This is a genomic window from Pseudoxanthomonas sp. P4_B2 (assembly GCF_056402315.1).
The window spans coordinates 1-57,671 of the sequence record NZ_JBFUHQ010000006.1 but is presented as its reverse complement, the minus strand read 5'-3'; the positions used below and the strand labels follow the sequence as shown (position 1 = coordinate 57,671).

48 protein-coding genes, 1 pseudogene and 1 riboswitch (1 of these 50 running past the window's edge) are annotated in these 57,671 nt (G+C 63.8%); of the genes and pseudogenes, 23 read left to right on the top strand and 26 right to left on the bottom strand.

Annotation, left to right across the window (positions count from 1 at the left end):
• On the top strand, positions 1-1,204 hold the final stretch of the coding sequence (locus tag AC1DTQ_RS15390; RefSeq protein ID WP_477850692.1) for an efflux RND transporter permease subunit. 1,961 nt of this gene lie to the left of the window's left edge; the window shows 1,204 of its 3,165 coding nt (coding positions 1,962-3,165); its start codon lies beyond the left edge, outside the window; its stop codon occupies positions 1,202-1,204.
• A 294-nt stretch (positions 1,205-1,498) separates the two neighbouring features.
• Complete coding sequence (locus AC1DTQ_RS15385) at positions 1,499-3,436, top strand: hypothetical protein (RefSeq protein WP_477850691.1); 1,938 nt, start codon at positions 1,499-1,501, stop codon at positions 3,434-3,436.
• Positions 3,437-3,654: 218 nt separating this feature from the next.
• Here the strand turns inward: AC1DTQ_RS15385 and AC1DTQ_RS15380 are convergent, their stop codons facing one another.
• Complete coding sequence (locus tag AC1DTQ_RS15380) at positions 3,655-4,140, bottom strand: hypothetical protein (protein ID WP_477850690.1); 486 nt, start codon at positions 4,138-4,140, stop codon at positions 3,655-3,657.
• A 131-nt stretch (positions 4,141-4,271) separates the two neighbouring features.
• On the opposite strand from AC1DTQ_RS15380, the gene AC1DTQ_RS15375 reads away from it, so the two are divergent.
• The gene (locus AC1DTQ_RS15375) at positions 4,272-4,676 is read left to right on the top strand and encodes a hypothetical protein (protein ID WP_477850689.1); all 405 of its coding nucleotides are present in this window, start codon (positions 4,272-4,274) and stop codon (positions 4,674-4,676) included.
• Between the two features lie 71 nt (positions 4,677-4,747).
• Here the strand turns inward: AC1DTQ_RS15375 and AC1DTQ_RS15370 are convergent, their stop codons facing one another.
• Together AC1DTQ_RS15370 and AC1DTQ_RS15365 are read right to left on the bottom strand one after the other, a co-directional pair.
• The gene (locus AC1DTQ_RS15370) at positions 4,748-5,227 is read right to left on the bottom strand and encodes an SRPBCC family protein (protein WP_477850687.1); all 480 of its coding nucleotides are present in this window, start codon (positions 5,225-5,227) and stop codon (positions 4,748-4,750) included.
• A gap of 141 nt (positions 5,228-5,368) precedes the next feature.
• Positions 5,369-6,538, bottom strand: a complete 1,170-nt coding sequence (locus tag AC1DTQ_RS15365; protein ID WP_477850686.1) for a YncE family protein — start codon at positions 6,536-6,538, stop codon at positions 5,369-5,371.
• A 223-nt stretch (positions 6,539-6,761) separates the two neighbouring features.
• On the opposite strand from AC1DTQ_RS15365, the gene AC1DTQ_RS15360 reads away from it, so the two are divergent.
• Positions 6,762-7,697, top strand: a complete 936-nt coding sequence (locus AC1DTQ_RS15360; protein ID WP_477850685.1) for an MBL fold metallo-hydrolase — start codon at positions 6,762-6,764, stop codon at positions 7,695-7,697.
• Positions 7,698-7,755: 58 nt separating this feature from the next.
• On the opposite strand, the gene AC1DTQ_RS15355 is transcribed toward AC1DTQ_RS15360, so the two are convergent.
• The 3 genes from AC1DTQ_RS15355 to AC1DTQ_RS15345 all read right to left on the bottom strand — a co-directional run bounded on the left by AC1DTQ_RS15355 (position 7,756) and on the right by AC1DTQ_RS15345 (position 9,886).
• Positions 7,756-8,460 (bottom strand): aspartate/glutamate racemase family protein, encoded by a 705-nt coding sequence (locus AC1DTQ_RS15355; protein ID WP_477850684.1) that lies wholly within the window; start codon positions 8,458-8,460, stop codon positions 7,756-7,758.
• 142 nt (positions 8,461-8,602) lie between these two features.
• A complete protein-coding gene (locus AC1DTQ_RS15350; protein ID WP_477850682.1) occupies positions 8,603-9,295 on the bottom strand; it encodes a DNA alkylation repair protein in 693 nt (230 codons plus the stop codon).
• Positions 9,296-9,307: 12 nt separating this feature from the next.
• On the bottom strand, positions 9,308-9,886 hold the full coding sequence (locus AC1DTQ_RS15345; RefSeq protein ID WP_477850680.1) for a hypothetical protein: 579 nt from the start codon (positions 9,884-9,886) through the stop codon (positions 9,308-9,310).
• Positions 9,887-10,141: 255 nt separating this feature from the next.
• Between AC1DTQ_RS15345 and AC1DTQ_RS15340 the strand changes: the two genes are divergently transcribed.
• Positions 10,142-11,452 carry a S41 family peptidase gene (locus AC1DTQ_RS15340; RefSeq protein ID WP_477850679.1) on the top strand — a complete coding sequence of 437 codons (1,311 nt, stop codon included), beginning with the start codon at positions 10,142-10,144 and terminating at the stop codon, positions 11,450-11,452.
• 102 nt (positions 11,453-11,554) lie between these two features.
• Here AC1DTQ_RS15340 and glpK read toward each other — a convergent pair whose 3' ends face one another.
• The 12 genes from glpK to AC1DTQ_RS15280 form a co-directional block, all read right to left on the bottom strand.
• Positions 11,555-13,054, bottom strand: a complete 1,500-nt coding sequence (gene glpK / locus AC1DTQ_RS15335) for a glycerol kinase GlpK (protein WP_477850677.1) — start codon at positions 13,052-13,054, stop codon at positions 11,555-11,557.
• Positions 13,055-13,378: 324 nt separating this feature from the next.
• Positions 13,379-14,551 carry a M23 family metallopeptidase gene (locus AC1DTQ_RS15330; protein ID WP_477850675.1) on the bottom strand — a complete coding sequence of 391 codons (1,173 nt, stop codon included), beginning with the start codon at positions 14,549-14,551 and terminating at the stop codon, positions 13,379-13,381.
• A gap of 113 nt (positions 14,552-14,664) precedes the next feature.
• The gene (gene leuB, locus AC1DTQ_RS15325) at positions 14,665-15,753 is read right to left on the bottom strand and encodes a 3-isopropylmalate dehydrogenase (protein ID WP_477850674.1); all 1,089 of its coding nucleotides are present in this window, start codon (positions 15,751-15,753) and stop codon (positions 14,665-14,667) included.
• The gene (gene leuD, locus AC1DTQ_RS15320) at positions 15,743-16,324 is read right to left on the bottom strand and encodes a 3-isopropylmalate dehydratase small subunit (RefSeq protein ID WP_477850673.1); all 582 of its coding nucleotides are present in this window, start codon (positions 16,322-16,324) and stop codon (positions 15,743-15,745) included. The genes leuB and leuD overlap by 11 nt, the downstream gene beginning before the upstream one ends.
• Before the next feature lie 208 nt (positions 16,325-16,532).
• Positions 16,533-17,969, bottom strand: coding sequence for a 3-isopropylmalate dehydratase large subunit (leuC, locus tag AC1DTQ_RS15315; protein WP_477850672.1), 1,437 nt, complete (start codon positions 17,967-17,969; stop codon positions 16,533-16,535).
• A gap of 186 nt (positions 17,970-18,155) precedes the next feature.
• On the bottom strand, positions 18,156-19,724 hold the full coding sequence (locus tag AC1DTQ_RS15310; RefSeq protein WP_477850857.1) for a 2-isopropylmalate synthase: 1,569 nt from the start codon (positions 19,722-19,724) through the stop codon (positions 18,156-18,158).
• A 5-nt stretch (positions 19,725-19,729) separates the two neighbouring features.
• Positions 19,730-20,878, bottom strand: coding sequence for a threonine dehydratase (locus tag AC1DTQ_RS15305; protein ID WP_477850671.1), 1,149 nt, complete (start codon positions 20,876-20,878; stop codon positions 19,730-19,732).
• 75 nt (positions 20,879-20,953) lie between these two features.
• Positions 20,954-21,217 carry an ACT domain-containing protein gene (locus AC1DTQ_RS15300; protein WP_477850670.1) on the bottom strand — a complete coding sequence of 88 codons (264 nt, stop codon included), beginning with the start codon at positions 21,215-21,217 and terminating at the stop codon, positions 20,954-20,956.
• Positions 21,201-22,967 (bottom strand): acetolactate synthase 2 catalytic subunit, encoded by a 1,767-nt coding sequence (gene ilvG, locus AC1DTQ_RS15295; protein WP_477850668.1) that lies wholly within the window; start codon positions 22,965-22,967, stop codon positions 21,201-21,203. The genes AC1DTQ_RS15300 and ilvG overlap by 17 nt, the downstream gene beginning before the upstream one ends.
• Positions 22,964-23,986: a ketol-acid reductoisomerase gene (gene ilvC, locus AC1DTQ_RS15290; RefSeq protein WP_310095447.1), complete on the bottom strand. Its 1,023-nt coding sequence runs from the start codon at positions 23,984-23,986 to the stop codon at positions 22,964-22,966. The genes ilvG and ilvC overlap by 4 nt, the downstream gene beginning before the upstream one ends.
• 58 nt (positions 23,987-24,044) lie before the next feature.
• Entirely contained in the window at positions 24,045-25,784 is a 1,740-nt protein-coding gene (ilvD, locus tag AC1DTQ_RS15285; protein ID WP_477850667.1) for a dihydroxy-acid dehydratase, read from the bottom strand.
• A 448-nt stretch (positions 25,785-26,232) separates the two neighbouring features.
• On the bottom strand, positions 26,233-28,146 hold the full coding sequence (locus AC1DTQ_RS15280; RefSeq protein ID WP_477850665.1) for a CASTOR/POLLUX-related putative ion channel: 1,914 nt from the start codon (positions 28,144-28,146) through the stop codon (positions 26,233-26,235).
• Between the two features lie 225 nt (positions 28,147-28,371).
• Positions 28,372-28,476, top strand: a riboswitch (TPP riboswitch).
• 66 nt (positions 28,477-28,542) lie between these two features.
• Here AC1DTQ_RS15280 and thiC point away from each other — a divergent pair.
• The 9 genes from thiC to AC1DTQ_RS15235 all read left to right on the top strand — a co-directional run bounded on the left by thiC (position 28,543) and on the right by AC1DTQ_RS15235 (position 40,775).
• Positions 28,543-30,420 carry a phosphomethylpyrimidine synthase ThiC gene (gene thiC / locus AC1DTQ_RS15275; RefSeq protein ID WP_477850663.1) on the top strand — a complete coding sequence of 626 codons (1,878 nt, stop codon included), beginning with the start codon at positions 28,543-28,545 and terminating at the stop codon, positions 30,418-30,420.
• Positions 30,421-30,539: 119 nt separating this feature from the next.
• Positions 30,540-31,136, top strand: a complete 597-nt coding sequence (locus tag AC1DTQ_RS15270) for a DUF4136 domain-containing protein (protein ID WP_477850662.1) — start codon at positions 30,540-30,542, stop codon at positions 31,134-31,136.
• Positions 31,133-31,297, top strand: a complete 165-nt coding sequence (locus tag AC1DTQ_RS15265) for a hypothetical protein (RefSeq protein ID WP_477850660.1) — start codon at positions 31,133-31,135, stop codon at positions 31,295-31,297. The genes AC1DTQ_RS15270 and AC1DTQ_RS15265 overlap by 4 nt, the downstream gene beginning before the upstream one ends.
• A 48-nt stretch (positions 31,298-31,345) precedes the next feature.
• A complete protein-coding gene (locus tag AC1DTQ_RS15260; RefSeq protein ID WP_477850659.1) occupies positions 31,346-32,044 on the top strand; it encodes an ion channel in 699 nt (232 codons plus the stop codon).
• 465 nt (positions 32,045-32,509) lie between these two features.
• Positions 32,510-34,777: a winged helix-turn-helix domain-containing protein gene (locus tag AC1DTQ_RS15255; RefSeq protein ID WP_477850658.1), complete on the top strand. Its 2,268-nt coding sequence runs from the start codon at positions 32,510-32,512 to the stop codon at positions 34,775-34,777.
• 145 nt (positions 34,778-34,922) lie between these two features.
• Positions 34,923-35,852 carry a helix-turn-helix domain-containing protein gene (locus AC1DTQ_RS15250; RefSeq protein ID WP_477850656.1) on the top strand — a complete coding sequence of 310 codons (930 nt, stop codon included), beginning with the start codon at positions 34,923-34,925 and terminating at the stop codon, positions 35,850-35,852.
• Positions 35,853-35,897: 45 nt separating this feature from the next.
• A complete protein-coding gene (locus AC1DTQ_RS15245) occupies positions 35,898-38,672 on the top strand; it encodes a TonB-dependent receptor (RefSeq protein WP_477850655.1) in 2,775 nt (924 codons plus the stop codon).
• A 178-nt stretch (positions 38,673-38,850) separates the two neighbouring features.
• A complete protein-coding gene (locus AC1DTQ_RS15240) occupies positions 38,851-39,849 on the top strand; it encodes an aspartyl/asparaginyl beta-hydroxylase domain-containing protein (protein ID WP_477850654.1) in 999 nt (332 codons plus the stop codon).
• Positions 39,846-40,775 (top strand): sulfotransferase family protein, encoded by a 930-nt coding sequence (locus AC1DTQ_RS15235; protein ID WP_477850652.1) that lies wholly within the window; start codon positions 39,846-39,848, stop codon positions 40,773-40,775. The genes AC1DTQ_RS15240 and AC1DTQ_RS15235 overlap by 4 nt, the downstream gene beginning before the upstream one ends.
• Here the strand turns inward: AC1DTQ_RS15235 and ppa are convergent.
• The 3 genes and pseudogenes from ppa to AC1DTQ_RS15220 form a co-directional block, all read right to left on the bottom strand.
• A complete protein-coding gene (ppa, locus tag AC1DTQ_RS15230; RefSeq protein ID WP_310095488.1) occupies positions 40,742-41,290 on the bottom strand; it encodes an inorganic diphosphatase in 549 nt (182 codons plus the stop codon). The two genes, AC1DTQ_RS15235 and ppa, sit on opposite strands and share 34 nt — an antisense overlap.
• Positions 41,291-41,509: 219 nt before the next feature.
• Entirely contained in the window at positions 41,510-41,791 is a 282-nt protein-coding gene (locus AC1DTQ_RS15225; protein ID WP_477850856.1) for an OmpA family protein, read from the bottom strand.
• Positions 41,792-41,896: 105 nt separating this feature from the next.
• A pseudogene (locus tag AC1DTQ_RS15220) lies at positions 41,897-43,960 on the bottom strand (sodium-translocating pyrophosphatase); the annotation flags it as partial.
• 265 nt (positions 43,961-44,225) lie between these two features.
• Between AC1DTQ_RS15220 and AC1DTQ_RS15215 the strand changes: the two are divergent.
• The gene (locus AC1DTQ_RS15215) at positions 44,226-44,738 is read left to right on the top strand and encodes a hypothetical protein (protein WP_477850651.1); all 513 of its coding nucleotides are present in this window, start codon (positions 44,226-44,228) and stop codon (positions 44,736-44,738) included.
• A gap of 59 nt (positions 44,739-44,797) precedes the next feature.
• Here AC1DTQ_RS15215 and AC1DTQ_RS15210 read toward each other — a convergent pair whose 3' ends face one another.
• The 4 genes from AC1DTQ_RS15210 to AC1DTQ_RS15195 form a co-directional block, all read right to left on the bottom strand.
• Entirely contained in the window at positions 44,798-45,301 is a 504-nt protein-coding gene (locus tag AC1DTQ_RS15210) for a DUF2846 domain-containing protein (RefSeq protein WP_477850649.1), read from the bottom strand.
• A 4-nt stretch (positions 45,302-45,305) separates the two neighbouring features.
• Complete coding sequence (locus tag AC1DTQ_RS15205) at positions 45,306-45,962, bottom strand: hypothetical protein (protein WP_477850648.1); 657 nt, start codon at positions 45,960-45,962, stop codon at positions 45,306-45,308.
• 223 nt (positions 45,963-46,185) lie between these two features.
• Positions 46,186-46,629 carry a VOC family protein gene (locus AC1DTQ_RS15200; RefSeq protein WP_477850647.1) on the bottom strand — a complete coding sequence of 148 codons (444 nt, stop codon included), beginning with the start codon at positions 46,627-46,629 and terminating at the stop codon, positions 46,186-46,188.
• A gap of 177 nt (positions 46,630-46,806) precedes the next feature.
• Positions 46,807-48,063, bottom strand: coding sequence for a 6-phosphofructokinase (locus tag AC1DTQ_RS15195; RefSeq protein ID WP_477850645.1), 1,257 nt, complete (start codon positions 48,061-48,063; stop codon positions 46,807-46,809).
• A gap of 123 nt (positions 48,064-48,186) precedes the next feature.
• Here AC1DTQ_RS15195 and AC1DTQ_RS15190 point away from each other — a divergent pair, with 123 nt between their 5' ends.
• The 3 genes from AC1DTQ_RS15190 to AC1DTQ_RS15180 all read left to right on the top strand — a co-directional run bounded on the left by AC1DTQ_RS15190 (position 48,187) and on the right by AC1DTQ_RS15180 (position 50,837).
• Positions 48,187-48,765 carry an adenylate kinase gene (locus AC1DTQ_RS15190; protein WP_477850644.1) on the top strand — a complete coding sequence of 193 codons (579 nt, stop codon included), beginning with the start codon at positions 48,187-48,189 and terminating at the stop codon, positions 48,763-48,765.
• A 115-nt stretch (positions 48,766-48,880) separates the two neighbouring features.
• A complete protein-coding gene (gene mpl, locus AC1DTQ_RS15185; RefSeq protein ID WP_477850642.1) occupies positions 48,881-50,245 on the top strand; it encodes a UDP-N-acetylmuramate:L-alanyl-gamma-D-glutamyl-meso-diaminopimelate ligase in 1,365 nt (454 codons plus the stop codon).
• A gap of 13 nt (positions 50,246-50,258) precedes the next feature.
• Entirely contained in the window at positions 50,259-50,837 is a 579-nt protein-coding gene (locus AC1DTQ_RS15180) for an LON peptidase substrate-binding domain-containing protein (RefSeq protein ID WP_477850640.1), read from the top strand.
• A gap of 487 nt (positions 50,838-51,324) precedes the next feature.
• Here the strand turns inward: AC1DTQ_RS15180 and AC1DTQ_RS15175 are convergent, their stop codons facing one another.
• Positions 51,325-53,325: a bifunctional DedA family/phosphatase PAP2 family protein gene (locus tag AC1DTQ_RS15175; RefSeq protein WP_477850639.1), complete on the bottom strand. Its 2,001-nt coding sequence runs from the start codon at positions 53,323-53,325 to the stop codon at positions 51,325-51,327.
• 64 nt (positions 53,326-53,389) lie between these two features.
• Between AC1DTQ_RS15175 and AC1DTQ_RS15170 the strand changes: the two genes are divergently transcribed.
• From AC1DTQ_RS15170 to AC1DTQ_RS15150, 5 genes are all read left to right on the top strand, one after another.
• Positions 53,390-54,097, top strand: coding sequence for a protein kinase family protein (locus AC1DTQ_RS15170; RefSeq protein WP_477850638.1), 708 nt, complete (start codon positions 53,390-53,392; stop codon positions 54,095-54,097).
• A 90-nt stretch (positions 54,098-54,187) separates the two neighbouring features.
• A complete protein-coding gene (locus tag AC1DTQ_RS15165; RefSeq protein WP_477850637.1) occupies positions 54,188-55,006 on the top strand; it encodes an SDR family oxidoreductase in 819 nt (272 codons plus the stop codon).
• A 39-nt stretch (positions 55,007-55,045) separates the two neighbouring features.
• A complete protein-coding gene (locus AC1DTQ_RS15160; RefSeq protein ID WP_477850636.1) occupies positions 55,046-55,483 on the top strand; it encodes a VOC family protein in 438 nt (145 codons plus the stop codon).
• Between the two features lie 29 nt (positions 55,484-55,512).
• Entirely contained in the window at positions 55,513-56,052 is a 540-nt protein-coding gene (locus tag AC1DTQ_RS15155; protein ID WP_477850635.1) for a cysteine hydrolase family protein, read from the top strand.
• Between the two features lie 26 nt (positions 56,053-56,078).
• Positions 56,079-57,314, top strand: coding sequence for an acetylornithine transaminase (locus AC1DTQ_RS15150; RefSeq protein ID WP_477850634.1), 1,236 nt, complete (start codon positions 56,079-56,081; stop codon positions 57,312-57,314).
• Positions 57,315-57,671: the final 357 nt, after the last annotated feature.

Here is a 57,671-nt window from a genome sequence, read left to right as displayed (position 1 = left end):
CCAGTTCGTGGTCCTGACCAAGGACATCGAGGCGCGCGAATCGATGCGCGAGTGGCTGATCAAGGAGGTGGGACCGCAGTTCCCTGAATTGCAGTTCCGCGTGACGCGGTTGGAAAACGGTCCGCCGGTCGGCTATCCCATCCAATTCCGCATCGCCGGCGAGCACATCGACCGCGTGCAGGCGCTTGCCCATCAGGTCGCCGACCAAGTGCGTGCCAATCCCAACGTCACCAACGTCAACCTGGACTGGGATGAGCCCAGTAAGGTCGTGCGCTTGAAGATCGATCAGGACCGCGCGCGCACGTTGGGCGTCAGCACCGCCGACGTATCGCACTTCCTCACCGGTTCGCTCTCGGGCCTGCGTGTCAGCACCTATCGCGAAGGAAACGAGCTGGTCGAGATCCTGCTGCGCGGTCCGGAGGACGAACGCGTGCGCCTGGACATGCTCGGCAGCCTAGCCGTGCCCACCGCCAACGGCAGCGTGCCGCTGTCGCAGATCGCCGATATCGAATACGCGTTCGAGGACGGCATCATCTGGCACCGCAACCGCTTGCCCACGGTCACCGTGCGCGCCGACATCCGCGACGGCATCACCCCGCCGACGGTGGTGGAGCAGATCCTGCCCAGCCTGGAAAAAATCCGCAGCGAGCTGCCGCAGGGCTATCTGCTGGAAACCGGCGGCACGGTCGAGGATTCGGCGCGCGGACAGAACTCGATCAAGGCCGGCCTGCCGCTGTTCCTGCTGGCGGTCGCCACGCTGCTGATGCTGCAGCTGCGCAGCTTCTCGCGCATGGCGCTGGTGATGCTGACCGCACCGTTGGGCCTGATCGGGGTGACCTTCGCGCTGCTGGTGTTCCGCGTGCCGTTCGGCTTCGTGGCCATGCTCGGCACCATCGCGTTGTCGGGCATGATCATGCGCAACTCGGTGATCCTGGTCGATCAGATCCAGCAGGACATCGACGCTGGCCACGACCGCTGGCACGCGGTCATCGACGCCACCGTGCGCCGCTTCCGTCCCATCGTGCTGACCGCGCTCGCCGCGGTGCTGGCGATGATTCCGCTGTCGCGCAGCGCCTTCTTCGGACCGATGGCCGTAGCCATCATGGGCGGCCTGACCGTGGCCACAGCGTTGACGCTGCTGTTCCTGCCGGCGCTGTACGCGGCGTGGTTCAAGGTGAAGCCGGAAGAGGGAAAAGTGACGTAGCCGTAGGTCACGCCCACAACTGACGCATTCAATCGACGATGAATAGCGTCGCGCAGGCTAGTGGCGTGCCTGACTACGCAGCTCGGTCTGTGGCCGGCGATGTTCGTCGTGTTCATGGCGATCCCGCGGATAGCGGCTGCGCCAACGGATTCGGCTTTGCGTGGCCTATGGCGATGTAGCATGCAATCATTGCTCTAAGAATAGAGATACGCAGATCGTTAATGCGGCGCAGCAGCCTGCATTGCGATGGAACAATCTCTTCTCCTCGACCCGCAACATCTACGGCGAAGGTGTATGAACCAATCTATTTCCCGACTGCTGCCATGGATCGCTGTTTTCCTCCTGTGCTCGCTGCAGGCAGCCTTGTTTGTTGGGAGCTACCGCATGTCGGCCGACGATGCAGGATTCCTGCAGCCGCTGATGAAAGGATATCCGCAGGTGTGGCAGGCGGGTGCGGTCGATGCGCATGCCCAAGGCAGGCTTGGTATGTATTTGATTCGACCGTTGAACACCCTGGCGTCGTACTGGTCAGCGTATCCACCGGCGCGGATAGGTTTCGTGTTGTTGTACTTCGCCAACTTCCTGCTCTTCGCCCGCTACATAGCCAAGCTGTTGAGAGCGGACATCCAGCTGCTGCTTTTCTCGATTCTGGTCATCGCCCATCCGCTTGCGTTGGAGCACATGCCGCCTACGGCTTATCCGCTTCAAAATACGTTACCCATGCTGCTCTTGCTGGTATCGCGAATGGCCCTTGTGGCGAAGCGGGAGGCGCCGGGCGGCCGGCGCGCCGCATTGCCCGAGGTGGCAGCGCTTTGCGTATTTGCGTTGGCCATGGGTGTTTCGGAATACGCCTTCGTGTTCGGCATCTCATTGCTTGCTGTTGAATACGGCGCCAAGCTGATATTCGCCATCCAGGAGGGGGCCTCCATGAGGGGCGCGCTTGAGCGCTTGGGTAAGAACATATTTTTCCGTATCGACTTGTTCGTCGTGGTCTTAACGTTTCTGGCTTACGCGATATTCCGGGGGTTCAATCCTTCGCAGTACGATGGCAACAGCGCAGATGGTCTCGGCCAGCCGGCCCGCGTGTTGTTCACAATGCTGGGCCACATGGCGGCCGGCACCATTTTCCCAAGGCTCGACCACGGCGTTGTCACATTGCCGGCGCCTGCCATGCTAGCGGCCTTGGCTAGCGGTGCCCTCACCTTTTTTTGCGTCTTCGTGGCAGTGCGTCAGACGGGCGGTACGCTCCGTTATCCAGCCTTGGTCGGTTTGGGATCGCTGCTGCTAGCCATGTTTATGAGCCTGCCATTGGCGGTAACGCGGAAGCAGCAGGCGTGGTGTTTGGAGGGCCATACTTGCGGGTTTCTGGATAGCCGTATTTCCTATCTTTGGTTGTGCGTGGTAGGTGTGTGCGTGATCGTCTTAGCATGGAAGCTACTCGCGCGCAGATTGTCCGCATCGATAATAGCCCTTGCACTCGGCCTGGGGGCCGCAAGCGTGGCGGTGATGGGCTACACACACAACTGGCGACAAGCCAGGCAGATGGCTGCCGCATCTCAGGCATGGAAACGTGCAGATGCCGTTGCGTGTTATCCAGCAGGAGCCCCGGCGAACGACGATGCCCTGCGAGCAATGATCGACTACCGCAATGCGGTGCTGTTCCATCCGGATGTTTCGAAGGGTGAGTATTGGCGGGAATATACATCCTCGAAGGCGATGCGTTTTTTATGTCCCGATACGGCCCAGGATCGCCAGGCACTGTTCCGCAAGGTAATGGAATCGAGTGGTCTGAAAAGGACATTGCGGCTGGGTGAGGAGGTCTCGTTTTCGCAACGTGACGGAGAGGATTTTCTCGACAATCACTGGTCATCTGAGCGTTGGGGCGTATGGTCTACGGGGGAGCGTTCGACGTTGAAGATACGCTTGGTCGATGCTGCTCAGGGCGTAGTGTTTTCCTTTGAGGCGCTGCGTCATGAGTCCGGTGCTGGCAACAAGCCGGTGGTCGTCAGCATCAACGGACAACCCATGGCAGTTGTGTCGCTTACTTCCCGTGCTCAGCAATACCAGATTCGCATTCCTAGTTCAGTGATGGACCTGTCGTCAGACGGAATCACCATCATTGAATTTCTGGTTGCGGACCCGTCCAGTCCTGCACGAGATGGTTCGGGTCTAGACAAGCGTCTTCTGGGAGTAGGATTAGTGAAGATACAATTGGATCCAGATAATGGCTGATGTCGGATTGATCATTGGCGCCAACATGCGCCAGTAATCATGGCGCCCATCGAAGCTGCATGGCGGCTTAAAGTGTCTAGCAAAAACCTACGCTCACCGTCTCTTGAAATTGTTTGGGTGATGCAAGTCGCAAAGCTCTCGATCGTTCATTCGTGACTAGGCTCGAAACGATTTGGCTGGAAATCTGGCGAATTTTATATTGAGAGACAGCCTGGCGCTCAACCCCCGCGCCGCGCCCGCCGCGCGAACAGCGTACACACCACGCCGAACACCATATGCGCCACCACGCTCATCGCTATCCAATCCGGATGCTTGAACGAGGGCGATGCGCCTACGCGGGACAGCGGCAGCACCACGAAGTTCATCACCAGATACAGGCCCACGCCGTACAGCAGGCCGCTCATCACCGGTTTTTCCACCAGCAGGCGGAAGCGGAAGCTGAGCGCGATGCAGATCACCACGAAGGCGGTGGCCATGGCGACGTGCAGTCCGGCACCCAGCAGCGCCGTTGCCGTGCCGCCTTCGTAGCTGGCCTTGCCCAGCACGCCTACGGCAATGCTCTGGAACACTTGGGTCAGGCCTTTGGTATTCCATTTGAACCAGAGCGCGATGGCGAAGAGGGCGTCGGCTACGGCGATCAGCAGGCCTCCATACACGGCTTGTTTCCAGTCGATGGAGCGTTTTGAGTAGGCGGCGGTGATCATGGCGGAACCTGATGATGGCGGTACGCCTTGATAGGGCCGGGAGGTCGCGCCGTCAATCGTCCGCGGCGCGATACCGGCGAACCGCCGTTTTCGGCAAACCGGTCGGTACCGTCTGCACGCCCATTTGTCCGGTGGACAAGTCTCACTCCGTCCGCCGAACGGTGCTTGATGTGCGACGCACCAATCCGCAAATTGGCGGCGGGGAAGAATGCGCTTGGCGCGACGCTATCTTGGGGACGGGGATGCAAGCGGGAAAATTGAACTGGAGTAGCGCCTCTTTGTGGGTGCTGATTGCGAGTTGTTACCTGACGATCAGCGGAATGCTGACCTTCCTGGCTACCCTCGTCTGGCCGGTCTGGCTCACTGGGGCTGTGCTGTTTACCTTGGTCATCGGCGCGCCGTCCTTGATCCTGCGTATGGCGATCGGCCATCGCACGAAGTTCCGCTTCGGATCGAGCCCTGCGCAAGCGGTCGTCGCAGGCGTCGCAGTTTTCTTTTATCTGGGCCTGGTGGCTTTCTTCGTCGCAGAGCTGTAGGTCGAAAGGGCGGCTGTCGCACGCTCCTTACGGGAGGAGAGTTGGATTAATTACCCGACCTACGACCTCGTTCAGTCCTTGTGCGACTCGCACACCTGCTTGAGGTTGGCTAGCACCTGACCCCAGGCGAAGTTGTTGAAGCCGGCGAAAGGGCTGGCCTCGTCGTAATGCGTCTGCCGGAAATCCAGGGTGGTGATCGGCTTGTCCTTGGCATCGTTTTCGGCGCGGTCGCGTTCGATGTCGGCCGCTGCGCTGGGTCCTTCGGACAGTTCGAAGAGGAAGTGGGTGCCGGTCCATGCCGACGCAGGACTGGTCGGGGGATGTTCGCTGATGCATTCCCATTCCACACGTTGGTTGGGCAGGCGTTGCAGCACTTTCAGGCGGACGGTGCCGTGTTGCTCGCCAGGGTTGTGCTCCAGCACCAGCCCGGCGTCGGTCTGCACCGCCGTCTGTTGGTCCCACCAGGTGCCGATTCTTTCGGGTTCGGATAGCGCGGCATAGACCTGCGCGATGGGCGCCCGAATCGCTAGTTGATGATGGATGCTCGCCATGGTCGTCTCCTTTTTGGTCGCAATCCAGAGGAGGAGCGAGGTTAGCGCCGCGTTTGCATACGCGGAGTTAAACGAGATTCTGAAGGCGGGCTAGTGCGCAGCAGGCGATAAGCCGCAGGCGCATCTCATCGTCGCCTCCGCTCAGCGCCCGGAAACACCGTAAGACACCGGCGCGCCGTCCTCGAAGACGAGAGGCGGCGCCGCGATCTCGAGCGTTTCGCCTTCGATGCGAAACAGATGCAGCGAACGGTCGCCCATGCTCTGCGCAAATACGGTGCGGGAATCGTCGAGAAAACCGACGCCCTGCGCCCAGGCGCCGAACGGCGCTTCGGCGATGCGGTGCAGGCGCTTGCCGTCGATCTTCAGCAACACCACGCGGCTCGAGGGCGAATAGAACGGGTTTGTCTTGGGCAATGTGCTCATGTTCTGCAGCGAGGCAGCGGCATAACGTCCATCCGGAGAACACGCGACGCCCTCGGGCGCGGGTCCCACACTGACCGTATCGATCACACGTGGCGTAGCGGCGCCCACGTCGAGCAGGCTGACCGTGTCGATATCGCCGGTGACTTTGCCGTAGTTGCCCACCACGGCCAGTCCGCTGCGGCCGCAATACGACAATGCGGTCGGGTAGATGCCGGCGCTCAGTTCCCGGATCGCCGGTATCTTCAAGCGTCCGTTCTCCACTGCGAACACGCCGATGCGTCCTCGATCGGGAAACGAGATGAGCAGTCGTTTGCCGTCAGGCGCGAACGCCGCCGCTAAGGGGCCCGCGTCTTTGCCCAGCGACACTTTCTCCACGATCCTGGCGCGGCTGCCCGCCAGCGCCAGCACCGTGGCGCTGTCATCGGCGTTGTGGATCGCAAGCGCCAGGGTACCGGTGGGATCGATCGCGACCGAGGAAGGCGACGCGCCCAACTCGATCGTCTGCACGACGCGTATGGGCGATGCGGCAAGGTCGATCACCGTCAGTCTGTTGTCGGGTACAAGTTCTTTCGGATTGTTGGGGTCGATGCGCAGGGATGCAGTCACCAGCGCCAACTTGCCGTCGGCGGTGATGGCGACCGAGGACGGTGGGCCTTGGAAACTGGTCGGCGCGCGCACCTGGCCGAGCCGTTTCGTCCGGGCGCCCGAGAATTCGAAGAACACGACGGAATCGGCGGGTGGGGAGTCGACGATCTGCAATTCGCCTTCCACCATCACGGCTTTGGGGTCGAGGGCGACGCCGACGACTTGCGCCGCGGCCCTCGGCGCGAGAGCCGCGAGTAGTGCGGCGGCCAGGATTTTCTTGCAGCGCATACGAAAGAGACTCACGGGCGGGATTCGAAGAGTAGCCGATTCGACGAGCCTCACCGGGTGGGCCTTGGCCCACCGTCGCCATGTTTCAGATTGCGTTGGCGTCAGAGGGGAAGCGGTGGGCTGAAGTCCACCCTACGGACCTTACATGACCGGGTCGACGTCTACAGAACGACAACGCGGGGATTGCGATGATCGGAGCCGGAGGGGAGGACTTTGATTCCTGCTCAGGAGCTCGACCATGAAACTACAACTGATCCTCGCGGCTGCGACGCTTTCGCTGGTGGCATGCTCGCCGCCCTCCACGACCACTCCGGCCGAGCCGGCGGCAGAACCGACGGCCGCGCCAGCAGCCCCTGCGCAGATCAGCTCCGATATCCATCGGTTCAAGATCGGAGCCCTGGACGCCATCGCTCTGAAGGACGGCGATATCACCGTGCCCAACGACGGCAAGACCGTAGGTGTCGGACAGCCACCTGCGGCGGTCTCGGCGCTGTTGGCCGCCGCGGGGCAACCTACCGACAAGGTCGAACTCAGCATACAGCCGCTGCTGGTCCGCACGGAAAACCGCATCGTGCTGTTCGATACCGGTGCGGGCAAGGCGGACTTTGCTGTCGCCGGTCGATTGAACGCTTCCCTGCGCGCGGCGGGCGTCGAGCCCGCGGAAGTGACCGACATCTTTATTTCGCACAGCCATCCGGATCATGTGGGTGGACTGGTCGACGCCCAGGGCGCGCTGGTCTTTCCGAATGCGACGATCCATCTCTCGGCTGTCGAATGGACGTCGATGAAGGGCAGCGCCGAACAAGCCTCTCTCGTGCATGCGATCACACCCAAGGTGGCGGCTTTCCAGCCCGGAGAAAGCATCGCGCCAGGGGTCACGGCGGTGGCCATCTACGGGCATACGTCCGGTCATTCCGGAGCCGAGATCGCATCGCAAGGGGAGCGATTGCTCTACATCGGCGACACGGCCCACCATTCGATCATTTCCGTGCAGCGGCCAGATTGGAAGATCGCTTTCGACGAAGATGCGCCGAAAGCCCAAGCCGCCCGTCGGGCGATGCTGCAAAAAGCCGCCGATGAGAACCTGCGGGTCTACGCCGTTCACTTCCCCTTCCCGGGTCTCGGACGCGTGCGCAAGCAAGGAGCCGATTTCGTCTGGATTCCGGAGCAGTGACGCTGCGTATCGGGCTACGTTATTCGTAGCGCCGTAAGGCGGAATCCGTGCGGACGGGTTATGCGGGCGAATCGATCAGTGCGGTCTCTACGGCCGCTGCCGCATGCAGCGCGGTGGTGTCGAATAGCGGCACCGAGGCATCGGAGGCGTCCACCAGCAGCGAGATTTCGGTGCAGCCCAGGATGATGGATTGCGCGCCCTGCGCCACCAGCGCGGCCATGATCCTGCGATATTCGGCGCGGGAGGCCGGTAGTACGGTGCCTAGGCACAGTTCTTCGTAGATGACGCGGTGGACTAGGTCGCGGTCGGCGGCTTCGGGGACGATGACGCGCAAGCCATGACGGTCGCGTAGGCGGTCGCGGTAGAAGGCTTCTTCCATGGTGAAGCGGGTGGCGATCAGGCCGACCACGGTGTGTCCGGCGTGTTTGATGGCGGCGGCCGTGGGGTCGGCGATATGCAGCAGCGGGATCGATACGGCCGCTTCGATCTGGGCGGCGACCTTGTGCATGGTGTTGGTGCAGACGACCAAGAAATCCGCGCCGGCCGCCTGCAAGGCGCGCGCGGCGTCGGCCAGCAACGCGCCGGCGGCATCCCAGTCGCCGCTGTGCTGCAGTTGTTCGATGTCGTGGAAGTCGACGCTGTACAGGACGATACGCGCCGAATGCAATCCCCCCAGGCGTTGCTTGGTCAGTTCGTTGATCTGGCGGTAGTAGGGAAGGGTCGATTCCCAGCTCATGCCGCCGATGAGGCCGATGGTTTTCACGCCGAGCTCCGTTGGTCCACAAAAGTCTTCGTATAGTGTCGCAGCTCGCGAAGAGTGGAGAACAGCATAAGGTGGGGCCCTGGCCCACTGCCATGTGCAAACTAGACGTTCTCCAAACACATGCGGTGGGCTTGAGCCCACCCTATGAAGCCTGCGTCGCGCGCAAGGCTTCCCGGCGCGACAACGGCGACAGCTTGTCACCCATGCGGTCGACGAATTCCCTGACCGCCTGCGGTTGGTGCCAGCTATAGTCGCGCAGCGCCCAACCTATGGCTTTGCGGATGAAGAAATCGCTTTCCGGCGCCAGCGTTGTGGCAAAGCGGAACAGGCGCGCCGCGTCGGTATCCGACTTCCATCGCAGCTGGTGCAGCATGGCGATGCGGCGTACCCACAGGTCGGGATGAATCAGCGCGGCTTCGATCAGTTTTTCCATCTCTTGCGAATGGCGCCAGCGATACAGGACGTCGCCGACCCCGCCGGCTAGGCCGTCGACCGTATCCCACCAGGATTTTTGTTGTGCCAGTTCCAGCATCGCCGGCACGTGGCCCAGTTCCAGCTTGCGGGAAAATTTCGCGAGAATATCGATGGCCGCGTACTGGAATTCGCGTTCCGGCATCGCCCACAACCGCTCAGCGGCCGCCAGCAAGGCATCGGCGTCGGCTGTCTTCAGCGTCGCCAGCAGCGGCTTCAAAGCCTGTCGCCGCGCCGGGGTGGGGATGCCCAGGAAGTCGTAGCGCTGCTTCATATATGCCTTCATCGCCGACGCGCGCGCTGGATCGGCCAGTGGCAGCAAGAGCAGGTTCGCCTGTCTGCAAATGTCGGGGAGGTTTTCCATCTCAGCAGCCATCTAAAGCGTAGACAAAAGCTGTTCCCGCTTTCGGCCAGCTTTGTGATGCATGGCAAGCGCGCGAAGAGATTTGGGTTGAACGGTTCTGATCAGCTCGAACGTGTCGCGGATCACGCGGTCGATACGAGGACCGCCGCCACCGAGCAACGTCTCAGTCAGTGCGGGGACTATCAACGAGAGCAACGTCGGGTGGTCCGACACAAAAAAAGCCAGTTGCCGGAGAGCATGCGAGCGCCTGAGGTTGTGCGGTTCGGTATTTGCAAGGATCACTAGTCCTCTGATCCTCTCGGCGGCCAGTTCAGGGTGGCTGATTGCCAGCTCGCGGATCGGCCAGGCGGACACGGTGACGATGGGATTGATTTCGCCTTGTTCCCGCGCAGACATGAGCGCTTCTTCGAGCACCTGCTCGCGGACTTTCCTTGCGAGGTGCGGTGCAATGCTCGCGAGTGCCTGGCACCGGTACCAAGGATGCTTGATGTCGCGTGCAAGCTTGAGGGCGGCATTCGGGTCCTTGGGCGCGGTATCAGCGACCCTCGCACGACCACTCACGTCTTCTCTTGTAATTTCGCGCACGTACATGGGATCTAAATATCAGCTGTGAACAGGCGGGAGCAAGGGAAATGAGCATGTAGCCTGGGTAGAGCGTAGCGAAACCCAGGGCCTTTCAGCGCGATGCAGAGAGAGCCCCGGTCCACCGCTGGCTTCCTCGGAAACCTAATTCCGCCATTGCGGGCGCTGACTTTTGGCACATGGGTGGCATAGGCATCGCTGCCTATGCTCGCGACAACCCGGGTCGTCCCGGGCTCCCCTTCGCTCGACAAATGCGAGACGCCAATGACAGCACGATTCCCCTACGCATTGGCCTGCGCCTTGGGCCTGCTGGTCTCACTCGCACCCGCGGGTCACGCATCGGCCTCGCCGCGTACCGACGCCGACTCCGTCGCCAAGGCCATTGAAGACAACTTCTACGACGTCGCCCGCGGCAAAAGAATCGCCAGCGACCTGCGCGCTTCCGCCGCCAAAGGCGATTTCGACGCCTACAACGACAACCGCGAACTGGCCGCCGCGCTGACCGAGCGCCTGAAACCCCTGGACGCCCACTTCAACGTCCAGTGGTCGCCGCCGAGCGCCAAGGACGACAACGACGAAGGCGACCGCCGACAGCGACGTCCGCCTCCCCCGACGCACGGCACCCAGCACGGCATTCGCCGCGTCGAAATCCTGCCCGGCAATATCGGCTATATCGACCTGCGCCAGTTCGCCGATTTCGAATTCGGTAAACCCGATCAGCCCGCGCGCCAAGCGATCGAAGCCGCACTGCAACTGATCGCCGGCACCGACGCCGTGATCGTGGACCTGCGCGCCAATGGCGGTGGCTCGCCGGCGATGGTGGGCTATCTGACCAGCGCATTCATCCCCAAAGGCGCGGACATCTACAACACCTTCCACCGGCGCGAAGGCACCGATAGCGAAGCGCCCCGCGACTGGTTCCCTTCGCCCAGGGCGCAAGTGCCGCTATACGTATTGGAGAGCGCACGCACAGGCTCGGCGGCCGAGGCCTTCGCCTATACCGTGAAGAACGCCAAGCGCGCCACCATCGTCGGCGAAGCCAGCGCCGGTGCGGCCAATCCGGGCGGTGAAGTGGATGCGGGCAACGGCTTCCGCGTATTCGTTTCCAGCGGCACGCCGATCAGTCCGATTACCGGCAAGAATTGGGAAGGCACGGGTGTGATCCCCGACGTGCAGATCGCCTCATCGCAGGCGCTGGAGACCGCACGCCGACTAGCGTTGGAAAAGATCGTGGCCGAACGACCGGCGAACGAAACCACCGAAGCGCGCTGGGCGCTGGACGGATTGCTTGCCGAAACGCAGCCGCGACAGAGCGGAAACCCGGCCGAATACGTCGGCGATTTCGGTCCGATGACCATCGCCGAAGACAACGGCCGTCTGGTGGTCAAGCGCGGCCGCAGACCGGTCGTGGTGTTGTTGCCGCTGGGCGGCGATGTCTTCACCGTTGCCGCCGATCCCAACCTGCGCCTGACCTTCGCGCGAGACGGCAAGCACGTGGTCGAAGCACTCGAGGTCGAAGGGTTGGACGGGCGTTCCAGTCGGTTTCGTCGTGATGCGGTGGCAACGGGCCATTGAAGCCCTCGTAGCCCGGGTAAAGCCGAAGGCGAAACCCGGGGCCTTTCAGCACAGCGCGTAGAGCCCCCGGGTTTCGCCTATGGCTCTACCCGGGCTACATCGCTAGCCTGCGCCGAATACCATCGTCGCTTCCACCGCCCGCTTCCATCCCGCATACAACTTCTCCCTGCGCTCGGCTCCCATCTCGGGCAGGAACGTGCGCTCCACCTGCCGCTGCTGCGCGATCTGCTCCCGGCTGTCCCAGAAACCCACCGCCAGACCCGCCAGATACGCCGCCCCCAACGCCGTCGATTCCTTCACCACCGGTCGCTCCACCGCGATGTCCAACAGATCCGCCTGGAACTGCGCCGTGAAATCGTTGGCGATCGCGCCGCCATCCACCCGCAGCGCCTTCAACACCAGATCCGCATCGACCTGCATCGCCGTCAGTACATCGCGCGTCTGATACGCCAGCGACTCCAACACCGCGCGGATGAAATGTTCCTTATTGGTTCCCCGCGTCAGCCCGAACATCGCCCCGCGCACATCGCTACGCCAGTACGGCGCGCCCAGCCCCACGAACGCCGGCACGAAATACACCCCGTCGGTCGACTGCGCCCGTTCCGCATAAGCCTGCGAATCGCCGGCCTTGCCCAGCATGCGCAAGCCGTCGCGCAGCCACTGGATCGCCGAACCCGCCGCGAACACGCTGCCTTCCAGCGCGTATTCCACTTTGCCGTCGATACCCCAGGCGATCGTGGTCAGCAAACCGTTGTTCGATTGCACCGCCTTGTCGCCGGTGTTCATCAGCAGGAAGCAGCCGGTGCCATAAGTGTTCTTGGCCATGCCCGGCTCGAAGCACGCATGCCCGAACAGCGCCGCCTGCTGATCGCCGGCCATGCCGCTGATCGGCACCCGATGGCCGAACACCGTCTGCGCCCCGGTGTGCGCATACACCTCGCTGCTGGAACGCACTTCCGGCAGCATCGCCGCCGGCACCTCCAGCATGCGCAGCAGGTCCGGGCACCACTGGCGCTTGTGGATGTCGTACATCAGCGTGCGCGAGGCGTTGCTGTAGTCGGTGGCGTGGGTGCGGTCTTCGGAAAGATTCCACAACAGCCAGCTGTCGATGGTGCCGAACAGCAGCTCGCCGCGTTCGGCGCGTGCACGCGCGCCGGGCACGTGGTCGAGGATCCACTTGACCTTGGTGCCGGAGAAATACGCATCGATCAGCAGGCCGGTGCGTTCGCGCACCAGCTCTGCGTAACCGTCGGCCTTCAACTTTTCGCAGATCTCCGCCGTCTGCCGCGACTGCCAGACGATGGCGTTGTGGATGGCCTGGCCGGTCTTGCGGTCCCACACTACCGTGGTCTCGCGCTGGTTGGTGATGCCGATGCCCGCGATTTCCGATGCGCTGACCTGGGCCCGCGTCATCGCTTCCACCACCGTGCTCTGCACATTGCCGAGGATCTCGCGCGGATCGTGCTCCACCCAGCCCGGTTGCGGAAACAGTTGCTCGAATTCCCGCTGCGCCATCCCCACCACCGCGCCGCTGCGGTCGAACAGCATCGCGCGGGAGCTGGTGGTGCCCTGGTCTATGGCGAGGAGATAGGGTTTGACCATGCTGGGATGCGCCGCAGGCGTACTAGAGGACGATCTTAGCGGGTCAGTGTTATTTCGATGCAGCGTACGTGCACACCTCTCCCGCGAGCGGGAGAGGTCGGCGCGCTTGCGCGGCGGGTGAGGGGGAACGGAGAAGGGGTGTGGGGAGCGCCGCTCAGGCACCACATTCGGTAAACGCGCCTGTTGCCGGATGAGGATAATTTGAAGGGCAGCGTCTCCGTTCGCCTTCATCCGCCCCCGTATCAAGTACGGGGCAGGCTCTTCGGGCACCTTCTCCCGCGAGCGGGAGAAGGGTTCTTCCGCTGGCTACATCAGCGGGAGGGTTTATTCGAATTGCACGACTACGTTGGAGGCTGGCATTTCGCCATGGCGTTGAGAGGCTTGGCCGGGCGCAGGCGGGATCCAGGGCTTGGAGCCCAATTCGCCGATATCCGGATAGCTGCCCAGCACCTCGAATCGTTCGAACACGAACGGCACGCCTTCCGCACCCAGCGGGGAATTGACGTCGGCGACATGGAAATGCAGGTGCGGGCCGGTGGAATCGCCGGTGAAGCCGAGCGCGGCGATGACTTCACCGCGCTTCACCCGCTGGCCGGATTTCACTTTCAAGCTGCCCGGCTTGAGGTGTTCGTAGAAGGCGAAGCGGTCATCGCCCAGATCCAGGGCGACGTAGTTGCCGGTGGCGTCGCCGATGGCGTGCTTGGGATGCGCGGCGACCGAAGTGCTTTCCGGTACATCGTCGCGCGTGGCCGCGACCACCGCATCGGCGACCGCCAGCACTTCGGCGCCGTAGCCGTAGGCATTGCCGACCACGTCGGCATCGCCCTTGGCCGTGCGACCGCTCTCGTCCAGCTTCACCCAGTCAATGGCGAAACGGCCGGGGATGCGTGCGTGCCCGTTGACGGTGTAGAGCACGCGGCGGTGTCCGCGTGGCCAGTCCGGTGAGTGAATCGCGGCCCACGGCCCGCCGCGCAACGGCGCGCTCAGCACTAGGGGTGCGGCCTGGTCGATCGAGACGCTTACTCCTTCGACGACGAACGGGCCGCTGTCCGCAGTGCGGTACTCGATGCGATGCGACAGCGCCTGTGGTGGCGCGCCTGCAGGGAAGGCAAGTTCCAGGTAGATCACGCCGCGCATACCCGGCGCGATCGCGACGCCTGCGCTTCCGTCCGCCTGCGCAAGACGCGAAGTCAGTGCCGCGCCGCTGAAGCTGGCGAGCACGCGATTCTTTTCATCGAGCACTTCGACGCTGACAGGCGACAGCGGCTCGCGTACGAAGTTGGTCAGATGCAGTTCGTAGACCAATCGCTGCGCGCCGTCGACAAGGACTGGTGCCGGCTGGGTCGGGACTCGCAGATCGAAGGACTCGCGCAATGGAGTGGTCGCGCACGCTTGAGCACAAGACATCATCACGAAAGCGATGGCAACCAGCCTGGGGAGGAACGCGGTGAGTCGATTCATGTCGTCGGCCAGGCCAATCCAGAAGTCGCCGAGCATAAAGCCTTGCACCGCGTTTTAGCTCTTCCCAGGTGTGCCGGAGGCGTCCAACTCCGTTCGCCCCTCATCCGCCCTTCGGGCACCTTCTCCCGTAGGGAGAAGGGACGTGTCTCCTAGTCCCGCAGCTCAGCCACGTAGCAATTGGCCTGCATCTGCTCGATCACCGCCTGCGCGGCGGCGGCGGTGGAGATGCTGCGGCCGTTGTTGGCCAGGTCGGCGGTAAAGGCGTGCGAGTTCAGCGCGCCGTCGACCGAGCGTTCGATGCAGTCGGCTTCGTCATGCAGGCCCAGCGAATGGCGCAGCAGCATCGCCGCGCTGAGGATGGTCGCGTAGGGATTGGCGATGCCCTTGCCGGCGATGTCCGGGGCCGAGCCGTGGATGGGCTCGTACACGCCGGCCTTGCCGTCGCCCAGCGAAGCGGACGGCAGCAGGCCCAGCGAACCGGCCAGCATCGAGGCCTCGTCGGTGAGAATGTCGCCGAACATATTCTCGGTGACGATCACGTCGTACTCGCGCGGATGCGCCAGCAGGTGCATGGCCATCGCGTCCACCAGCACGTGCTCCAGCTTCACCTCGGGGAATTCGTCGCGGCCGATGCGCGCGGTGACGTCGCGCCACAGACGCGAGGTCTCCAGCACGTTGGCCTTGTCCACCGACACCACGTAGCTGCGGCGCTGGCGCGCCAGCTTGAATGCGCTGCGCACCACGCGTTCGATCTCCGTCGTCGAATACGTGCACAGGTCGCTGGCGCTGTCGGCGGTGCGGGTCTTCTCGCCGAAATAGATGCCGCCGGTGAGTTCGCGCACCACCATGATGTCCACGCCGGTGAGCAGGTGCGGCTTGATCGGCGAGGCGTTCAACGCGGCCGGGTGCGGGCGCACCGGGCGCAGGTTGGCGTACAGGCCCATGCCTTTGCGCAGCGCCAGCAGGCCCTGTTCGGGACGCACCTTGGAATTGGGGTCGGACCACTTCGGTCCGCCCACCGCGCCCAGCAGCACCGCGTCGGCGCTCTTGCAGGCGGCCAGGGTGGAAGCGGGCAGCGGGTCGCCATGCTTGTCGATGGCGATGCCACCGATGTCATGCTCGCTGAAGGTGAACTGGTGGCCGTAGCGGCGTGCCACGGTATTCAGCACCGACAGAGCGGCGGCGGTGACTTCGGGACCGATTCCGTCGCCGGGCAGGACTACGATTTCAGCTTGCATGGAAACGTTCCTCGTACTTTTTGATCTGGGGGTCGCGCAGCAATAGGTAGCCGAGCTCGTCCACGCCTTCCATCAGGCAGGTGCGGGCGAAGGCGTCGAGCGGGAAGGGGTACACGCGGCCATCGGGCGTGCGCAGCTCGCGCGCGGCGATGTCGACGGTGAGTTCGTCGTCGGGGCGCTGCATCAGCGACTGCACGATCTCCTCGTCCAGCACGATGGGCAGCAGGCCGTTCTTCAGCGAGTTGTTGCGGAAGATGTCGGCGATCTCGCTGCTGACGATGGCGCGCAGGCCCAGGTCGGTCAGCGCCCACGGCGCGTGCTCGCGCGAGGAGCCGCAGCCGAAGTTGGCGCCGGCGAGCAGGATGGCGCGGCCGGCGTTCTCCGGCCGGTTGAAGGCGAAGTCCGGATTGGGCGAACCGTCGGCCTGCCAGCGCCAGTCGTTGAAGGCGTGTTTGCCCAGGCCGGCGCGCTCGGTCGTCGACAGGAAGCGCGCGGGGATGATCTGGTCGGTGTCGATGTTGCTCTGGCGCAGGACCACGCTGCTGGATTTCAAAGCGGCGAAGGCGGTCATGGAGAGATCTCCGTAGCGAAGGCGGCAGTTGTTCCCTTCTCCCCCCGGGAGAAGGTGGCGCGAAGCGACGGATGAGGGCATGCGATGTCCGCTTGTAGCGAAGTTGGACGGCCAGTAGTCGCCATTCCCTCATCCGCCCCCGTATCAAGTACGGGGCAGGCTCTACGGGCACCTTCTCCCGGGGGGAGAAGGGAATCAAAAGCACGCATCACGCCACCTCACGGTGCGCAAACAACTCGCGCGGATCGGAAACCTTGCCATTCACCGCCGCCCACGCCGCGGTCATCGGTGAGGCCAACAGCGTGCGCGAGCCTGGGCCCTGGCGGCCTTCGAAATTGCGGTTGCTGGTGCTGACCGCCAGTTGTCCCGGTGCGACCAGGTCGCCGTTCATGGCGATGCACATCGAGCAGCCCGGCTCGCGCCATTCGGCGCCGGCGGCCTGCACGATCTTGTCGATGCCTTCGGCCTCGGCTTGGCGCTTGACCAGTTCCGAGCCCGGCACCACCAGCATGCGCACGCGCGGGTCGACGCGGCGATCGCGCAGCACAGTGGCCACTTCGCGCATGTCGCTGAGGCGGCCGTTGGTGCAGGAGCCGACGAAGACCACGTCGACCGGCGTGCCTTCCAGCGAATGGCCGGAATCGAAGTGCATGTAATCCAGCGACTTCTGGGCCGCGGTGTCTTTCGCGACGGGAATGGGCCGGTCCACCGCGATCGCGGTGCCCGGATGCGTGCCCCAGGTCAGGGTGGGGCGGATGTCGCGCGCATCGATGCTCACTTCCTGGTCGAAGCGCGCGCCTTCGTCGCTGCTGAACTGCGACCAGCGCGCCTTGGCTTGCTCGAACGCCGCACCGTCGCCCTCTGCAATGCCGGGCGCGCGCGGCGTGTTCGCCATCCACGCGTAGGTGACCTCGTCCGGCGCGACCATGCCGGCGCGCGCGCCGGCTTCGATGGACATGTTGCATAGGGTCATGCGCTGCTCCATGTCCATCGCGCGGATGGTGGAGCCGCGGTACTCCAGCACGTGGCCGGTACCGCCGTTGACGCCGATCACGCCGATGATGTGCAGGATCACGTCCTTGGCGCCGACGCCCGGCGCCAGCGGCCCATCGACGGTGATGGCCATGGTCTTGGCTTTGCGCTGCAGCAGGCATTGCGTGGCCAGCACGTGGCCAACCTCGCTGGTGCCGATGCCGAAGGCCAGCGAGCCGAACGCACCGTGGGTGGAGGTGTGGCTGTCGCCGCAGACGATGGTCATGCCGGGTTGGGTCAGGCCCAGTTCCGGCGCGATCACATGGACGATGCCGCGCTCGGCCGAGCGCATGTCGAACAGTTCGATGCCGTACTCGGTGCAGTTACTGGAGAGGGTATCGACCTGGGTTTCGGAGGCTTGGGTGTAGTAGTGGAACTTGCCCTGCGCGTCGGCCGGCGTGGTCGGCGTGGAGTGGTCCATGGTCGCTTTGGTCAGGTCCGGCCGGCGCGGCGCGATGCCGCGCGCGCGCAGTTCGGTGAAAGCCTGCGGCGAGGTGACTTCATGGATCAGATGCAGATCGATATACAGCACCGCGGGCGCGGCGTCGGTTTCCGGAACGACGACGTGGGCGTCCCAGAGTTTGTCGAAAAGGGTGCGGGGGGTGGAGCTCATGCAGTTACTTCCATTGGATCGTTGTGGTGTCACGCGCAATAAAAAAACGTCATCCCGGCGAATGCCGGGACCCAACTTGCAGGCGTAGCGGAAATCGGTTTTCTGATGCGACAAAAGAACGGATAGATGGATCCCGGCGTTCGCCGGGATGACGACCGAAAAAATATCGATGACGGAGGTGTCCCATCACGCCGCCGCCATTTCCGACTTGGACTTCGTCTTCCGCTGGCCGCGCGTACGCAGCAGGCGGTTGGCCACATCCAGCCAGGCCAGAGCACTGGCTTCGATGATGTCCTTGCTGGTGCCGGTGCCGTCGTACTCTTCGCCCTCGAAGCGCACGCTCAGGTTGGCTTCGCCGCGCGCATCCGCGCCCAGGCCCACGCTGTGCACCTGGTAGCTTTCCAATACCAGGTCCACGCCGGTGGCCATGGCCAGCGCGGCGAACAGCGCGTCGACCGGGCCGTCACCCTCGGCGGTTTCGAATACGCGATCGCCATCGGGGTCGGACAACTCAACAGTCGCGCGCGCGCGATGGCCGGCGTCGCTCACCGTCATCGACGAAAGACGATAGCCCTCGCTGTCCGCGCCGTCCTGCATCAGCGTCTGCAGGTCGTTGTCGTGGACTACGCGCTGCTTCTCGCACAGCGCCTTGAACGAGGCGAAGACCAGATCCAGCTCGGGTTCTTCCAGCAGGTAGCCCAGCGCGCGCAGGCGCTGCTCGACCGCGGCGCGGCCGCTGTGGCGGCCCAGCACCATTTGCGAGGACGGCCAGCCCACGTCTTCCGGGCGCATGATTTCGTAGGTGCCGCGATGGCGCAGCATGCCGTGCTGGTGGATGCCCGCCTCGTGCGCGAACGCATTGGCGCCGACCACGGCCTTGTTGCGCTGGACCGGCATGCCGACCAGGCGTTGCAGCAGTTGCGAGGTGGGCACGATCCGATTGGTGTCGATGCCGGTGTCGGCGCTGAAGTACGCGCCGCGAACCTTCAGGCTCATCACCACTTCCTCCAGCGCGGCGTTGCCGGCGCGCTCGCCGATGCCGTTGACGCTGCATTCCACCTGCCGCGCGCCGCCTTCGATGGCGGCCAGCGAATTGGCCACGGCCAGGCCCAGGTCGTTGTGGCAATGGGTGCTGAAGATCACGTCGCGTGCGCCCGGCACGTTGGCGATCATGCGTTCGAAAAGGCCGCGGATTTCGGTCGGCGTGGTGTAGCCGACGGTATCGGGCAGGTTGATGGTGCCGGCGCCGGCGGCGATCGCCGCAGCGATCACTTCGGCCAGGAATTCCTCTTCGGTGCGCAGGGCGTCTTCGGCGGAGAATTCGACGTCGTCGACGAAGCCGCGCGCCGAGGTCACGCTGCGGGTCACCGCTTCCAGCACCTGTTCGCGGCTCATGCGCAGCTTGTGTTCGCGATGCAGCGGACTGGTGGACAGGAACAGATGGATGCGCGGGCGCGCGGTGCCGTCTAATGCGCGCGCCGAGGCTTCGATGTCGCCCGGCAGGCAACGCGAAAGCACGCACAAGGTGGTGTCGCGGAGTTCGCGCGAGATCAGCGCCGCCGCTTCACGGTCGGATTGCGAGCTGGCGGGAAAGCCGGTCTCGATCACGTCCACGCCCAATTCGGCCAGCGCGCGCGCCATGACCAGTTTTTGCGAAGGCGACATGCTGCAGCCGGGGGACTGTTCGCCGTCGCGCAGGGTGGTGTCGAATATTCTGACCTGAGCCGGGACCTGGGCCGGGGGGGTTACGGGAATGTCGCTCACCAGGTGTACTCCTCTTCAATGACGGTGTGACGCGCCACGGGCGCATCGACGGTTATGGGGTTGGGCAGGGGAATGGGGGGATTGGGGGGATTGAGGGCAACGAGCTCGGTATTGGAATGTCCGGGTTCGACCGGATGCAGTTCCTGCGTGCGCCGGCGCGGCTTGCGCGGCGCGCGCGGACGCACGTCGGAGAGCAGGCCGGCCAGCACCGTGGCATCGATGTTGCCGCCGGAGACCACGGCGCATTTTCGCTTGCCGGAGACGCGACGGCCAGCGGCCAGGGCCAGCGCGCCGGCGCCCTCGGCGATGATGTTCTCTTCCAGGGCCAGCCGGACCAGGGTTTCGCGCAGTTCGGCCTCGCGCACGATGACCACGTCGTCCAGCAGGCTGGCGCACAAGCGGCGGGTCAGGAAGCCGGGGACCTTGACCCGCACGCCGTCGGCCAGACTCGCCACTGGATCGATCAGCCGGCTGTCTCCCTTCAAGGCGCGCGCCATCGAATCGACGCCCTCGACCTGGGCGCCGACCACGCGCACGCCCTGCGATTTCAGCGCCAGCGCCACGCCGGAAGCCAGACCGCCGCCGCCGATGGGCACGATGACCACGTCCGGCGCATGCGGTGCGATCTCGATGCCGACGGTGCCCTGGCCGGCGATCACGTCCGGATCGTCGAACGCGGACAGGAAGCGGTAATCGTTCTGCGCGGCTAGCTCGCGGGCGAAGGCATAGGCCTCGTCGTAGCTGTTGCCGTGCTGGCGCACGGTGGCGCCCCAGTGGGCGACGCCGGCGATCTTGTTCTCCGGCGCGCCATGCGGCATCACCGTGATCGCCTGCACGCCCAGGCGGTAGGCGGCCCAGGCCAGTCCCTGCGCATGGTTGCCGGCGGAAGCGGCGATCACCGGCCGCAGGTCGCCGCGCTCGCGCGCGGCCAGCAAGGCATTCAAGGCGCCGCGCACCTTGTAGGAACCGGTGCGCTGCAGGTTCTCCAGTTTCAGCATCACCCCGAAGCGTTCGGCGTGGTGCATCGGCGTGGGCGGCAGATAACGCCGCAAGCGCGCCTGCGCTGCCAGCACGTCGGCCACGGTGACGACTACGTCGCTTACGTCCGGTTCGTTGCTGGCATTGGCGCGGTTGCTGTCAGGCATCGACGCACGCGATTGGCCGAGGTTGAAGAAGACGCCTCCGGACCTGGCGATGCACGGCATGCACGGAAAGACCGTTCATGACAGCGCCTCGGCAGGTACAGTCACTTCAATGGGAGTGATCTCGACCGACACGCAGTCGTACACCTTCAGCATCTGCAGGCGCAGGGTTTCGGCCGGGCGCTGTCCGTCGACCACCAGTTGCAGACGCCAGCGGCCGTCTTCGCTCGCCGGTTCGCCGCTGATGGAGTGCGGAGTGAAGCCGCGACGCTCGGCCATGCCGATCACGCGCGTCAACGCGCCTTCGGCGGGCTTCAACACCAGGTCAAGCCGGTAGCGCATGCGAGGACTCCGTTCGCGGCTCTGTTGCATTGGATTCGGTGCCGCCCTGATCGGACGCGCTCTGATCGGCCGGGTTGCTGTCCAGCATGGTGCTGTTGGCGGTGTTGGGCGGCACCAGCGGCCACACGTTGGCCTTGACGTCGATGGCCACGTGCAACAGCGCCGGACCGGGCTGCGCCAGCAGGTCGGCCAGCGCGTCCTCCACCTGATCGCGGCGGTCGATGCGCTTGGCGGGAATGCCGAACACTTCAGCCAACGCGGCGAAGTCCGGGTTGTCGGACAGGTCGATCTCGCTGTAGCGCTTGGCGAAGAACAGTTCCTGCCATTGCCGCACCATGCCCAGCGAACTGTTGTCCAGCAGCACGATCTTCACCGGCAGCCGGCAGCGGGCGATGGTCACCAGCTCCTGCACGTTCATCATGAAACTGCCGTCGCCGCTGACCAACAGCACGGTGCGGTCGGGGCAGGCGAACTGCGCGCCCATCGCCGCCGGCAGGCCGAAGCCCATGGTGCCCAGCGCGCCGCTGGTCAGATGATTGCGCGGATGGTTGAACTTGCAATGCTGGGCGACCCACATCTGATGCTGGCCGACATCGCAGGCGACGATGGCGTCGTCCGGCGCCAGTTCGGTCATGCGCTTCAGCAGCGCCGGCGCGTAGATGTCGGTGCCGGGCGCGTCGTAGCGGAAGCCGTGCTTCTCGCCCAGCATGCGGCAGCGCTTGCGCCAGTCGTCGCAGGTGGTGCGCGCGCCGACCAGCGCACGCAGGCCCGCGGCGACATCACCAGGCACGGCGATGTTGGCGGTGCGCAGTTTGGAGATCTCGTAGGCATCGGCATCCAGGTGGATGACGCGCGCGAACGGGGCGAACTCCACCAGCTTGCCGGTGGCGCGGTCGTCGAAACGCGCCCCGACCACGATCAGCAGATCCGATTCCTGCACGGCCATGTTCGCTGCGCGAGTGCCGTGCATGCCCAGCATGCCCAAGTAGTTGGGATGGCCGCCGGGCAATGCGCCCAGCCCGCGTAGGGTCAGCACGGTGGGAATCTGGGTGGCGTCGACGAATTCGCGGAACACGTCCACCGCACCGGCCAGGCCGATGCCGCCGCCGCCGTAGATCACTGGCTTCTCCGCACCGGCGATTGCGGCCAATGCTTCGGCCAGCGCCGCATCCGCAGGCGCGGGCGGCGGTTCGACTTCGGCGGGCACGTGATCGGGCAGATGCGAGGCATCGGCGACCTGCACATCCTTGGGCAGATCGATCAGCACCGGACCGGGCCGGCCTTCGCGCGCGATGCGGAAGGCTTCACGCACGATTTCCGGCAGGTCTTCCACGCGCCGCACGATGTAGCTGTGCTTGACGATGGGCAGGGTCAGGCCGAACACGTCCAGTTCCTGGAATGCATCGGTGCCCATCAGATGAGTGGCGACCTGTCCGGTCAGGCACACCATCGGCACCGAATCCAGCATCGCATCCGCAATCCCGGTAACCAGGTTGGAAGCGCCCGGTCCGGAAGTCGCGACGCACACGCCGACCCGGCCGCTGGCGCGCGCGTAACCGTTCGCCGCCAGCGCCGCGCCCTGTTCGTGGCGCACCAGGATGTGTTTAAGTTTCGAATCCACCAGCGCGTCGTAGAACGGCATGATGGTGCCGCCGGGATAACCGAACAGCGTTTCCACGCCTTCGGCCTCCAGCGCCTGGGTCAGCCAGCGGGCGCCATTGCGTGGGGCAGCGGCGACGGTTGCGTTCATGCGGCGGCGGCCTTCTCTGTCGAAGTGGCGTCATCGGCGTCGGGCTGCGAAGCGTTGGCCGACAGCCACACCATCTTGGCGCGCAGCTTCTTACCCACGACTTCGATCGGATGTTCCATGTCGGCTTTCTTGAAGCGGTTGTAATTCGGCAGGCCCGCTTCGTACTCGGCGATCCAGTTCTTGGTGAAAGTGCCGTCCTGGATATCGGTCAGGATGTCCTTCATGCGCGCCTTGGTGGCCGCATCGATCACCCGCGGGCCGCTGACGTAGTCGCCGTACTGCGCGGTTTCGGAGATGAATTCCAGCATGCGGGTGATGCCGCCTTCGTAGAACAGGTCGACGATCAGCTTCAGTTCGTGCAGTACTTCGTAGTAGGCGATCTCCGGCTGGTAGCCGGCTTCCACCAGGGTCTCGAAGCCGGCCTGCACCAGCGACGACGCGCCGCCGCACAGCACGGCCTGCTCGCCGAACAGGTCGGTCTCGGTTTCTTCCTTGAAGGTGGTCTTGATGATGTTGGCGCGCGCGCCACCCAGACCGGCGGCGTAGGCCAGGGCCAGCGCTTCGGCGTTGCCGCTCTTGTCCTGGTATACGGCGTAGATGCACGGCACGCCGCGGCCGATCTCGTATTCGCGACGCACCAGCGCGCCGGGACCCTTCGGCGCGACCAGCACCACGTCGATATCTTCGCGCGGCTTGATCAGGTCGAAGTGCACGTTCAACCCATGCGCGAACAGCAGGCAGGCGCCCGGCTTGATGTTGTCCTTCAGGACTTCGTCATAGAGCTTGCGCTGGACCATGTCGGGAGTCAGCACCGCGACCAGATCGGCATCCTTCACCGCTTCGGCCGGCGTCTTCACCACGAAGCCGTCGGCCTGGGCCTTGGCTTCGGTCGGGCCGCCCGGACGCAGGCCGACAGTGACGTCGAAACCGGATTCGCGCAGATTCAGCGCGTGCGCGCGGCCCTGGCTGCCGTAGCCGACGATGGCGATCTTAGTGTTCGGAAGGGTCTGCGTGGTCATGTCGTGTGTGTCCCGGAGGTTTAGTTGAAGTTAAAAAGCGAGATGCGAAATGGAGAAGTCAGACCAGGATCAGGTCGTCGCGCGACGTGGTCGTGGTGATCGAGGGAATGGTCTTGCCGTCCAGCGGGCCGGGCGCGGTGACCGCGCCTTTCGAAGCCGACCCCACGCTGCGCGCGTACTTGGCCAACGCACCGGTGGTGATGCGCGGCGCCATGCGCGCGGGTTCGCGTTGCGACAGGTCGGCGGCGACGTCTATCGTGCGTCCGGCGGCGTCGATGCTGACGATGTCGCCTTCGCGCAGTTTCGCCAAAGGACCGCCCAGCGCCGCTTCCGGCGAGATGTGGCCGACCATGAAACCGCGGGTGGCGCCGGAGAAACGTCCGTCGGTGATCAGCGCCACGTCGTCGCCCAATCCCTGGCCGACCAGCGCGGCGGTGACCGCCAGCATTTCGCGCATGCCAGGGCCGCCGACCGGCCCTTCGAAGCGGATCACCACCACGTCGCCGGCGTTAATGCGGCGCGCATCGACGGCGGCGTAGCAGGCTTCTTCGGAATCGAATACGCGCGCCGGACCGCTGAAGTGATTGCGGCCGTGACCGGCCAGTTTCAGGATGCAGCCTTCCGGCGCCAGATCGCCGTACAAAATCGAATAGCCGCCTTGCGGCTTGATCGGATTGGACAGCGGGCGCACGACGTCCTGCTGCGCAGGATAGGCGGCGGCGTCGACCTCCTGGAAAAAGCTACGGCCGGTGACCGTGGGAATATCCTCGATCAAACCGGCCGCTTTCAGTTCGCGCGCCACCAATGCGGTGCCGCCTTGCTCGAACATTTCCGCCGCTGTGTAGCGGCCGCCCGGTTTCAGGTCGGCGATCACCGGAGTGGAGGAGGCGGCCTGGAATTCCTCCAGGTCGAAGGCCACGCCGGCTTCGTGCGCGATCGCCAGCAAATGCATCGCGGCGTTGGTGGAACCGGCGGTCGCCGACACTGCATGCGCGGCGTTGCGCAACGCACGCGCAGTGATGATGTCGCGCGGCAGCGGACCGCCTTCCTGCAGGCGCTGCATCACCATCTCGCCGCACTGGAAAGCCGCCTTGTTCTTGTCGGCATGGGTGGCGGGGATGTCGTTCAAGCCCAGCGGCGACACGCCCAGGAAGGTCAGCACCATGGCCATGGTGTTGGCGGTGAACTGGCCGCCGCAGGCGCCGGCGCCGGGGCAGGCGGCCTTCTCGACTTCGGCCAATTCGGCGTCGTCGATCTTGCCGGCCGAATGCGCGCCGACCGCTTCGAATACATCCTGGATGGTGACCGCTTTGCCCTTGCACTTGCCGGGCATGATGGTGCCGCCGTACAGGATCACGCCCGGCACGTTCAAGCGCGCCAGGGCCATGGCTGCGGCCGGAATGGTCTTGTCGCAGCCGCACAACAGCACCACGCCGTCCAGGCAGTGGCCGCTGACTGCTAGTTCGATGGAATCGGCGATCACTTCGCGCGAGGCCAGCGAAGCGCGCATGCCGCTGCTGCCCATGGCGATGCCGTCGGTGATCGCGATTGTGTTGAACTCGATCGGCGTGCCGCCGGAAGCGCGGATGCCGTCGCCCGCGTGTTGCGCCAACTCGCGCAGGGTCAGATTGCACGGCGATACGTTGGACCAGGTGTGCACCACCGCGATCATGGGTTTGGCGATGGCCGCATCGTCCAAGCCGGTGGCGCGCAGCATCGCGCGCGCCGGGGCGTGGGCGACGCCGCTCTTGATGGCATCGCTATTGCGTCGCTTCGCTGGGTTGCCGTCGTCTTGCATGCGTCGCTGGATCCTGTGGCTGGGCTTCTGACCTTCTGAAAACAAAAAACCCCGCACTTCTCAGTGCGGGGTTTCGTCGAATCTGGCTTGTTTCTAATTACGCGCCGGTTCGTCCCGCACCTTGGTGTGAGGTAATAAGCACGAGTACGAGAATCGAGGCCGCTGCGCCTCGGGGCGCGGTCAGGTCGTGATTCAGGGGTGTGTGGCGCTGCAACATGGACGCAGGAAAACATGCCTGTCTGGGGCTGTCAAGCATCAGGCGACTGTTTCGCGTGCAACTGTTTTCCTGCGGCGCGGATCGCCCGGTTTTACGCGGCCGATGGCTGTCAGAAGGTTTCATCGGCAACGAAATTCCCGCCCGTAGAAGTGGGAATCGACGCCTCCTGGCCGACGCTTTGCTGCGAATGACAGGTCCTGCGGTGCAGGCGACCGCAAAGCACCTCGTTGGTCAGTCCTCGGCCAGCACGATGATCTTGTCGTGTTCGGAGAAACCGACCCGCTGCGATTTGGTCGGGTTCACGGTGACGCCGAAGCCGCGGCCGGGGTCGTCGCTATGCGCGACCAGGCGATAGCCGATGGCGGTTTCGCCGCGCCGCGCCGCAGCCTCGATCACGGTATAGAAATCCACGGGTCTGCCCGGCAGCACGTATTCGCTGGCAGGACGGATATAGATCTCCGAACCCTCGGCGCTGAACAGCTGGCGGAAGACGCGGTCCAGATGCTTGTTCTCCGAAAGCTGCGACAGCATCAGGCTGACCAGCGAATCGCTGACGATGAAATCGTCGGCGCGTGCGACTTGCGCCAGCGCGCGATTACGCAGGTCCATCATCTCGCTGACGATGTTGAGCGGCTTTCCACCGGCTTCGGCGATGTTGCGCAGATGCAGCAGGCTGATCAGGGTCTGGGCGTCGGCTTCCTGGATCGGCAGCTGGTTGTAGCTCATGACGATGATGTGGTGGTACTGAGCAACCTGCACGGCATCCAGCGTGGCGCGGCTGGCGATGTCGCCTTCTATCACCTGCAGGCGCTGGCGCTGCAGGTCCGCCGCCAGCGCCTGCCAGTCCGGTTCGCCGACATCGGAGCGGCGCACGACGGTGACTTCGGAGCCGGGCGCGACGTAGTTGTCCAGCTCGCGTATCACCGCGGCGGTCTTGTCGTTCCAACCCAGGATCAGAGTGCGTTCCGGGGAGGCTTCCGCTTTCTCCTTATCGGTGATCGCGCTCGCATCCGGTTTGGGCGGGGGCGACGACGACTGGATCAGGGTGTCGTCATCTTCGCTGATGGCGATGATCTGGTCGTTGCGGGCCAGGATGGTATTCATCGGCGGATTGATCAGCACCTTGCCGTGGGTGCGCATCACGCCAATCACGGCCGAATCCTCGTAGCTCGACAGCGCTTCGCGGTAGGTCCTGCCGCCCAGGCCGGCCGCTTCGGTGAAATAGATCTCGGCGCCATCGAAATCCAGCAGTTCCGTGTACACCACGCTAAGACCGGATTGGCGGCAGGTCTGCGCCGTCACGCGCGCGATCAGGTCGGAGCCCTGGACGAAGACCGCTTCGTCGCCGCCCACCAGATGGGCGGCTTCCAGGTTATGCGGTTCGCGGATTTCGGCGACGATGTGGTAGCTGCTTTCGCGCCGATGCGGATTGTTGGTGATGGCCAGAACCGACTTGATCACGTGGATGTCGGGATTGTCGGTCGCCGGCGCCAGCACGATGATGGAGCGTGCCGCATGCGGATCGACGACGGCCAGGTCGTCCATGTCCAGTGGATCGCCGCTGCGGCAGATGACGCGGGTGTTCTTGGTGCTGGGGAACTTGGCCCGGATGTCGTCCTCCATCTCCACCTTGTCGCGATCGGCCAGGATCACGATGCGCGGGTTCTTCTGGTTCTCGTTGGCGATAATCAATTCGCCGATGATCGAGAACACTTTGCTGGACCAGCCCAGGATCAGCGTGTGGTTGGATTCGACGACGCGCGAGCGGCCCTTGCGCAATTCGCCCAGCCGAGATTCCAGGCCAGAGGTGATGGTGCCGATCAGCATACTGACGATGAAGATGCCGCCCAGCGTCACCAGCAACATCATGATGCGCAACGTCCAACCCTCGTCGCCGGACATCGTGCCCGGATCCAGCGTGCGCATCAGGCTTTGCCAGCCGCCTTCGACCAAGCCCAGCCGGCTGCCGGGATCGCCCGGGTCCGCGCCCACGCCCAACATCGCCAGAACGACGGCGGCCAACAGCACGATGCTTAGGGAAATCAATGCCAGCCAACCGATGATGGCGATGGTTCCCTTGGACAGTGTGTTCTCGAAGCGGTAACGCAGGCGGTCGCGCCAAGTGATGCGGGTGGGTGCGGACATAGCGGAAGTCGGATCGCCCGAGAGAGGAAGTAGGGTCGATTGTCGCCGCAGGGCAAGGGCGTTGCCTAGGCGTAGGGCGGGCTCCAGCCCGCCGCACGGATCGACGTGACGCACGTCCGATTCGCAGAGCTGCGTCGGGAGGTTTGCATGCGCTCATGTGGTCGGAAACCGTCGCCAGCGGGTTCGACGCAGCGGGGCAGGGCTCGCTGGTTTGTGGTCTAATTCGCCTTGAAGCGGGGGTATCGTCGGCCTGATGGGGCGGCGGTTGAGACAGACCCTTCGAACCTGATCCGGTTAAGACCGGCGTAGGGAAGCTTCGCAGGACGCCCATGATCTCCGAGATCGCCTACCGTCCATGCGCCGCCGCTTCGTCCCGCATTCCTTTGGACGAACGCCATGAACGCAGTGCCTTCCTCGCTGTTGCAGCAGACCGATCAGCTTTCCGAATCCGTGACCCGGCCCATCCCCGGTTCGCGCAAGATCTTCGTGCAGGGTTCGCGTCCGGACCTCCAAGTCGCGATGCGCGAGATCGTGCAATCGCAGACGCCGACCCTGTTCGGCGGCGAAGAGAATCCGCCGATCACCGTGTACGACCCTTCCGGTCCCTACACCGACCCGGACGCGCGCATCGATCTATCGACCGGCCTGCCGGCCTTGCGTGCGAAATGGATCGAAGAGCGCGGCGACACCGAACGGCTGCCTCAGCTGAGTTCCGAATTCGGCCGCGGCCGCGAAACCAATGCGCGCCTGGATGCCGTGCGTTTCCCCAGCCGCACGCTGCCGCGCGTGGCCAAGGCGGGCGCTAACGTCAGCCAGATGCACTATGCGCGCAAGGGCATCATCACTCCGGAGATGGAATACGTCGCCATCCGCGAGAACCAGCGCCTGGACGCGGTGCGCGATGCGCTGCTGTTGAAACAGCACGCGGGCGAAGCGTTCGGCGCCAGCATCCAGAAGTTCATCACCCCGGAATTCGTGCGCGACGAGATCGCCCGCGGCCGCGCCATCCTGCCCAACAACATCAACCATCCCGAAAGCGAGCCGATGATCATCGGCCGCAACTTCCTGACCAAGATCAACGCGAACATAGGCAACAGCGCGGTGTCCTCGGGCATCGCCGAGGAAGTGGAAAAGCTGGTGTGGTCGATCCGCTGGGGCGGCGATACGGTCATGGACTTGTCCACCGGCAAGCACATCCACGAAACCCGCGAGTGGATCATCCGCAATTCGCCGGTGCCGATCGGTACCGTGCCGATCTACCAAGCGCTGGAGAAAGTCGACGGCCGCGCCGAAGAACTGACCTGGGAAATCTTCCGCGACACCCTGATCGAACAGGCAGAACAGGGCGTGGACTATTTCACCATCCACGCCGGCGTGCTGCTGCGCTACGTGCCGCTGACCGCCAAGCGCGTCACCGGCATCGTTTCGCGCGGCGGTTCGATCCTGGCCAAATGGTGCCTGGCCCACCACAAGGAGAATTTCCTCTACACGCATTTCGAGGACATCTGCGAAATCATGAAGGCCTACGACGTGGCTTTCTCGCTGGGCGACGGCCTGCGTCCGGGCTGCATCGCCGACGCCAACGACGCGGCGCAGTTCGGCGAACTGGAAACGCTGGGCGAGCTGACCAAGATCGCCTGGAAGCACGACGTGCAGACCATGATCGAAGGCCCCGGCCATGTGCCGATGCAGATGATCAAAGAGAACATGGACAAACAGCTGGCCGAATGCGGTGAGGCGCCGTTCTACACCCTGGGGCCGCTGACCACCGATATCGCGCCGGGCTACGACCACATCACTTCGGCGATCGGCGCGGCGATGATCGGCTGGTTCGGCACCGCGATGCTCTGCTACGTGACGCCGAAGGAGCATCTGGGCCTGCCCAATCGCCAGGACGTGCGCGACGGCATCATGGCCTACAAGATCGCCGCGCATGCCGCGGATCTGGCCAAGGGCCATCCCGGCGCGCAGGTGCGCGACAACGCATTGAGCAAGGCGCGTTTCGAATTCCGCTGGGAGGACCAGTTCCACCTGGGCCTGGATCCGGAGAAAGCCAAGGAATTCCACGACGAGACCCTGCCCAAGGACGCGCACAAGTTGGCCCACTTCTGCTCGATGTGCGGCCCGCATTTCTGTTCGATGAAGATCACCCAGGACGTGCGCGATTACGCGGCCGAGCATGGGGTCGAGGAAACGGCGGCGCTGGAGGAGGGCATGGCGGAGAAGTCGGCGGAATTCCGCGCGCAAGGCGCACAGGTCTACCACCAGGGCTGAACGCAGGGCTGAACAGAGTGGGGAAGGTCGCGACCCTTCCCCGGTCTCCGGCGTACCTTCACCAAGGACGAATGAACCGGTGATAGGTTCTGTCCACCACGAAGTCCAGGAGACCGGTCATGCAGCTTTCTAGACGTTTCAGCGGTTGGGTGTTGGGGGTCTGCGTGTTGCTGCTGGCCGGGTGCGCGACCGGGCCGGAGATCACGAGTGAAGCCGACCCGGAAGCCGACTTCGGCAGCTACCGGACCTTCGGTTTCTATGCGCCGCTGGCGCTGGAAAAGGAAGGCTACGCCACGCCGACCACCGACCGGATCAAGGCGGCGACCAGGGCCCAGCTCGAATCGCGCGGTTATGTCTATACGCCGGAACAGCCCGATCTGTGGGTGAACCTCAACGCGTACATGCAGAAACGCACCGACGTCACTTCGTTCCCGACCGTCGACTACAACTACTACTACAGCTATCGCGCGCGCAGCTATTTCGCGGTGCCGTTCTGGCACGACGAGACCCACGTGCGTCAGTACACCGAAGGCACGCTCAATGTCGATCTTGTCGATCGGCGCAAGAACCGGCTGGTCTGGGAAGGCATCGCCGTGGGTAGGATCGCCAAACTCAAGCCCGAGGAGCGCGCCGCACGGATCGATTCGACCGTGTCGGATATCTTCGCCCGCTACCCGTATCGCGCCGGCAGCGCCGCGCCGGCGGTGCGGCCATGAGCGGAGGCAGCACGGTCGCCAAGGCCGGCATCGGCTTCGGCACGGCGCTTGCGATCACCATTTCATGGAGCGCGAACAAGTCGCTGTTGTGGGCAGTGATTCACGGGTTGCTGTCGTGGATTTACGTGGTGTATTACGCGCTGGTCTACCACCTCAAATGACGCCTCAAATGACACTTCGGATGGCGCGCTTCGCGTGAAGCGCCACGCATGACCTTGCCGTCGGCCTGGCTGCGCTGGCTGGTCACAGCGCGCAGACATCCCTCCGCCTTCTTGCTGTTGGTGCAGCTCGGCGGCTTGCTGTTGTACCCAGCGATGGAGAACACCCAGGCCGGTCGCGCCTTGTTTGGCGCCTTCGGCATCCTGGTGCTGGCCCTGGCGTTGTGGGTGGTCAATCGCAGCGCGTCCATCAACTGGATCGCCTGGTGTATCGCCGTTCCGGCAGTGGTGATGTCGCTGCTTTCGGTATGGGCGCAGATGCCAGGGCTGCTGGTCTATGCGCACCTGCTGGAGGGCGCGCTGTATTTCTACACGGCCGCAAGCCTCACCGCCTACATGCTGCAGGACCATCGGGTCACTCGCGACGAACTGTACGCGGCTGGCGCCACCTTCACCCTGCTGGCCTGGGCATTCGCTTTCGCTTATTCGGTGTGCCAGCAGTGGTATCCGGGCAGCTTCATCGCCGCGATCAATCCGCAGAACCCGCGCACCTGGATGGAACTGTTGTTCCTGAGCTTCAGCGTGCTGTCCAGCGTCGGCCTGAGCGACATTGTCCCGGTGCGGCCCGAGGCGCGCGCGCTGGTGATGTTCGAATCCTTCGCAGGTGTGATGTACATCGCACTGGTGGTGTCGCGATTGATAGGGTTGACCACGCTGCGTACGGTCTCCGGCAAGTCCGGGCCGGATTGATCGCAGCGGGTCCCCGTTCCACATCGTGAAACCTCTCTTCGCATCGATTCGGTAAGCTCACGCTTTGCGTTTCTTGTCGTCTGCCTTCATGTCCGGGCAGGGATAGGTGAACTAAAACGGATCGTTTGCGGGTCTCGGAGGGGCCTTGCCGCGCATGTTTAGTACGAATGACACATGACGGGGAACGCTGAAGAGGCGATGCTCGGACCTTGGCCGCGTCGCAAGAATTTTCGCAACCCAAAAAAATTGCGCCCGGAGGCGCAACTGGGGTGAGCGTCACGTAGGCCGAGAGAGAGGGTGACCTAATGGCTCGGGAGCTAGTTCTAGTGGCCACACTCTATGCCGACAGGTCGCTACGACGTTATTCCGCTTGCCAACACGTGTTTTGCCGATCTTGCCCGGCGATTTGACTGAACAGGTTGCTTCTTCACACTTGCAAGGGATCCAGGAACTCCGCTAAACGCTATGCTCAATCCCCGCTCCCAGCCGATTTACCAGGAATCCGACCGCTTGCGCGTCGGCGAATTCGTGGTCGACGTGCCGCGCCGGGAAGTGGTGGCGGCCAATGGACACGAACCGAGCCGGCTCACGATCAAATCCCTGCATGTGCTGCTGGCGCTGGCCGGCCAGCACGACAAGGTGGTGAGCCGTGAGGCGCTGCTTGAATGGGTGTGGCCCGACACTCTGCCCACCGACGATGTGCTGACCCAGGCCATCGGTCAGTTGCGCAAAGCGTTCGGCGATGACCGGGAGTCGCCGCGTTATCTCGAGACCATTTCCAAGGGCGGCTATCGCCTGATCGCCCCGATCGAATGGCTTGATAACGGCGCGCTGCAGGTGGTGGAGGCGGCCCCGGCGAAAAATGAAGAAGTGACGGTGCCCGCAGCTCCTGCGTTGCCATTGCCGTCGCCAATGCGCAAACGCAACGGACTCATCGCAGTTGCGGTGCTGGCAACACTCGCGGCGATAGCGGCAATTTGGTATTTCCCGTCCCGCGAGCGGCAGGCGCCAATAGTTGCCGTACCCGCTACGGTTGGCGAGGGGCAGTCGGCGCTGGCGTTCGTGACCATCACTTCCAGGCCGGGCCGCGAGGCCAATGCCAATCTCTCGCCCGATGGCGCGCTGGTGGCCTATGAACAGATCGACGCGAAGGGTTACAGCACGATCATGCTGCAGACGACCGTACACGTGCCGGCGCGTCCGCTGACCACCACGCCGTCGGGGTATAGCGACACGTTGCCGGTATGGTCGCCCGATGGCCGCACGCTCGCCTTCGCACGCTACGATCCGAGCAGCCGCTGCCAGATCATGCTCATCGCCGCCAGCGGCGGCAACGAACGCAAGATCGCCGATTGCTTCGCGGGCAGCGCTGCAAGTTACGACTGGACCCCCGACGGCAATGGCCTGCTGATGGGGCTGGAAACCAAGTTGCCAGGCGAGCGCAGTAGTCCGCTGCGCTTGCTGGACATCGCGAGCGGACAGTGGAAGGCGTTGGATTATTCGATTTCCGAAGGCGACATCGACATCGATCCGCGTTACTCGCCGGATGGACGATGGATCGTGTTCCGCCGCTCTATCTCGCTGTCGGACCTGTGGAAGATGCCGGCCAAGGGCGGCACGCCGCAGCGCCTGACACACGTAAAGAGCGACATCCGTGGTTGGGATTGGCTGCCGGACAGCAGCGGTCTGGTCTTCAGCTACATTGGCAACGATATCGGCATGTTCCGCTACGACATGGCCAGCGGGGCAGTCACTCACCTGAAGACAGATGGCTTCGCGGTCTTCCCGGACGTGGCCCGCAATTCCCCAACGATGGCGTTCACCGTCGATCAATCCACTTCAGGCATCTTCCGCCTGACGTTGCCTTCGACTTCCGATGGAAAAGTAGGCAAGGAACGCGTGTTTCCGTCCAGCCGCTCCGACATGCTGCCAGCGATCTCGCCCGACGGCCGCACACTGGCTTTCATTTCCGACCGCGGTTCGCGCCTGGAACTGTGGCTGGGCGAACTGGACAAACCCGATAGCGCGCGGCTGGTGCAAGGCATCATGCCGATTCCACGCCATGTTCCGGTCTGGTCCGAGGATGGCAGCCGGATGCTGGTGGTCGCCAAGCGGGACGACCAGCAAACGCTTTACGAAGTCGAAGCGGAAAGTGGGCGCATCCATCTGTTGCCCGTGCCGGCGCCCAGCCCTATCTATGCGGCCTACACGCCGGATCCGAATTTGTTGCTGGTGGGGTCGGACAGCGGCGAGGGCCGCTTGCGCGTGGTCCTGTACGACCGGTCCAAGACGCCCTGGCGCGAGATATCGAGCCTGCAGGACGTGGCGCTGGTGCGTTTCGATGCTCCCAAGAACCGCATCTACTTCACCCGCGTGACCAAGCCGGGTATTTGGAGCGCAAGCCCGATGCTGGACGATCTGCAAGTGCTGGACGCGAATCGGCCCCGCATGGCCAAGGAATACAAGCGCTGGGCGATCGGGCCGGATGGCGTGTACTACATGGACTGGAGCGAACGCTGCGCCACCGGCTGGATCAAGATGGGTGCGCCCGAGCAGCAGCCGGCGTACTGCCTCGACCGTCAGGTCGAAGCCTGGCCTTTGCCGCCCACCATGGATCGCACGGGTAAGCATATTTACCTCACTCTGGACGTCTCCAACAACGCCGACATCGGTCTGGCCGACATTTCGTCCATGACTTCCGGCACAGCGATAGCGAAACGGGCGGAGGATTGATCGCACGGCCGTGTTCGTCCAAACCATTGAAGCAAAAGGAAGTTGCGGAGATTTAGAAAGATATCGGAAAAATTTCGTGGCGATTTCCTGAGATTCGGAGCCGGTTGCATCAAACCAATGGCCAATCCCCCAACAGGAAACGGCCATGAAGATGCAAACCGCATGGATAGACCGCAATCAGCTGCTAGACGCCGGCGTCGATTTCACTTCAGCTGAACTGGTCAGCGTGTTGGCCGCCAGCCGCACCGGCAGTATCGCGGTGCAGGCGCCGCTGGTGTCGTTCTGGCTGGTGGTGCGCGGCAGTGCCGACCTTGAGGCGCGCGAGGGCCGTTTCCACCTGCGTGCGGGCGAATGGGTCGTGCTGGAACCGGACTCGCGCCCCGCCGTGTATGCCAGCCGGTCCAGCTTGGTGCTGGGCTTGGCCATGCCCCAGGCAATGCGCCAGCGGATCCGGCAGTTCACTCACCTGGACCTGCATACCGGCCGCGGCCAATTGGACCACGGCGAGATCCGCCAATGCCTGCGGCTCTGGCGGCAGACGGGGCTGTTCGGGAAGAGCGGTCGACCAATGGCTAGCGATGAAGTGAATCCACTGGTGCCGCTGCTTCGTCATATCTGCAACGTGCAATACGACTTCAGACGCATGATCGACCATTGTCCTGGGCGCTCGATGCGGCGCAAGAGCCAGGTATTCGACCGAATGCAGCGCGCGCGATTGTTCCTGGAAGGCAACGTGGATCGAAACGTGCGGCTGGCCGAGCTGGCCGAACTCAGCAATGTTTCCACTTGGTACTTCACCAAGATTTTCCATGCGCTCTATGGCGAGGGACCGCAGGCCATGGCCGCGCGTTTGCGCCTGGGCCGCGCTGCGCGCCTGCTGGCCGAGACCATGCTGTCGGTCAGCGAGATCGGAGCGGTCTGCGGGTTCGAGAACAACTGCAGCTTCTCGCGGGCCTTCCGCGAGCGTTATGGCACGCCGCCCTCGCTCTATCGGCTGGAGGCACGGAGCGTAACGACAGACTCCGCACAGTTACGCGGCAGCGAACGCAAAGCAGTCCTCGCGTTCGGTACGTAACGTCGTCGGGCGTTAACACACTCGTAACGAACCCGGAGATACAAAATGATTTACAGCAAGCTACGGCGCGCGGCGCTGCCGGCGGGCATCGCCCTCATCCTGGCTGCTCCCTTCGCGGCGCAAGCCCAGGAAGCGGCACCCGCAGAAGATGCGACCACCCTAGACAAGATTGTGGTGACGGGCTCGAACATCCCCCGTACCAGCACCGAAACGGCATCGCCTGTGCAGGTGATCACCCGTCAGGAAATCGATCGCACCGGCAAAAACACGGTTGCCGAATACCTGCAAACCATAACCGCCGATGGCGCCGGTTCCATTCCCAAGAGCTTCGGCAATGGCTTCGCCGGCGGCGGCGCGGGTGTCTCGCTCCGCGGCCTGGGCGCAGGTTCCACGCTGGTGCTGTTGAACGGCCGGCGCCTGGCGCCCTTCGGTCTGGCCGATGACGGCCAGAAGGTCTTCACCGATCTGAGCACCATCCCGTTGGAGGCTGTCGAGCGCATCGACGTGCTCAAGGACGGCGCGTCGGCCATCTATGGTTCGGATGCGATCGCTGGCGTGGTCAACGTCATCCTGCGCAAGGATTTCACTGGCGTGGTGGTGAAGGGCTCTTACGGCACTTCCGGAGACAGCGACGGCAACCAGCGCAAAGGATCGATCACCGCCGGTTTCGGCGACCTGGCCGAGGACGATTTCAATTTCTTCTTCAGCGTCGAGGCTTCCAAGACCGATGCCATCGGCGTTAGCGACCGCCGCAACCGCAAGTGGATCGGCACCGGCGACACGCGTCCCTGGGGATATGCCGTGGGCACCAACCTGCCCGGGAGAATCACCGGCGGCGGCACCGGCGCGGGCGGCGGACCGACCGGTGCGGCCCAAAATCCCGGCACCGGCCTGTTCGAATCGCTTCCCGGCTGCGCAGCGCTTTCCAGTGTGACCCCGCAAGATCCGGCGGGCGGCTGCCTGTGGGACGTGGGCCAATTCCGCGATCTGTCGCCGCAGGAGGAGTACATCAATTTCTTCTCGCGCGGCACCTTCGCTTTCAACGACAGCGCCGAGCTGTACACCGAATTCAGTTACTCGAAGAAGAAGACCGAATTCCACAACACGCCATCGGGCGTTTCCGGCGCATGGGGCTACCCCGGCGGACCGGTCAACGCCAACGATCCCGGACCCGGCGCCACCATGCTCGGCGCCGGCCATCCCGACAATCCGTTCGGCGAAGCCGTCAGGCTGCGGTATACGGCCTTCGATGTGGGCCCGCGTACGGTCAACAACGAGAGCGATCTGGTGCGCTTCCTGGTCGGTGTCAAAGGAACCGCAGGCGCCTGGGATTACGATGTCGGCTTGTTGCATTCGGAAACCAGCCTGACCAATAGCCGCAAAGGGTTCCTGCAGTACAGCCATGTGCTGACCGCATTGAGCGATCCGAACAGCCCGGTCGGCTACTGGCGCATTGGCGACGACTCCGGCCTGAACAGCCAAGCCCTGTACGACTACATCTCGCCGACCATCATGGCCAAGGGCGAAACCAAGCTGGATATCTTCGACGCCAAGGCTTCGCGCTCGCTGATGGATATGGCCGGTGGCGCGATGGGCCTGGCGGTGGGTCTGGAATGGCGCAAGCAATCGGTATCTCTGACGCCGCAGACCTTCACCGATCTCGGCGACATCATCGGCTTGGGGTATTCGGCTTATGCGGGTACCGAGGAAGTCGGCAGCGCCTACGCCGAATTGGTGGCCCCGGTACTCGAGTCGCTGGAACTCAACGCCGCGGTGCGTGTGGACAGCTACAAGGGTGGCGAAACTTCTACCACGCCGAAATTCGGCGTCAAGTGGAGTCCGGCGGACTGGATCGCGTTGCGCGGTACCTACGCCGAGGGCTTCCGTGCGCCTAATCCGGCAGAAAACGGAACCGGTGGCCTGGCGGCTTTCAGTACCGCAAACGATCCTGTCCGTTGCGCGGCGCCTGGCCACGAACCGCAGGATTGCGATGCCGGCCCGATCGCGCTCATCACTTCGCCCAACCCGGACCTCAAGCCGGAGAAGTCCAAGAGCTACACCGTCGGCCTGGTGCTGGATCCCACGCCCAGCACTTCACTCACGCTCGATGCTTTCCGGATCAAGCGCACCGACGAGATCTTCGGCGGCAGCTCGGATGCGGCTATCGCCGCAGGCGGCGCCAACGTGATCCGCGGCACCAACGACATTCCGGGCACGCCCAACAGCGGCACGATCCTGGCGGTGCTGGTCGGTTACGAGAACGCCAGCTCCACCACGGTCGAGGGCTTCGATTTCGACGTGCGCCAGCGCTTCGACATGGACAACGCCGGAAAACTGTCGCTTGACCTGCAATGGACCCGCATCAATTCCTTCGAGCGTGAAGACGTGGATGGCACCCGGCACGAATTCGCCGGCACCCACGGCAACTGCGATGTCACCAATTGCATCGGTACACCGAAGAACCGGGTCAATTTCGGTGCGACCTGGGACATCGGCAGCTTCAGCGTGAGCAGCGTGGTGAACTGGCGCGACAGCATCAAGAACGTCTCGGAAGAGGCCGATACCGACTGCGCCAACCACTTCGCCGATGGAACCGATGCGCCGAACGGCTGCGAGCTGAAGTCGTTCTACACGATCGACCTGTCGGCTCGCTGGAGGCCCACCGACGCTTGGGAAATCTTCGGCTCCGTCGCCAACGTGACCGATCGGATCGCGCCCTTGGATCCCTTGACCTACGGCGCCATCAACTACAATCCGCTGGATTTCAGCGGCGCCATCGGCCGCTACTACACCGTAGGTGCGAAGTACTCGTTCAACTGAAGCCAGCCGTAGCAAGAAGCGTACAACCGAATCCCCGGCTTGGCCGGGGATTCGTCTTTCCGGGGCAGAATCGACGATTCCAGGCTTTTCCATCCATTCGCGACGGTCGGACGTATGGTCTAAAATCCGCGGAATACGGTATGGCGACCGCCTGCCACCCACTTTTGCGGTGAGCCCTATGAAACTTCATTCGCCCTTCGTGCAGCTGCCGATCAGCTTCGATGCGCAGCGGCTGGCCGACGAGATAGCGGCCCTGGGCGATGCGCCATGGCGACCTCACCCGCAGAACTTTCCCGGCAATTCCATGCTTCCGCTGGTAGCCGTGAACGGAGAGGCGGGCAACGAAAGCTTCAGCGGACCGATGCTGCCCACGCCCGAACTGGCGCGGTGCCCGTACTTGCAACAGGCGCTGGCTTCGTTCGGGGTGACGGTAGGGCGGACCCGCCTGATGCGCCTGTCCGGCGGCGCCGAAGTGAAGCTACATGTCGACCAGGGTTACTACTGGACCGAACGCGTGAGAATCCACGTGCCTGTCGTGACCCAGCCCACGGTGAGCTTCGAGTGCGGCGGTTCGGTGATCAACATGGCCGCAGGCGAATGCTGGATATTCGACACCTGGCGACTGCATCGGGTTCTCAACGCCGATGACCGTTCCCGGATCCACTTGGTGTGCGACACCACCGGCGGCGAACAGTTCTGGAAGATGGTCGACGCAGGCAGGACCATCGGCGGCGGCGCCGAACCGGTCGCCTGGCAACCGCGACGGATCGAATTCGATGCCGCTGCCAAGCCTTCCATCCGTTTCGAGTCGCACAACGTACCTTCGGTCATGTCGCCGTGGGAACTCAAACATCATCTCGATTTTCTGCTGGGCGAAATGGTTCCCTCGCCTTCGGTCGAACCGCTGCGCAATTACGCAGAAAGCCTTTACCGGTCATGGCGGGCAGTGTGGGCCGACCATGGCGATTCTAGAAACGCCGAACCCGAATACCGGGGATTGCTCGCCAACTTTCTCGCCAAGGCCAAGCCGCACGTGGCCGATGCAAGGCTTCGCAACGACTCGCCCCTGCTTCCCGCACTTACGATGATGGTCGCCCGTGCCGCGTTGATCGACAATCACGTCCCGGCACGCGTCGCCTCGCCTCTGCTCAGGGCCACTGCGGGCAATCTTCAGTGACGGAAGCGACTGCTCCGCTGATACATTCGGATCGGCGGGATCCTGTCTTCGACCGTCCGGTCTTCATTCTGTCGCCGCCGAGGTCCGGCTCCACCTTGTTGTTCGAATTGCTGACGCAAGCTCCTGATGTCTACACAATCGGTGGCGAAAGCCACCAGATGATCGAGCAGGTACGCGGACTGAGTCCGCGAGACCGAGGTTTCGATTCCAACGTGCTCGAAGCCTCGGATGCGTCGCCAGAACGCGTGCAGGAGTTGCGCAGCCACTTCAAAGCCGCGCTGCGCGATCGCGACGGGCGTCCGCCGCAAACGATGCCGGTACGCATGTTGGAGAAGACGCCTAAAAACGCTCTACGCGTAGGTTTCCTCAACGAGGTATTTCCAGAAGGGCGTTTCGTCTTCCTCTATCGCGATGCGCGTGAAACGATCGGAAGCATGATCGATGCGTGGCAATCGGGACGTTTCCGCACCTATCCGGGATTGCCTGGCTGGCAGCAGATGCCGTGGTCGCTGGTGCTGGTGCCGGGCTGGCGCGAGCTGGCGTCCGGCCCCCTGCACCGAATAGTGGCGGCGCAGTGGCAGACCACGATGGAATGCCTGTTGGATGCAATCGAGGCAATAGCGCCAGACCGCTGGTGCGCGATGGACTACGCCGCTCTTCTTGCCCAGCCGCAGAAGCAGATGCAGGAGCTCAGCGCGGCCCTGAATCTTCCCTGGGACAGGCAGCTGGGCGAAACCCTGCCCTTTTCGCGCTACACCCTGACGCGTCCGGCGCCGGACAAATGGCGGAAACATGCAGCCCTCATCGAGCCGATGCTGCCGGGATTGATGCCGACGATGGAACGCGCGCGCGCAGTGCTGGCCAAAGGCCTGGCTCAGCGCCAGGCTCTAATTCAGAACTTGGGCTTTTCCGCGCTAGCCTCATAGCGGGTCATCGACTCGCGCAGGATCTGCTTGGCTTCTTCCGCGCCGCCCCAGCCGTCCAGCTTGACCCACTTGCCCTTCTCCAAGTCCTTGTAGTGCTCGAAGAAGTGGCCGATGCGCTCCAGCCAGTGCGGCGAAACCTGGCCGATGTCTTCGATATGGGCGTAGCCGTTGAACACCTTGGTGGCGGGCACGGCCAGGATCTTCTCGTCGCTGCCGGCTTCGTCGGTCATGCGCAGCACGCCGACCGGACGGCAGCGGATCACCGATCCGGGGATCAGCGACAGCGGCAGCACCACCAGCACGTCGGCCGGATCACCGTCGCCGCACAGGGTATGGGGCACATAGCCGTAGTTGCAGGGGTAGCGCATGGGCGTGGAGAGGATGCGGTCGACGAAGATCGCGCCGCTTTCCTTGTCCACTTCGTACTTCACCGGCTCCGAATCCTTCGGGATCTCGATAACGACGTTGATTTCGTCGGGCGGGTTCTTGCCGGTGGAAACGTGGTCCAGGCCCATGCCTTGCTCCAACTTGCGAATACGGGGGCGGGCATTCTAACCGCTTGCGTGTTGCGCCGCAGCAGGGAGACCGCTGCCTTGCCGGTGCGAGGGAGAGCAGGCCCGGAGGGTAGACGAGTGCAACTGGTGGAAATGCCTCCTTCCCCGCTTCGCAAGGGAGGAGGCAAGAAAAAGGCGGCCGAAGCCGCCTTTTTCAATCCATGACTTGAACCCAAGCCCCTATTCCACCAGCACCTCGACTCGCCGCGCCTCCTCAGCCGGACCAGCCCCGGTGGTCAGCACCGGCTTGTCCAGCACGATCCGCTCGGCGGCAATGCCGTTGGCGACCAGCAGGTCCTGCACCGTCTGGGCACGTTCCTTGGCAATCTCTGCGTTGGTCGCCGCACTGCCGCTGGCGTCGTGATAGCCGGAGATGCGCGCTTTGCTAGCCGGGTCGGCCTGCAGCGTGGCCAGTACCTTGGCCAGCGCAGCATCGGCACCGGTGGGCGAGGTCGCACCCACGTCGAAATACAGCTTGGCCAAATGCGCATCGTCCGCTGCGGCGCTAATCGCCGACGGCGCATGGCCAGCCGCCGCATCGCCGCTGCCCAGCCAGCCATTGATGGGCAACACCGGCACCAGCAGCAGGGCCACGATGTTGATGATCTTGATCAGCGGGTTGATGGCCGGGCCAGCGGTGTCCTTGTACGGATCGCCTACGGTGTCGCCGGTGACCGCGGCCTTGTGCGCCTCTGAACCCTTGCCGCCATGATGGCCATCCTCGATGTACTTCTTGGCGTTGTCCCAGGCGCCGCCACCGGTGGTCATCGAAATGGCCACGAACAATCCGGTGACGATGGTGCCGATCAGCAAGCCACCCAAAGCTTGCGGGCCCAGCAGCAGACCCACCACCACCGGTACCGCGACCGGCAGCAACGACGGCACCACCATCTCCTTGATTGCCGACTTGGTCAGCAGGTCCACGGCCTTGCTGTAGTCGGGCTTGCCGGTGCCTTCCATGATTCCCGGAATCTCGCGGAACTGGCGGCGCACTTCTTCCACCACCGAACCGGCCGCACGGCCCACCGCTTCCATCGCCATCGCGCCGAACAGATAAGGAATCAGTCCGCCGATCAGCAGACCGATGATCACCATGTGGTTGGACAGGTCGAAGGTGAAGACGCTGCCCGGATGCGCGGTCTGCAGGTTGTGGGTGTAGTCGGCGAACAGGACCAACGCCGCCAGTGCAGCCGAACCGATCGCATAGCCTTTGGTCACCGCCTTGGTGGTATTGCCCACGGCATCCAGCGGATCGGTGATGTTGCGGATTTCCGGCGGCAGCTCGGCCATCTCGGCGATGCCGCCAGCGTTGTCGGTGATCGGGCCGTACGCATCCAGCGCCACGATCATGCCAGCCATCGAAAGCATCGCGGTGGCGGCGATGGCGATGCCGAACAGCCCGCCGAGCGCGTACGCGCCCCATATCGCCGCGCAGATCACGATTACCGGCAGCGCGGTGGACTTCATCGAAATGCCGAGGCCCGCGATGATATTGGTGCCATGGCCGGTGGTCGAAGCCGCCGCGATGTGCTTCACGGGCTTGAATTGCGTGCCGGTGTAGTACTCGGTGATCCACACGATCAGCCCGGTCAGCACCAGGCCGATCAGCGAGCAGTGAAACAGCGCCTGCTTGGAGATCGCAACGCCCTCGCTACCAGTCAATCCTTGCGGCAGCAGGTTGTCGGTCACGAACCAGAACGCGACGGCCGACAGCACCGCCGAGACGATCACGCCCTTGTACAAGGCGCCCATGATCGAGCCGCCTTCTTTTACTTTGACGAAGAAGGTCGCAATGATCGAAGCGAGGATGGATACGCCGCCCAACACCAGCGGATAGAGCACCGCATTGGGATTGTCGGCGAAGGTCAGGCCGGCCAGCAGCATGGTGGCGATGACCGTGACCGCATAGGTTTCGAACAGGTCGGCGGCCATGCCGGCGCAATCGCCCACGTTGTCGCCCACGTTGTCGGCGATCACCGCCGGATTGCGCGGATCGTCCTCGGGAATGCCGGCTTCCACCTTGCCCACCAGGTCAGCGCCGACATCGGCGCCCTTGGTGAAGATGCCGCCGCCGAGACGGGCGAAGATCGAGATCAACGAGGAACCGAAAGCCAGGCCGACCAGCGCATGCAGCGCCGCTTCGCCGGTGATGCCCATGTATTTGACCAGCACTACGTAGTAGCCGGCCACGCCCAGCAGGCCCAGGCCAACCACCAGCATGCCGGTGATGGCGCCGCCGCGGAAGGCGACGTCCATGGCCGCGCCGATGCCCTTGCGCGCGGCCTCGGCGGTGCGCACGTTGGCGCGCACCGAGACGTTCATGCCGATGTAGCCGGCGGCACCCGACAGCACTGCACCGATCAGGAAACCGATCGCCGCAGGCCAGCTCAGGAAGAATCCGATCAGCACGAACAGCACCACGCCGGCGATGGCGATGGTGGTGTATTGCCGGTTGAGATAAGCGCTGGCGCCTTCCTGGATCGCCGCGGCGATCTCCTGCATGCGCGCGTTGCCAGCAGGTTGTTTCAGGATCCAGCGTGCGGAAATGATGCCGTAGAGAATCGCAATCGCGGCGCAGACCAGCGCCAACGTCAAACCCCAAGCTTCCAGAAAACCATTTTGTTCCAGCATGACCCCTCCCAAGGTTGGTGGATGCAATCCAGCGAACCGCTTGAGGAACGTCAACGCAACAACCGGGCAAGTCACTCGAACTAGGCAGCGGACTTGACGACTGCCCGGAACGATTCAATGGTCCGGCAGCCCGTGTCGCGGTGTGTTCAGCAATCCCTGGAGCACCCCGAGTATGACCGGATGACCCCGCAGCCGCCAGACGCCCGGGCGAGGTTCAGCCGCAACATGGCAGCCTGCGGCCTTTGAAATGGCGAGGAGAACCCGCATGCGATTGATTCCGACCCTGTTGGCCGCTGGCTTTGTCGTAGCCTCTTCGCCCGTTTTCGCGGCCGATCCGGCGCCCGAGATCCAGCGCCCGCTCGGCACCGCGCAGGCGGTGGGCGCGGCGCACACGTTGCGTACCATTCCCGAGGCCTGCGCACGTTTGGAAGGCGTGTTCACCGCCGATGCGGCGCAGCCGTACAAATACGCGGTGGTGCGCACCAGCCCGCAATGCCAGCCGCGCGCGCGGTTCGTCGATTTCGCCAAGGCGAAGCCTTCGTCGGCGGGCGGTTGGAAATTGAACGATGTGATTCGCGTACCCAATGCCGCCTGCTCCTCGCAGCAAGCGGTGGTGCGCGTCTGGCGGCTGCCCGCCGACAATACGCCCAAACTGGATGGACAGGGCAGCGCGCGCGTTTACTTGCAGGAATCGAAGGAAACCGCCGCTGCCGGAAAACTGCCGCCCATTACGATGTACGCGGCGGAGATGAAGGTGGAAGGGAAGGGCTGCAACTGAGCAAATAAAAAAAGGCCGCGAATGCGGCCTTTTTTTATTGCCCTATGCCAGGGTTATTTTTATTCCAGCGCCTTGGCGGGTTTGAGTTTTTCAGCCATGCTGTCGAATGCGACCTGATCCGAAGGCGACAGATTGGGGTGGCCGGCGAACAGGCCCATGGTGACGCCACCGATCACGTAGTAGGTCTCACCCGCTTCCACTTCCATGTTCAGGATGTCCTTGGCTTCGGAATGCACGGTGTATTCGTGCGCGCCAGGATCCGTGGCATGCACGAAGTACGTGCCGCTGCTCAACTTGCCCAGTTCCGCTTCGCCTTCACGCACCTTGTAGCGGATTGCGGAGCCAGCGAACTTCTTTTCGCGAAAGAAAACGATCTGTCCCTTGCCTGCCGGTGGTGGCGCGATCTTGCCATTCGTTGCGGCGACCGCTTCGCTGGCTTCCTGCACGGGTGCCGCTGTGTCTGCGGGGGCCGCGGCAGTGGGCTCGGCAGCCGTCTGCGCCTGCGCGAAAGCCGGGCAAACCAGTGCCAGGCACAGCAGGGAACGATGCAACATTGGACGCATAGTGTTACTCCTCATCGGTTTGGGTGGATTCGTGTGTCGGCGACGCCGCTGTACTCGCGGAGACGCCTTGTTGCGTGGTGGTTAGGGAGGACTGCGGGGCCGGGGGCATGCCCTCGATAGCTGGTGGCGGCGCGGGAATCGCGTGCTCGACGATTGCCGTAGGCGGCTCTATGGCAGTGAGTACAAGATCCATATCCTGAGCGATTTTGGCTTGGGCCAATGTGCCCGCTGGGATGAAGATCTCGTCCCCCTGTACGAAGAACGCGAAGACGCCCACAGCGACGCTCAGGCCGACCGCCAGTGCCGAATTGTCCTTGCCTTGTCCGCCCAGTTTCATTCCGCGCAAACGAATCTGGTTAGCTTCATCCCGCTGCAGGTAGCGTGCCGCGATAAGCAACTCGCCGGCTTTGCCGCCGCCACGCGATTTCGCTGCGTGGACGATTTCTCCCTGCCCTTCGATGCCGGCGGGCAGGACGATTTTTCCTTCCACCGATACTGACTCGGCGAGGCGTATGCGGAACTTGTCGCCCCGCTTGACCAAGCCGGAGTCCAACGGATCAAGGATCTCCAGCACTACAGCGGTGCCATCGGCAATGCGGCAGCAGGAAATTGCGATCGAAGATTCCGGCCGCAGCGTCGCGATTGTGGTGTCGTCCTGCATGGACGGCGCAATGTCCTGCGCAACGCAGCATGGCGACGCAGCCAACACCAGCAACAAGCCCCCCGACTTGAACATAGAACGCATCCCTGCCATCTCCCCTGGACGCGAGGCTAACCGAATCTAGACCTGGTTCCAATAGGCATGTGACGATGCGCGCGTTTCGTGAGCTGGCCGACGACGTTCGTGGGCTATGCCGAGCCCATTGCGCCGACAAGGCTGCCGGTCAGCATGGATCGCCGATCTTGTCGTAGCGCCGCTGCATTTCCTCCGGCGTAACTTCCTCGATGCTGTGCCCGATATTCCAGCGATGACCGAACGGATCGCGGATCACGCCCGAGCGCTCTCCGTAGAACGCGTCGGTGGCGGGGCGCAGCACGGTGGATCCGGCGGCCAATCCGCGTGCAATGACTTCATCGGCGTTGTCGACGTGTACGTGCAAGCTGACGCTGGTGCCCGCCGCCGGATCGGGACGGACGATGCCATGCTCCGGATATTCGTCGCAGAGCATCAGCGTGGTGCCGCCGAAATCCAGTTCGGCATGGCCGATGCGGCCGCCGGGTTCATCCAGGCGGAACAGTTCGGTGGCGCCGAAGACCTCGCGATAGAAATCGATCGCTTGGGCGGTATTGCTGACGCAGAGATAGGGAAACAGCTGATGTACGGTCATGGCGCGCTCCTGTTGGGAGCGCTGATGTTCCGGCGTATGCGGCACGCCGTCTTGTAAAAAAATGCTGGCTGGTTTCTCTGAAGCGACCATAGGGTGGGCCCTGGCCCACCATTGCCATGCATCCGATCGCGATGGCTTCGGAACCAAGAGCGGTGGGCTGGAACCCACCCTACGCCGTCAGCCTTCCCACTTCGGCAGCTTCTTCTTCACCGCCACGTTCTTCAGCGACACATACGCCGGCAGACCGTCGCGCCCGTACGGCGGATAGGCTTCGCCGCGGATCAGCGGCTCCAGATACTTGCGGGCGATGGGAGTGATGCCGTAACCGTCCTTGCGCAGGAAGTTGTTCGGCATCTTCTTCTCGTGGTTAGCCACTTTGGTCAGCGGCGCCGCCTCGATCTTCCAGCGGTACGGCGCATCGGACGTGCGCACGATTACCGGCATCACCGCGTTCTGGCCTTTCAAGGCGAACTGCACCGCCGCCTTGCCCGCGGCCTGGGCCTGATCCCAGTCGCTCTTCGAGGCGATGTGGCGCGCGGAGCGCTGCAGGTAGTCGGGCAGGGTCCAGTGCACCTTCATGCCCAGTTCGTTCTTCACCCGGCCAGCCAGATACGAAGCCACACCGCCCAGTTGTGTGTGGCCGAAGGAGTCCTTGCCGCCACCTGCATCGGCCACAAAGCGGCCGTCGGCGTATTGGATGCCTTCGCTTGCGACGACGACGCACCAGCCGACCTTGGTCACCACTTTCTTGACCTGGGCCAGGAACGCGGCCTCGTCGTAGGCGCGCTCGGGGAACAGGATGATCTGCGGCGCGTCGTCCGGATTTTTCCCCGCCAGGCCCGCGGCTGCGGCCAACCAACCCGCATGCCGGCCCATGGCTTCGTAGACGAATACCTTGGTCGAGGTCTCGGCCATCGCGGCCACATCCAGCGCGGCCTCGCGTATCGACACCGCGGTGTATTTGGCCGCCGAGCCGAAGCCCGGGCAGGTATCGGTGACCGCCAGGTCGTTGTCGATGGTCTTGGGTACGCCGATGCAGGTCAGCGGATAGTCGTAGGCCTTGGCCAGCTGCGAGACCTTCAGGGCGGTGTCGGCCGAGTCGTTGCCGCCGTTATAGAGGAAATAGCGCACGTCGTGGGCTTTGAATACTTCCAGCAGCCGCTCGTACTTGGCGCTGTCGGCTTCCAGCGACTTGAGCTTGTAGCGGCAGGAGCCGAATGCGCCACCGGGGGTGTAAGCCAGTGCGCGGATCGCGGCGGCGGACTCCTTGCTGGTGTCGATCAGATCCTCGCGCAGGGCGCCCAGGATGCCGTTGCGGGCGGCCAGAACCTTGACCTTGCGGGCGCGGGCTTCGCCGATGACGGCCGAAGCGGAGGCGTTGATGACGGCGGTGACACCGCCGGATTGAGCATAAAGAAGGGTGCCTGCAACCATGGTCGGGTTCGTTCCGGATTGGTGGGATGCGGTAAGCTTGGCCTATAGCGCGGTGCCGCGCTGGCGCAGGCAAAGTCTAGCGCCGCCGCCCGCCATCCGGTCATTTTTGGTTTGGAGTCAGCAATGCGATTGGTTCTACTGGGCCCGCCCGGGTCGGGCAAGGGCACGCAGGCGGCGCGCCTAAAGGAATACCTGCAGGTCCCTCATATCTCCACCGGCGACCTGCTGCGGGCCGAAGTAGCCGCCGGTAGCGCGCTGGGCGTTCAGGCCAAAGAGGTCATGGCACGGGGCGACCTGGTCAGCGATGAGATCCTGCTGGGTATGCTGGAATCGCGCTTCAGCCGCGCCGACACCGCTAATGGCTTCATCCTGGACGGCTATCCGCGCAACCAGGCCCAGGCCGATGCGCTGGGCATGCTGTTGCAGAAGATGGGCAAGCCCATGGACTACGCCGTGCAGCTGGAAGTGCCTACCGAACTGCTGGTGGAGCGCATCGCCGGCCGCGCTGCGGCCGAGGGACGCGCCGACGACACCCCCGAATCCGTGCGCACGCGCCTCAAGGTGTACGACAACCAGACCGCGCCGGTGATCGATTACTACCGCCAGCACGGTCAGCTGACCGTGGTGAATGGCGTGGGTTCGCTGGACGATGTGTTCAGCCGCCTCATCGAGGCGCTGTCGCCGGCCAAAGAGGTCGGTTGATCCGATGTTGTAGGAGCGCCCCATGGGCGCGAGCTCTTTCTGTAATCACCTCTAAAAGCTCGCGCCCATGGAGCGCTCCTACCAGTTTGCGGGGGAAACCAGCGACAATTCGTCCATGAGCAAACTCCATATCCTCGGCATCGCCGGCACTTTCATGGGCGGCGTGGCCGCATTGGCGCGCGAGCTGGGCCATTCGGTGGAGGGCAGCGACCAGGCCATCTATCCGCCCATGTCCACTCAGCTGGAAACGCTGGGGATTCCCTTCTCGCAAGGCTACTTGCCGCAGAACATTTCTCCGGATTGCGACGAGATCGTAGTCGGCAACGCGCTTTCGCGCGGCAATGCGGCGGTCGAAGCGGTGCTCGACGAAGGTCGCAAATACACCTCGGGCGCGCAATGGCTGGCCGAGAACGTGTTGCCGGGGCGCGACACCCTCGCGGTGGCGGGAACGCACGGCAAGACCACCACCACCACCATCCTCAGCTATCTGCTTGAAGCCGCGGGCCGCAATCCCGGTTTCCTGATCGGCGGCGTGGCCGAGGATTTCGGTGTTTCCGCACGTGCCGGCGGCGGACGCGAATTCGTGGTCGAAGCCGACGAATACGACACCGCATTCTTCGATAAGCGCAGCAAATTCGTGCACTACCGGCCGCTGGTGGCGATCCTCAATAACCTGGAATACGACCACGCCGACATCTTCCCGGACATCGCTTCGATCCAGCGCCAGTTCCATCACCTGGTGCGCACGGTGCCGGCGCGCGGGCGCTTGATCGTCAACGGCGAGGATCAGCGCCTGGCCGAAGTGCTGGCAATGGGGTGCTGGACGCCGGTGGAACGCTTCGGCTTCGATACGTCGATGGAATGGAGCGCGCGGCTGGTCGACGAAGACGGCAGCGCGTTCGCCGTGCTCCACAACGGTACCGAGATCGGTGTAGTGCGCTGGCCCATGCTGGGCCAGCACAATGTCTTGAACGGATTGGCGGCGCTGGCCGCGGTGAACGCGGTGGGCGTCGATATCGCAAGCGTAATCCCGGCCCTGGCGGATTTCCGCAGCGTCAAGCGTCGTCTGGAAATCATCGGACAGTCCGATGGCATTACCATCTATGACGATTTCGCCCATCACCCCACCGCCATTCAGACCACGCTGCAGGGCTTGCGCGCGAAAGTCGGCAGTGCGCAGCGAATTATTGTGGCGATGGAACCGCGCAGCAATTCCATGCGCCTGGGCGCGCATTCCGATGCACTGGCGCCCTCGCTGGCGGGTGCCGACGCGGTGGTCTTCCTGCACCGCCCCGAGTTGGCGTGGGATGCGGGCAAAGTAGTGGCGGCGATCCGTGGCGACGCGCGCACGGTGCCGGACGTGGAGGCGCTGATCGGCGCGCTGAGGTCGGTCGCACGTGCGGGCGACCATGTGGTGTTCATGTCCAACGGCGGCTTCGACGGCGCGCCGCGTCGTTTCCTGGCGGCACTGGACGGCTGAGTATTCCGATCGCATGCCCACTGGCGCGCCGCTCGCACTGTTCCCGCTGCATACCGTGCTCTTGCCCGGCGCATCATTGGGCCTGCGCCTGTTCGAGCGGCGTTACCTGGACATGGTGCGCGATTGCGGCCGCAACGGACACGGCTTCGGCGTGTGCATGATCCTGGACGGCAGCGAAGCCGGTATTCCCGCCACGCCGGCCGCCTTCGGCACCGAGGCGCTGATCGAGGATTTCGGCACCGGCGACGATGGACTGCTCACCTTGCAGGTGCGCGGCGGACGACGTTTCCATGTGAACCGCACGCGGGTGCGCGACAACGGTCTGATCATGGGCGAAGTGGAATGGCGCGAAGCCGACCTCGACGATTCCCTACGCCCGGAACATGCGCTGCTGGCTACGGTGCTGCAGCACTTCTTGGAAAAGATCGGCGGCGAACACAGCAAGGTCAGCAACGCGCGGTTCGACGATGCGGCGTGGGTGGGGTGGCGGCTGGCCGAATTCCTGCCGCTCGAGGATGGGCAACGATTGTCGGTGCTGCAGGAAGACGATGCGCACGAACGGCTGGAGATGCTGCTGCGGTTGATGCCTTGAGTGTTTGTGTAAATTGGTAGTTGAACCCTTCCCCTGCTTGCGGGGGAAGGTGCCGAAGGCGGACGCCCCGAAGGAAGTACCCTTGGGGTATGGGGGCGCTCTTGGCGCCATCTGCCAGAACTATAGCAAGAGCGTTGACCAGCCATTCGGCTGTTGAAAGCCGCGCGTTGCGCGAGTCACTTTTCTTTGAACGGCAAAGAAAAGTAACCAAAAGAAAGCCGTCCCTGTATCAAGTACGGGGCAGGCTCTAACGTCGCGCCCCATGATGAAGCCGTGGGGTCCGCAAGCAGGCCGGGAATTTCCGTAAGGCGCATCCTGCGCCTCCGGAAACGGCGCACATCCATGTGCGCCGCCCCTGCGGGGTTTATCCCGTCCTGCTTGCCGCGCCTCACGGGGTTTTATGGCAACAGCAACAGCAAAATCTTAAGCAAGGCTTCTGAGAGAGTCGCTCGCCGTCTAAAGACGCACTAAAAGGTCGCAGATACATCTACTTCGCAGGACGATCCGTCCGGATCCGAAGCACGGGAACCTGCGACTCCGGATGCAGGGCGACCCGATGCTCCAGCTCTTCGGTCGCTTCGGTCAACGCCTCCAGCGACGAGCCGGCTTCGCGCAGCGGCCGCCACATGCCAACGAATTCGAAGGCTCGCTGGTGCTCCAGCGTCTGCACGCTGCCGATCCACAGCGGCACATCGCCCGGCTGCAGGCGTACCGGCGCTGCCCACAACCGCAATGCGAGCATCTCGCCTGGCTTTGGTCCGTCGCGCAGCATCAGCAGGCTTTCCGCGCGGGTATCCAGGGTGGCCGGAAGCACGGGTTGCCGTTGTTCGGGCAGGTCGCTGTCCAGCAAGTTCAGGGCCTGCTCCCAGCCGGCCTCCTCCTGCATCCGCCAGCCCTTCGCCTGCAGCTGCGCGCGCAATGGCGCCAGCGGCCCGGCGACCTGCACATCCAGTGGCCAGCGTTGCTCGTCGTCGAACTCGTTGCGTCGTGCAGGCTGCTGCTGCCAGTCGTTTTCCCACCAGTCTTCCAGTGGAGTCGAGGTGGAGAACTGTATGACTTCGAACTGCGCGAGCAGGGGCGCGATGTTGCGCGGCGCATGCCAGAGCGCCGCCACGGCGATGGCGCCGTAGAACAGCCATGCCAGCGGCTTCATCCATAGCGAGCGGATGGTGCGGCGGCGGTAGGCGATGCCCAATATCAGCAGCCAGAAAATGCCGAACAGCATGCCGCCGATGACGTCGCTCAACCAGTGCGCGCCCAGATAGATACGGGCGAAGCCGATCAATGCCACCACCATGCCCGACACCAGGTAAGGCCAGATCCGCCGGCGGCCCGGAAGTTCGCGCGCGATCAGCACGGCGAAGAACCCGAAGGTGATCGTGGCCATGGTGATGGTGATCGAAGGAAAGCTGAAACCGCTGCTCACCGCGGGCGGGCGCGGAAAATCCACGGATATGCCCAGCCAGGCGGTTAGGGCAAGGCCGAAGGCCAGCGCCGCTAACCAATGCGCGGCCGCCATCCACCGTTTGCGCCAGGCCAGGTACAGCAAGACCAGCGCGGCGGCTGGCGCAAGCACCTCTACGTCGCCTAGCGAAGCGAGCGCGGCCATCGGGTAATCGGCCAGCGGATTGCGCAGGGCCTGCATCGCCTGGTGGATGGCCAGATCGACACCCAAAGGTTCGCCATGTCCGAGCACCAAAGCCAGGAACGCGAACCAGATCCAGCCGATAGCCAGCAGCATCACCGCCAGCAATGCCAACGGCACCGATTCGCGCCGCTGCGGATCGAATACGGCGATCGAATAGCGCCCCAACACCGGATGTGCGTGCGACCACGCCAATACGCGCGCCAGCAGGGAGTCGGCATGCGCGGCGAACCAGCGATAGGTGTACAGCACACCCGCCCAGGCCACGGCCATCACCGCCAGCACCAGCGCCAGCACCAGCGCCAGCCGTCCTGCGACCGCCGCCACCGCATCGTAGGCCTCGCCCAGCACCCATCCAGGGGCGAGAAACAGCACCGCCCAGCTCACCGCAGCGATCAGGCTGGCCGGGACGTAGCGACGCCAGGGCATCTTCAACATGCCCGCGATCGCGGGTACGAAAGGGCGGATCGGGCCCACATAGCGTGCGATCAGGATGCTCTTAAGCCCATTGCGGCGGAACATCGTCTCGCCGCGATCCAGCAGCTGCGGATACTTGCGGAACGGCCAGTGGTTGCGCAGCTGCGGCCCCCAGCGCCTGCCGATCTGGAAACTGATCGCATCGCCCACGAATGCGCCCAGCGCGGCCGACACCAAGGCATACGGCCCCGACAGTTCGCCCAGGCCGATCAGCATGCCCACGGCGAACAACAACGGCAGCGCCGGCACGATCGCGCCCAGCACGATCAATGCGTCGCAGAAGGCGATGGCGAAGATCACGGCGCCCGCGGCCACGGGATGCGCAGTGATCCAGGCCAGCAGGTTGTCGAACCAGGAAGGATTCATTAGCGCCCGATTATAGAGTGCGTGCACAGGCGGCGCGGAAGGGCAGACGGTTTAAACTGCCGCCATGGACCACGAACATATCATTGAGAAGACAGCCATCGAAAAGCCGGTCATCGACGAACCGGCCATCGAAGTCGAAGCGCTCAAGGCCGACAGCTTCGGCCGTATCGCCCTGATGCGCGATGTGCGGGGTTTGTTCGTGCGCCGCGATCTTTCCGCGTCGCCGTGGTGGCTGCGATTTCCCGCATGGCGGCTGGCGCGCCGCGAAGCGCTGGCCTTGCGTCGGCTGGTGGGGCAGGTGCAGACGCCGCAACTATTGAACTGGAACGGCACCCACCTGGACCGGAGTTTCCTGGACGGCACGGCCATGTATAAGAATCCGCCGCGCGGCGATCTTGCGTATTTCCACGCGGCGCGGCGCTTGTTGCAGCAGGTCCATCGCCGCGGCGTCGCGCATAACGATCTGGCCAAGGAAGCGAACTGGCTGGTGCGCGCCGACGGCAGCCCGGCGCTGATCGATTTCCAGCTTGCGGTGCTCGGCGATCCGCGTTCGCGCTGGATGCGCCTGCTGGCGCGAGAGGACCTGCGCCATTTGCTCAAGCACAAACGCATGTATTGCCGCGACAAACTCACCCCGGTGGAGTGGCGGCTGCTGAAACGGACCTCGTGGATGCGCGATCTGTGGTTCCGCACAGGCAAGCCGGTTTACCGTTTCGTCACCCGCAGGATATTGAAGTGGGAAGACAATGAAGGGCAGGGGCCGAAGCCTTGAGAACGGTTTTCCGGTCGACGGTTGTTGGAAGCGAACCGACGACCCACAATCGACAATCGGATCGATGATCACCAGCAAGCACGGAAATCCATGACCACCCTCGCAGGCAAGACTCTATTCATCACCGGCGCCTCGCGCGGTATCGGCCTGGCCATCGCCCTGCGCGCTGCGCGCGATGGGGCCAACGTGGCCATCGCGGCGAAGTCGGCGGTGCCCAATCCGAAACTGCCGGGAACGATCTACACCGCCGCCGACGCAGTCACCGCGGCGGGTGGCCAGGGGCTTGCGCTGAAATGCGACATCCGCGAGGAGGACGAAGTGAAAGCCGCGGTCGCGGCGACCGTGGACCTGTTCGGCGGCATCGACATCCTGGTCAACAACGCCAGCGCCATCTGGTTGCGCGGCGCGCTGGAAACGCCGATGAAGCGCTTCGACCTGATGAGCCAGGTCAACTCGCGCGGCAGTTTCCTGTGCGCGCAGGCCTGCCTGCCGTATCTACTGCAGGCGCCCAATCCGCACCTCCTGACCCTGGCGCCGCCGCCGTCGCTGGATCCGAAATGGTGGGCGCCGCATACCGGCTACACGCTGGCGAAAATGGGCATGAGCTTCGTCACGCTCGGGCTCGCCGCGGAATTCGGCCCGAGAGGCGTAGCCGTCAACGCGCTCTGGCCGCGCACGCTGATCGCCACCGAGGCTTTGAATATGATTCCCGGCGTCGATGCCGCCAATGGCCGCAAGCCGGAAATCATGGCCGATGCGGCGCACGCCGTACTCACGCGCGTCGCGGAGGGCTTTTCGGGCAATTTCCTGATCGACGACGAAGTGCTGGCCGAGGCAGGCGTCACCGATCTCTCGGGTTATGCGGTCGATCCTTCGCAACCGCTCTATCCGGATCTGTTTCTTGACTGACGTACCTCCATCGAACCCGCCATCGGAGCCCCCGCCACGATGAAATACCTGCACGCCATGATCCGAGTCCACGATCTGGACGCGACCAGCAAGTTCTTCACCGAAGGCCTCGGCCTCGGCGAAACCCGCCGCCTCGACAACGAGGCGGGCAGGTTCACGCTGGTCTACTTCGGTGCGCCGGCCAATCCGGAAGCGGAGATCGAACTGACCTACAACTGGCCCGCCGCGGACGGCTCGCCGAGCGAGGACTACGGCAGCGCGCGCAACTTTGGCCATTTGGCCTTCGAGGTGGACGACATCTACGCCACCTGCGCGCATCTGCAATCGCAGGGCGTCCTGATCAACCGGCCGCCGCGTGACGGGCGCATGGCGTTCGTGCGTTCGCCCGATCTGATTTCCATCGAGTTGCTGCAGAAAGGCGGGCGTCTGCCGCCGCAGGAACCTTGGCTGTCCATGCCCAATACGGGCGTGTGGTGAGTCCTTCTTCCTCAAACTATGGATAAGCGATGAAAAATGCGTTGGTGATCATTGATGTGCAGCAGGGATTGTTCGACGAAACTCCCGCACCGGCCGATGCCGATGCCGTGATCGAACGCATCAATGCCTTGTCCGCGCGTGCGCGCGCCAGCGATGTGCCGGTGATCCTGGTGCAGCACGAAGTGCCTGGCACCCAGCTTCAGCACGGTTCGCCGGGCTGGCAACTGGACCCGCGCCTGCAGGTCGCGCCTGCCGACCACCGCATCCGCAAGACCACGCCCGATTCCTTTCTGCGTACGGGCCTGGACGAAGTGCTTGCGTTCTCCGGTGTCGAGCAGGTGGTGATCTGCGGCTACGCCACCGAATTCTGCGTGGATACCACTACCCGCAGTGCGGCCGCGCACGGCTACGCGGTGATCCTGGCCGCCGATGCGCACACCACGCAGGACAAGGCGCATGCCAGCGCCGCGCAGATTCGTCTCCACCACAACGCGACCCTGCCCGACATCAGCAGCTTCGGCCCGGTGATAGAAGCCGTGCCGACGGAGCAGATCCGCTTCGCCTCTTGAACCATCCCTTCCAGGATCCACACCGAATGTCCGATACCGCCGACCTGCTCGCCGCCGGCCAGCACTACTACCTTCCGGTCTACCGTCCGCGCGAAGTGATCCTGGAGCGTGGCCAGGGCGCGCGCGTCTGGGATCGCGACGGCAACGAATACGTCGATCTGTCCGCCGGTATCGCCGTGTGCGGACTTGGCCATAACGATCCCGATCTGGTCGCCGCGCTGACCGAACAGGCCGGCAAGCTGTGGCATACCAGCAATGTGTTCTACAGCGAACCGCCGCTGCGGTTGGCCGAGGAACTGGTCGCCGCTTCGCGTTTCGCTACACGCTTATTCCTGTGCAACTCCGGCGCCGAGGCCAACGAGGCGGCGATCAAGTTGATCCGCAAGTGGGCCACGGCGCAGGGCCGTGCGCCGGATCGCCGCGTCATCGTCACCTTCCGCGGCAGTTTCCATGGCCGCACCCTGGCGACGGTCACCGCCACCGCGCAGCCGAAATACCAGGAAGGCTATGAGCCGTTGCCGGGCGGTTTCCGTTACCTCGATTTCAACGATCTGGCGCAGTTGGACAACGCGATGGCCGCGGGCGACGTCGCCGCGATATTGGTGGAACCGATCCAGGGCGAAGGCGGAGTGATGCCGGCGGCGGAAGGCTTCCTGCGCGGCGTTCGTGAACTTTGTGACCGCCATGGCGCATTGCTGGCGCTGGACGAAATCCAGTGCGGCATGGGCCGCACCGGCACGCTGTTCGCGCATTGGCAGGAAGGCATCAAGCCCGACATCGTCACCCTAGCCAAGGCGCTGGGCGGCGGTTTCCCTATCGGCGCGATGCTCGCCGGTCCGAAAGTCGCCGAGATCATGCAGTTCGGTGCGCACGGCACCACCTTCGGCGGCAATCCGTTGGCGGCGGCGGTGGCGCGGGTGGCGTTGCGGAAGCTGGGTTCGCCGGAAATCGCCGCCAATGTGCGCAAGCAATCGGAAGCATTGCGCGATGGATTGTCCGCACTGGGTGCGGAATTCGGATTGTTCTCCGAGATACGCGGTCGCGGCCTGATGCTCGGCGCGGTGTTGAAGCCGGAATACGCCGGGCGCGCTGGCGAGATTCTCGATCATGCCGCCGCCAACGGGCTGTTGTTGCTGCAGGCAGGACCCGACGTGTTGCGGTTCGTGCCAGCGTTGAACATCACCGACGTCGAAGTTGCTGACGGTTTAGCACGCTTGCGTTCGGCTTTGTCGAGTTTCGCGAAGAAGATTCCGTCGACCTGAAGCCCCTCTCCAGCTAAAGCCCCTCTCCTGCGGCGCCCGAAGGGTGTGCAAGGCTGAGAGGGGTTGGGGTGAGGGTGCGGCGAAGTCCAAATAGTTCACCATCATGGACTTCGCCGTACCCTCATCCGGCGCTGCGGGCACCCCGGATCAAGTACGGGGCCGGCTCGTCTCCCGAGGGGAGCAGGGTTAAGCCAGCGCGCTCTTCAAGCCTCGTGCAAAGCTTGCCGCAGATCCACAATCAGATCATCCACCTGCTCCAACCCCACCGACATGGGCAGAAAGTTATGCGGTGTGGTCGTATGAGGAACTTCGACCTTACCGCGGTGCTCCTCCAGCGACTCGGAGCCGCCTAGCGAA

Coding starts and splice junctions, on each gene's coding strand:
- leuD (WP_477850673.1), bottom strand. CDS start 16,324: ATGACCGCCTTCGCCGCTTTGAAATCCAGCAGCGTGGTCCTGCGCCAG.
- glpK (WP_477850677.1), bottom strand. CDS start 13,054: ATGGTCAAACCCTATCTCCTCGCCATAGACCAGGGCACCACCAGCTCC.
- AC1DTQ_RS15165 (WP_477850637.1), top strand. CDS start 54,188: ATGACCACCCTCGCAGGCAAGACTCTATTCATCACCGGCGCCTCGCGC.
- AC1DTQ_RS15210 (WP_477850649.1), bottom strand. CDS start 45,301: ATGCGTCCAATGTTGCATCGTTCCCTGCTGTGCCTGGCACTGGTTTGC.
- AC1DTQ_RS15240 (WP_477850654.1), top strand. CDS start 38,851: ATGAAACTTCATTCGCCCTTCGTGCAGCTGCCGATCAGCTTCGATGCG.
- AC1DTQ_RS15200 (WP_477850647.1), bottom strand. CDS start 46,629: ATGACCGTACATCAGCTGTTTCCCTATCTCTGCGTCAGCAATACCGCC.
- leuB (WP_477850674.1), bottom strand. CDS start 15,753: ATGCAAGCTGAAATCGTAGTCCTGCCCGGCGACGGAATCGGTCCCGAA.
- AC1DTQ_RS15180 (WP_477850640.1), top strand. CDS start 50,259: ATGCCCACTGGCGCGCCGCTCGCACTGTTCCCGCTGCATACCGTGCTC.
- AC1DTQ_RS15370 (WP_477850687.1), bottom strand. CDS start 5,227: ATGGCGAGCATCCATCATCAACTAGCGATTCGGGCGCCCATCGCGCAG.
- AC1DTQ_RS15360 (WP_477850685.1), top strand. CDS start 6,762: ATGAAACTACAACTGATCCTCGCGGCTGCGACGCTTTCGCTGGTGGCA.
- mpl (WP_477850642.1), top strand. CDS start 48,881: ATGAGCAAACTCCATATCCTCGGCATCGCCGGCACTTTCATGGGCGGC.
- ppa (WP_310095488.1), bottom strand. CDS start 41,290: ATGGGCCTGGACCACGTTTCCACCGGCAAGAACCCGCCCGACGAAATC.
- AC1DTQ_RS15205 (WP_477850648.1), bottom strand. CDS start 45,962: ATGCAGGACGACACCACAATCGCGACGCTGCGGCCGGAATCTTCGATC.
- AC1DTQ_RS15385 (WP_477850691.1), top strand. CDS start 1,499: ATGAACCAATCTATTTCCCGACTGCTGCCATGGATCGCTGTTTTCCTC.
- AC1DTQ_RS15345 (WP_477850680.1), bottom strand. CDS start 9,886: ATGTACGTGCGCGAAATTACAAGAGAAGACGTGAGTGGTCGTGCGAGG.
- ilvG (WP_477850668.1), bottom strand. CDS start 22,967: ATGAACGCAACCGTCGCCGCTGCCCCACGCAATGGCGCCCGCTGGCTG.
- AC1DTQ_RS15300 (WP_477850670.1), bottom strand. CDS start 21,217: ATGCGCTACCGGCTTGACCTGGTGTTGAAGCCCGCCGAAGGCGCGTTG.
- AC1DTQ_RS15150 (WP_477850634.1), top strand. CDS start 56,079: ATGTCCGATACCGCCGACCTGCTCGCCGCCGGCCAGCACTACTACCTT.
- AC1DTQ_RS15255 (WP_477850658.1), top strand. CDS start 32,510: ATGCTCAATCCCCGCTCCCAGCCGATTTACCAGGAATCCGACCGCTTG.
- AC1DTQ_RS15195 (WP_477850645.1), bottom strand. CDS start 48,063: ATGGTTGCAGGCACCCTTCTTTATGCTCAATCCGGCGGTGTCACCGCC.
- AC1DTQ_RS15340 (WP_477850679.1), top strand. CDS start 10,142: ATGACAGCACGATTCCCCTACGCATTGGCCTGCGCCTTGGGCCTGCTG.
- AC1DTQ_RS15215 (WP_477850651.1), top strand. CDS start 44,226: ATGCGATTGATTCCGACCCTGTTGGCCGCTGGCTTTGTCGTAGCCTCT.
- AC1DTQ_RS15350 (WP_477850682.1), bottom strand. CDS start 9,295: ATGGAAAACCTCCCCGACATTTGCAGACAGGCGAACCTGCTCTTGCTG.
- AC1DTQ_RS15170 (WP_477850638.1), top strand. CDS start 53,390: ATGGACCACGAACATATCATTGAGAAGACAGCCATCGAAAAGCCGGTC.
- AC1DTQ_RS15305 (WP_477850671.1), bottom strand. CDS start 20,878: ATGCCTGACAGCAACCGCGCCAATGCCAGCAACGAACCGGACGTAAGC.
- AC1DTQ_RS15250 (WP_477850656.1), top strand. CDS start 34,923: ATGAAGATGCAAACCGCATGGATAGACCGCAATCAGCTGCTAGACGCC.
- AC1DTQ_RS15265 (WP_477850660.1), top strand. CDS start 31,133: ATGAGCGGAGGCAGCACGGTCGCCAAGGCCGGCATCGGCTTCGGCACG.
- thiC (WP_477850663.1), top strand. CDS start 28,543: ATGAACGCAGTGCCTTCCTCGCTGTTGCAGCAGACCGATCAGCTTTCC.
- AC1DTQ_RS15280 (WP_477850665.1), bottom strand. CDS start 28,146: ATGTCCGCACCCACCCGCATCACTTGGCGCGACCGCCTGCGTTACCGC.
- AC1DTQ_RS15160 (WP_477850636.1), top strand. CDS start 55,046: ATGAAATACCTGCACGCCATGATCCGAGTCCACGATCTGGACGCGACC.
- ilvD (WP_477850667.1), bottom strand. CDS start 25,784: ATGCAAGACGACGGCAACCCAGCGAAGCGACGCAATAGCGATGCCATC.
- AC1DTQ_RS15330 (WP_477850675.1), bottom strand. CDS start 14,551: ATGCTCGGCGACTTCTGGATTGGCCTGGCCGACGACATGAATCGACTC.
- AC1DTQ_RS15245 (WP_477850655.1), top strand. CDS start 35,898: ATGATTTACAGCAAGCTACGGCGCGCGGCGCTGCCGGCGGGCATCGCC.
- leuC (WP_477850672.1), bottom strand. CDS start 17,969: ATGAGCTCCACCCCCCGCACCCTTTTCGACAAACTCTGGGACGCCCAC.
- AC1DTQ_RS15190 (WP_477850644.1), top strand. CDS start 48,187: ATGCGATTGGTTCTACTGGGCCCGCCCGGGTCGGGCAAGGGCACGCAG.
- AC1DTQ_RS15155 (WP_477850635.1), top strand. CDS start 55,513: ATGAAAAATGCGTTGGTGATCATTGATGTGCAGCAGGGATTGTTCGAC.
- AC1DTQ_RS15270 (WP_477850662.1), top strand. CDS start 30,540: ATGCAGCTTTCTAGACGTTTCAGCGGTTGGGTGTTGGGGGTCTGCGTG.
- AC1DTQ_RS15380 (WP_477850690.1), bottom strand. CDS start 4,140: ATGATCACCGCCGCCTACTCAAAACGCTCCATCGACTGGAAACAAGCC.
- ilvC (WP_310095447.1), bottom strand. CDS start 23,986: ATGACCACGCAGACCCTTCCGAACACTAAGATCGCCATCGTCGGCTAC.
- AC1DTQ_RS15175 (WP_477850639.1), bottom strand. CDS start 53,325: ATGAATCCTTCCTGGTTCGACAACCTGCTGGCCTGGATCACTGCGCAT.
- AC1DTQ_RS15260 (WP_477850659.1), top strand. CDS start 31,346: ATGACCTTGCCGTCGGCCTGGCTGCGCTGGCTGGTCACAGCGCGCAGA.